The 56,103-nt window shown below is 74.1% G+C and carries 51 protein-coding genes; 33 read left to right on the top strand and 18 right to left on the bottom strand.

What is annotated here, in order from left to right; all coding sequences use genetic code 11:
• Nucleotides 1-159: 159 nt before the first annotated feature.
• The 6 genes from ACFVHB_RS22865 to ACFVHB_RS22890 form a co-directional block, all read right to left on the bottom strand.
• On the bottom strand, nt 160-663 hold the full coding sequence (locus ACFVHB_RS22865) for a MaoC family dehydratase (protein ID WP_380325186.1): 504 nt from the start codon (nt 661-663) through the stop codon (nt 160-162).
• A 19-nt stretch (nt 664-682) separates the two neighbouring features.
• Complete coding sequence (locus ACFVHB_RS22870; RefSeq protein WP_380325189.1) at nt 683-1,684, bottom strand: HpcH/HpaI aldolase/citrate lyase family protein; 1,002 nt, start codon at nt 1,682-1,684, stop codon at nt 683-685.
• 26 nt (nt 1,685-1,710) lie between these two features.
• On the bottom strand, nt 1,711-3,738 hold the full coding sequence (locus ACFVHB_RS22875; protein ID WP_380325192.1) for a protein meaA: 2,028 nt from the start codon (nt 3,736-3,738) through the stop codon (nt 1,711-1,713).
• Nucleotides 3,738-5,075: a crotonyl-CoA carboxylase/reductase gene (gene ccrA, locus ACFVHB_RS22880; RefSeq protein WP_380325195.1), complete on the bottom strand. Its 1,338-nt coding sequence runs from the start codon at nt 5,073-5,075 to the stop codon at nt 3,738-3,740. Before ccrA ends, ACFVHB_RS22875 begins: the two co-directional genes overlap by 1 nt.
• Nucleotides 5,076-5,456: 381 nt before the next feature.
• Nucleotides 5,457-6,365: a TetR family transcriptional regulator gene (locus ACFVHB_RS22885; protein ID WP_380325198.1), complete on the bottom strand. Its 909-nt coding sequence runs from the start codon at nt 6,363-6,365 to the stop codon at nt 5,457-5,459.
• A 182-nt stretch (nt 6,366-6,547) separates the two neighbouring features.
• Nucleotides 6,548-8,323 carry a 3-hydroxyacyl-CoA dehydrogenase family protein gene (locus tag ACFVHB_RS22890; protein WP_380325201.1) on the bottom strand — a complete coding sequence of 592 codons (1,776 nt, stop codon included), beginning with the start codon at nt 8,321-8,323 and terminating at the stop codon, nt 6,548-6,550.
• Nucleotides 8,324-8,839: 516 nt separating this feature from the next.
• On the opposite strand from ACFVHB_RS22890, the gene ACFVHB_RS22895 reads away from it, so the two are divergent.
• The 5 genes from ACFVHB_RS22895 (at nt 8,840) to ACFVHB_RS22915 (ending at nt 16,490) form a co-directional block, all read left to right on the top strand.
• Nucleotides 8,840-11,530: an MXAN_6230/SCO0854 family RING domain-containing protein gene (locus ACFVHB_RS22895; protein WP_380325204.1), complete on the top strand. Its 2,691-nt coding sequence runs from the start codon at nt 8,840-8,842 to the stop codon at nt 11,528-11,530.
• 76 nt (nt 11,531-11,606) lie between these two features.
• Nucleotides 11,607-13,076: a glutamine synthetase gene (locus tag ACFVHB_RS22900; protein WP_380325207.1), complete on the top strand. Its 1,470-nt coding sequence runs from the start codon at nt 11,607-11,609 to the stop codon at nt 13,074-13,076.
• Nucleotides 13,077-13,079: 3 nt separating this feature from the next.
• A complete protein-coding gene (locus ACFVHB_RS22905; RefSeq protein ID WP_380325210.1) occupies nt 13,080-14,198 on the top strand; it encodes an amidohydrolase family protein in 1,119 nt (372 codons plus the stop codon).
• Between the two features lie 261 nt (nt 14,199-14,459).
• Nucleotides 14,460-15,965, top strand: coding sequence for a S8 family serine peptidase (locus tag ACFVHB_RS22910; protein WP_380325213.1), 1,506 nt, complete (start codon nt 14,460-14,462; stop codon nt 15,963-15,965).
• A gap of 153 nt (nt 15,966-16,118) precedes the next feature.
• Nucleotides 16,119-16,490 (top strand): hypothetical protein, encoded by a 372-nt coding sequence (locus ACFVHB_RS22915; protein ID WP_380325216.1) that lies wholly within the window; start codon nt 16,119-16,121, stop codon nt 16,488-16,490.
• 17 nt (nt 16,491-16,507) lie between these two features.
• On the opposite strand, the gene ACFVHB_RS22920 is transcribed toward ACFVHB_RS22915, so the two are convergent.
• On the bottom strand, nt 16,508-17,401 hold the full coding sequence (locus ACFVHB_RS22920; RefSeq protein WP_380325219.1) for a HipA family kinase: 894 nt from the start codon (nt 17,399-17,401) through the stop codon (nt 16,508-16,510).
• A gap of 33 nt (nt 17,402-17,434) precedes the next feature.
• Nucleotides 17,435-18,322 (bottom strand): winged helix-turn-helix transcriptional regulator, encoded by an 888-nt coding sequence (locus ACFVHB_RS22925; protein WP_380325222.1) that lies wholly within the window; start codon nt 18,320-18,322, stop codon nt 17,435-17,437.
• A 128-nt stretch (nt 18,323-18,450) separates the two neighbouring features.
• Here ACFVHB_RS22925 and ACFVHB_RS22930 point away from each other — a divergent pair, with 128 nt between their 5' ends.
• The 12 genes from ACFVHB_RS22930 to ACFVHB_RS22985 all read left to right on the top strand — a co-directional run bounded on the left by ACFVHB_RS22930 (nt 18,451) and on the right by ACFVHB_RS22985 (nt 32,387).
• Nucleotides 18,451-19,254, top strand: coding sequence for an ABC transporter permease (locus ACFVHB_RS22930; RefSeq protein WP_380325225.1), 804 nt, complete (start codon nt 18,451-18,453; stop codon nt 19,252-19,254).
• Between the two features lie 124 nt (nt 19,255-19,378).
• Complete coding sequence (locus tag ACFVHB_RS22935; RefSeq protein ID WP_380325228.1) at nt 19,379-20,365, top strand: ABC transporter ATP-binding protein; 987 nt, start codon at nt 19,379-19,381, stop codon at nt 20,363-20,365.
• Nucleotides 20,362-21,333, top strand: a complete 972-nt coding sequence (locus ACFVHB_RS22940) for an ABC transporter permease (RefSeq protein ID WP_380325231.1) — start codon at nt 20,362-20,364, stop codon at nt 21,331-21,333. The genes ACFVHB_RS22935 and ACFVHB_RS22940 overlap by 4 nt, the downstream gene beginning before the upstream one ends.
• 95 nt (nt 21,334-21,428) lie before the next feature.
• Complete coding sequence (locus ACFVHB_RS22945; protein ID WP_380325234.1) at nt 21,429-21,869, top strand: SRPBCC family protein; 441 nt, start codon at nt 21,429-21,431, stop codon at nt 21,867-21,869.
• Nucleotides 21,870-22,098: 229 nt separating this feature from the next.
• A complete protein-coding gene (locus ACFVHB_RS22950) occupies nt 22,099-23,253 on the top strand; it encodes a glycosyltransferase (protein WP_380325237.1) in 1,155 nt (384 codons plus the stop codon).
• Between the two features lie 332 nt (nt 23,254-23,585).
• Nucleotides 23,586-25,109, top strand: a complete 1,524-nt coding sequence (locus tag ACFVHB_RS22955) for a sugar transferase (protein ID WP_380325240.1) — start codon at nt 23,586-23,588, stop codon at nt 25,107-25,109.
• Nucleotides 25,110-25,115: 6 nt separating this feature from the next.
• On the top strand, nt 25,116-26,630 hold the full coding sequence (locus tag ACFVHB_RS22960) for an O-antigen ligase family protein (RefSeq protein WP_380325243.1): 1,515 nt from the start codon (nt 25,116-25,118) through the stop codon (nt 26,628-26,630).
• Entirely contained in the window at nt 26,627-28,345 is a 1,719-nt protein-coding gene (locus tag ACFVHB_RS22965; RefSeq protein ID WP_380325246.1) for a lipid II flippase MurJ, read from the top strand. Before ACFVHB_RS22960 ends, ACFVHB_RS22965 begins: the two co-directional genes overlap by 4 nt.
• Complete coding sequence (locus ACFVHB_RS22970) at nt 28,335-29,267, top strand: polysaccharide deacetylase family protein (RefSeq protein WP_380325249.1); 933 nt, start codon at nt 28,335-28,337, stop codon at nt 29,265-29,267. Before ACFVHB_RS22965 ends, ACFVHB_RS22970 begins: the two co-directional genes overlap by 11 nt.
• Nucleotides 29,264-30,379, top strand: a complete 1,116-nt coding sequence (locus ACFVHB_RS22975; protein ID WP_380325252.1) for a glycosyltransferase — start codon at nt 29,264-29,266, stop codon at nt 30,377-30,379. The genes ACFVHB_RS22970 and ACFVHB_RS22975 overlap by 4 nt, the downstream gene beginning before the upstream one ends.
• Nucleotides 30,380-30,432: 53 nt before the next feature.
• The gene (locus ACFVHB_RS22980; protein ID WP_380325255.1) at nt 30,433-31,227 is read left to right on the top strand and encodes a Wzz/FepE/Etk N-terminal domain-containing protein; all 795 of its coding nucleotides are present in this window, start codon (nt 30,433-30,435) and stop codon (nt 31,225-31,227) included.
• Nucleotides 31,224-32,387: a GNAT family N-acetyltransferase gene (locus tag ACFVHB_RS22985; RefSeq protein ID WP_380325258.1), complete on the top strand. Its 1,164-nt coding sequence runs from the start codon at nt 31,224-31,226 to the stop codon at nt 32,385-32,387. The genes ACFVHB_RS22980 and ACFVHB_RS22985 overlap by 4 nt, the downstream gene beginning before the upstream one ends.
• Nucleotides 32,388-32,423: 36 nt before the next feature.
• On the opposite strand, the gene ACFVHB_RS22990 is transcribed toward ACFVHB_RS22985, so the two are convergent.
• On the bottom strand, nt 32,424-33,662 hold the full coding sequence (locus ACFVHB_RS22990) for a glycoside hydrolase family 26 protein (RefSeq protein WP_380325261.1): 1,239 nt from the start codon (nt 33,660-33,662) through the stop codon (nt 32,424-32,426).
• Nucleotides 33,663-34,006: 344 nt separating this feature from the next.
• On the opposite strand from ACFVHB_RS22990, the gene ACFVHB_RS22995 reads away from it, so the two are divergent.
• The 9 genes from ACFVHB_RS22995 to ACFVHB_RS23035 all read left to right on the top strand — a co-directional run bounded on the left by ACFVHB_RS22995 (nt 34,007) and on the right by ACFVHB_RS23035 (nt 41,171).
• Nucleotides 34,007-34,939, top strand: coding sequence for a hypothetical protein (locus tag ACFVHB_RS22995; RefSeq protein ID WP_380325264.1), 933 nt, complete (start codon nt 34,007-34,009; stop codon nt 34,937-34,939).
• Between the two features lie 224 nt (nt 34,940-35,163).
• A complete protein-coding gene (locus tag ACFVHB_RS23000; protein WP_380325267.1) occupies nt 35,164-36,762 on the top strand; it encodes an ABC-F family ATP-binding cassette domain-containing protein in 1,599 nt (532 codons plus the stop codon).
• Between the two features lie 327 nt (nt 36,763-37,089).
• Entirely contained in the window at nt 37,090-37,323 is a 234-nt protein-coding gene (locus ACFVHB_RS23005; RefSeq protein ID WP_049658450.1) for a helix-turn-helix domain-containing protein, read from the top strand.
• 231 nt (nt 37,324-37,554) lie between these two features.
• Nucleotides 37,555-38,361, top strand: a complete 807-nt coding sequence (locus ACFVHB_RS23010) for an enoyl-CoA hydratase/isomerase family protein (protein ID WP_380325270.1) — start codon at nt 37,555-37,557, stop codon at nt 38,359-38,361.
• 176 nt (nt 38,362-38,537) lie between these two features.
• The gene (locus ACFVHB_RS23015) at nt 38,538-39,041 is read left to right on the top strand and encodes an Asp23/Gls24 family envelope stress response protein (RefSeq protein ID WP_380325273.1); all 504 of its coding nucleotides are present in this window, start codon (nt 38,538-38,540) and stop codon (nt 39,039-39,041) included.
• Nucleotides 39,042-39,096: 55 nt separating this feature from the next.
• Nucleotides 39,097-39,288: a hypothetical protein gene (locus ACFVHB_RS23020; protein ID WP_380325276.1), complete on the top strand. Its 192-nt coding sequence runs from the start codon at nt 39,097-39,099 to the stop codon at nt 39,286-39,288.
• Nucleotides 39,288-39,656, top strand: a complete 369-nt coding sequence (locus ACFVHB_RS23025) for a hypothetical protein (RefSeq protein ID WP_380325279.1) — start codon at nt 39,288-39,290, stop codon at nt 39,654-39,656. The genes ACFVHB_RS23020 and ACFVHB_RS23025 overlap by 1 nt, the downstream gene beginning before the upstream one ends.
• A 55-nt stretch (nt 39,657-39,711) precedes the next feature.
• A complete protein-coding gene (locus ACFVHB_RS23030) occupies nt 39,712-40,527 on the top strand; it encodes a DUF6286 domain-containing protein (RefSeq protein WP_380325282.1) in 816 nt (271 codons plus the stop codon).
• On the top strand, nt 40,524-41,171 hold the full coding sequence (locus ACFVHB_RS23035; RefSeq protein WP_380325285.1) for an alkaline shock response membrane anchor protein AmaP: 648 nt from the start codon (nt 40,524-40,526) through the stop codon (nt 41,169-41,171). Before ACFVHB_RS23030 ends, ACFVHB_RS23035 begins: the two co-directional genes overlap by 4 nt.
• A 33-nt stretch (nt 41,172-41,204) precedes the next feature.
• Here the strand turns inward: ACFVHB_RS23035 and ACFVHB_RS23040 are convergent, their stop codons facing one another.
• Nucleotides 41,205-41,975, bottom strand: a complete 771-nt coding sequence (locus ACFVHB_RS23040) for an SDR family oxidoreductase (protein WP_380325287.1) — start codon at nt 41,973-41,975, stop codon at nt 41,205-41,207.
• Between the two features lie 182 nt (nt 41,976-42,157).
• On the opposite strand from ACFVHB_RS23040, the gene ACFVHB_RS23045 reads away from it, so the two are divergent.
• The 3 genes from ACFVHB_RS23045 to trxA all read left to right on the top strand — a co-directional run bounded on the left by ACFVHB_RS23045 (nt 42,158) and on the right by trxA (nt 43,637).
• A complete protein-coding gene (locus tag ACFVHB_RS23045; RefSeq protein ID WP_380325290.1) occupies nt 42,158-42,733 on the top strand; it encodes a hypothetical protein in 576 nt (191 codons plus the stop codon).
• Nucleotides 42,734-42,881: 148 nt separating this feature from the next.
• Complete coding sequence (locus ACFVHB_RS23050; RefSeq protein ID WP_380325388.1) at nt 42,882-43,307, top strand: MerR family transcriptional regulator; 426 nt, start codon at nt 42,882-42,884, stop codon at nt 43,305-43,307.
• Nucleotides 43,308-43,637, top strand: a complete 330-nt coding sequence (trxA, locus tag ACFVHB_RS23055) for a thioredoxin (protein WP_380325293.1) — start codon at nt 43,308-43,310, stop codon at nt 43,635-43,637. It abuts the gene before it with no gap.
• A 63-nt stretch (nt 43,638-43,700) separates the two neighbouring features.
• Here the strand turns inward: trxA and ACFVHB_RS23060 are convergent, their stop codons facing one another.
• Nucleotides 43,701-44,498, bottom strand: coding sequence for an SURF1 family protein (locus tag ACFVHB_RS23060; RefSeq protein WP_380325296.1), 798 nt, complete (start codon nt 44,496-44,498; stop codon nt 43,701-43,703).
• Nucleotides 44,499-44,529: 31 nt separating this feature from the next.
• The gene (locus ACFVHB_RS23065) at nt 44,530-45,525 is read right to left on the bottom strand and encodes a DEDDh family exonuclease (RefSeq protein WP_380325299.1); all 996 of its coding nucleotides are present in this window, start codon (nt 45,523-45,525) and stop codon (nt 44,530-44,532) included.
• Nucleotides 45,526-45,682: 157 nt separating this feature from the next.
• On the opposite strand from ACFVHB_RS23065, the gene ACFVHB_RS23070 reads away from it, so the two are divergent.
• From ACFVHB_RS23070 to moaA, 4 genes are all read left to right on the top strand, one after another.
• On the top strand, nt 45,683-46,726 hold the full coding sequence (locus ACFVHB_RS23070; RefSeq protein ID WP_380325302.1) for a zinc-dependent alcohol dehydrogenase family protein: 1,044 nt from the start codon (nt 45,683-45,685) through the stop codon (nt 46,724-46,726).
• Nucleotides 46,727-46,964: 238 nt separating this feature from the next.
• Nucleotides 46,965-47,321, top strand: a complete 357-nt coding sequence (locus tag ACFVHB_RS23075) for a DUF485 domain-containing protein (protein WP_380325305.1) — start codon at nt 46,965-46,967, stop codon at nt 47,319-47,321.
• Nucleotides 47,318-48,928 carry a cation acetate symporter gene (locus ACFVHB_RS23080; RefSeq protein ID WP_380325308.1) on the top strand — a complete coding sequence of 537 codons (1,611 nt, stop codon included), beginning with the start codon at nt 47,318-47,320 and terminating at the stop codon, nt 48,926-48,928. The genes ACFVHB_RS23075 and ACFVHB_RS23080 overlap by 4 nt, the downstream gene beginning before the upstream one ends.
• A gap of 96 nt (nt 48,929-49,024) precedes the next feature.
• Nucleotides 49,025-50,014 (top strand): GTP 3',8-cyclase MoaA, encoded by a 990-nt coding sequence (gene moaA / locus ACFVHB_RS23085; protein ID WP_380325311.1) that lies wholly within the window; start codon nt 49,025-49,027, stop codon nt 50,012-50,014.
• Nucleotides 50,015-50,108: 94 nt separating this feature from the next.
• On the opposite strand, the gene ACFVHB_RS23090 is transcribed toward moaA, so the two are convergent.
• The 6 genes from ACFVHB_RS23090 to ACFVHB_RS23115 all read right to left on the bottom strand — a co-directional run bounded on the left by ACFVHB_RS23090 (nt 50,109) and on the right by ACFVHB_RS23115 (nt 55,977).
• Nucleotides 50,109-50,345, bottom strand: a complete 237-nt coding sequence (locus tag ACFVHB_RS23090; protein ID WP_380325314.1) for a hypothetical protein — start codon at nt 50,343-50,345, stop codon at nt 50,109-50,111.
• Nucleotides 50,346-50,625: 280 nt separating this feature from the next.
• Nucleotides 50,626-51,009, bottom strand: a complete 384-nt coding sequence (locus ACFVHB_RS23095) for a DUF3099 domain-containing protein (RefSeq protein ID WP_380325317.1) — start codon at nt 51,007-51,009, stop codon at nt 50,626-50,628.
• 100 nt (nt 51,010-51,109) lie between these two features.
• On the bottom strand, nt 51,110-51,658 hold the full coding sequence (locus tag ACFVHB_RS23100) for an RNA 2'-phosphotransferase (RefSeq protein WP_380325320.1): 549 nt from the start codon (nt 51,656-51,658) through the stop codon (nt 51,110-51,112).
• 46 nt (nt 51,659-51,704) lie between these two features.
• Nucleotides 51,705-53,102, bottom strand: coding sequence for a metallopeptidase TldD-related protein (locus ACFVHB_RS23105; RefSeq protein ID WP_380325323.1), 1,398 nt, complete (start codon nt 53,100-53,102; stop codon nt 51,705-51,707).
• Nucleotides 53,102-54,703 (bottom strand): TldD/PmbA family protein, encoded by a 1,602-nt coding sequence (locus tag ACFVHB_RS23110; RefSeq protein ID WP_380325326.1) that lies wholly within the window; start codon nt 54,701-54,703, stop codon nt 53,102-53,104. Before ACFVHB_RS23110 ends, ACFVHB_RS23105 begins: the two co-directional genes overlap by 1 nt.
• Before the next feature lie 128 nt (nt 54,704-54,831).
• Nucleotides 54,832-55,977 (bottom strand): MBL fold metallo-hydrolase, encoded by a 1,146-nt coding sequence (locus tag ACFVHB_RS23115; protein WP_380325329.1) that lies wholly within the window; start codon nt 55,975-55,977, stop codon nt 54,832-54,834.
• Between the last annotated feature and the right edge of the window lie 126 nt (nt 55,978-56,103).

Genomic DNA, 56,103 nt, shown 5'->3' on the forward strand with positions numbered 1-56,103 from the left:
GGGGGCCCCACTCTGGGGGGGGGGGGGGGGGGGGCGGGGCCCCCCGCGGGGGGGCCCCGGGGGGGGCCCCGGGGGCGGGGCTCCCGGGGCGCCCCCGGTACCGGGTCGGGCTCGGCCGATGACGGCGGCCTGCCCGTCCGGGGTCCTGTGGGGCGGGGGTCAGGCGGAGGGGGTGGGGCGGCCGGGCTGCTCGCCGCCGCGCTCCTCGATGTACGTCGCGGTCGGCACCATCACCTTGCGGCGGAAGATGCAGACGACCGTGCCGTCCTGCTTGTACCCCTTGGTCTCGACGTAGACGATGCCGCGGTCGTCCTTGGACTTGGACGGCCACTTGTCGAGGACGGTGGTCTCGCCGTAGACGGTGTCGCCGTGGAAGGTCGGCGCGACGTGCCGCAGCGACTCGATCTCCAGGTTGGCGATCGCCTTGCCGGAGACGTCCGGGACGGACATGCCCAGCAGCAGCGAGTAGACGTAGTTGCCCACCACGACGTTCTTGCCGAAGTCCGTCGTCTTCTCCGCATAGTTGGTGTCCATGTGGAGGGGGTGGTGGTTCATGGTGAGCAGACAGAAGAGGTGGTCGTCGTACTCGGTGACCGTCTTGCCGGGCCAGTGCTTGTAGACCGCGCCGACCTCGAACTCTTCGTAGGTGCGTCCGAACTGCATCTCAGTGGTCCTTGGTGTCTCAGGCCTGCGGGGGCTCGAACTTGGAGGTGCGCTGGAAGCCCGCGGCGCGGCCCTTGCCGGCGATGACCAGGGCCATCTTGCGGCTGGCCTCGTCGATCATCTCGTCGCCGAGCATCGCGGAGCCCTTGGCGCCGCCGGCCTCGGAGGTGCACCAGTCGTAGGCGTCGAGGATCAGCTCGGCGTGGTCGTAGTCCTCCTGCGAGGGCGAGAAGATCTCGTTCGCGGCGGCGACCTGGTCCGGGTGGAGCACCCACTTGCCGTCGAAGCCGAGCGCGGCGGCGCGGCCGGCCACCTCGCGGTAGCCCTCCTGGTTGCGGATCTGCAGGTACGGGCCGTCGATGGCCTGCAGGTCGTTGGCGCGGGCGGCCATCAGGATGCGCATCAGGATGTAGTGGTAGGCGTCGGCCGGGTAGCCGGGCGGCTGCTCGCCGACCACCAGGGACTTCATGTTGATCGAGGCCATGAAGTCGGCCGGGCCGAAGATGATGGTCTCCAGCCGCGGGGAGGCCTGGGCGATCGTGTCGACGTTGATCAGGCCCTTGGCGTTCTCGATCTGCGCCTCGATGCCGATCTTGCCGACCTCGAAGCCCATGGTCTTCTCGATCTGGGTGAGCAGCAGGTCGAGTGCCTTGACCTGCTCGGCGTCCTGGACCTTCGGCAGCATGATGCAGTCGAGGTTCGGGCCGGCGCCCTCGACGACGGTGATCACGTCGCGGTACGTCCAGTGGGTGGTCCAGTCGTTGACCCGGACGACCTTGGTCTTCTTGCCCCAGTCGCCGTTGTTCAGCGCGTCCACGATGTTGTGCCGGGCGCTCTCCTTGACCAGGGGGGCGCAGGCGTCCTCCAGGTCGAGGAAGACCTGGTCGGCCGGGAGGCCCTGGGCCTTCTCCAGGAAGCGCGGGTTGCTGCCCGGTACGGCGAGGCAGGAGCGGCGCGGGCGCAGACGGTTGAAGGCGGCGGCGGAGCCGCTCGGAACGGGCGACGGGTGGGAGGTAGTCATGAGGGTGCTTCTGTTCCTTCCAGTGGTCAGCTGGTCGTCGCGGGTGCGGGCGTCCACGGCTGGAGCCTGTTGGCCAGCCGGATCTCGTCCACGATCCGGCCGATGATGGTGGTGATGCCGAAGTCCTTCGGGGTGAACACGGCGGCGACGCCGGCGGCCCTCAGGGCCTCGCCGTCCGCTGCCGGGATGATGCCACCCACGATCACCGGGACATCCTCCACCCCGGCCCGGCGCAGCCGGTGCAGGACGTCGGGCACCAGCTCGGAGTGGGCGCCCGAGAGGATCGACAGGCCGACGCAGTGCACGTCCTCCGCGACGGCGGCGGAGACGATCTGCTCCGGGGTGAGCCGGATGCCCTGGTAGACCACCTCGAACCCGGCGTCGCGGGCCCGGACGGCGATCTGCTCGGCGCCGTTGGAGTGCCCGTCCAGGCCGGGCTTGCCGACCAGCAGGCGCAGCTTGCCGGTGCCCAGTTCGGCGGCGGTCGCGGCGACCGCCTCGCGGACCGCGGCCAGCTCGCCTCCGGGCTCGGCCGCCACCGCGACCGGCGCGCCGCCGACGCCGGTGGGCGCCCGGTACTCGCCGAAGACCTCGCGCAGGGCGAAGGCCCACTCGCCGGTGGTGACCCCGGCACGGGCGCAGGCGAGCGTCGCGGTCATCAGGTTGGCGTCGGTGGCGGCGACGGCCTTGAGCTCGGCCAGCGCCGTCTGGGCGGCGGCCTCGTCGCGCTGCCCGCGCCACTTCTCCAGCGCGGCGAGCACGGACTGCTCGGAGGCCGGGTCGACCACCATGATCGCGGTGTCGAGGTCGGCCGTGAGCGGGCTCTCCTCGGTGGTGTCGAAGCAGTTCACGCCGACGATCTTGTCCTCGCCGGACTCGATCCGGGCCCGGCGGGCGGCGTGCGAGGCGACCAGGTTGGACTTCAGGTAGCCGGACTCGACGGCCGGAATGACCCCGCCCATCTCCAGCACCTTGGCGATCTCGGCCTCGGCGCCGGCCAGCAGCTGGGCGGTCTTGGCCTCGATCACCTCGGAGCCGTTGAAGATGTCCCCGTACTCCAGCAGGTCGGACTCGTAGGCGAGCACCTGCTGGATCCGCAGCGACCACTGCTGGTCCCACGGGCGGGGCAGGCCGAGCGCCTCGTTCCAGGCCGGCAGCTGGACGGCCCGGGCGCGGGCGTCCTTGGACAGCGTGACGGCGAGCATCTCCAGCACGATCCGCTGGACGTTGTTCTCCGGCTGGGCCTCGGTCAGCCCCAGCGAGTTGACCTGGACGCCGTAGCGGAAGCGGCGCTGCTTGGCGTCCTGGATCCCGTAGCGCTCCAGCGTGACCTTCTCCCAGAGCTGGGCGAAGGCGCGCATCTTGCACATCTCCTCGACGAACCGCACGCCGGCGTTGACGAAGAAGGAGATCCGGGCGACCACCTCGCCCATCCGCTCGGCCGGGACCTGCCCGGAGTCGCGGACGGCGTCCAGCACCGAGATGGCGGTGCACATCGCGTAGGCGATCTCCTGGACCGGGGTGGCCCCGGCCTCCTGCAGGTGGTAGCTGCAGATGTTGATCGGGTTCCACTTGGGGATGTTGCCGACCGTGTAGGCGATCATGTCGGTGATCAGGCGCACCGACGGCCCGGGCGGGAAGACGTGCGTCCCGCGCGAGAGGTACTCCTTGACGATGTCGTTCTGGGTGGTGCCGGTGAGCTTGGCGATGTCCGCGCCCTGCTCCTCGGCGACCACCTGGTAGAGCGCCAGCAGCCACATCGCGGTGGCGTTGATCGTCATGGAGGTGTTGGTCTGTTCGAGCGGGATGCCGTCGAACAGGGTGCGCATGTCGCCGACGTGGCCCACCGGCACGCCGACCCGGCCGACCTCGCCGCGGGCGAGGACGTGGTCGGAGTCGTAGCCGGTCTGGGTCGGCAGGTCGAAGGCCACCGAGAGGCCGGTCTGGCCCTTGGCGAGGTTCTTCCGGTAGAGCGCGTTGGAGTCGCTCGCGGTCGAGTGTCCCGCGTAGGTCCGCATCAGCCAGGGGCGGTCGCGCTTCTGCTGGTCGCTCATCACACGTTCCTGAAGCGGTTGATGGCGTCGATGTGCTTGGCGCGGAACTCCTCGTCGCGCACGCCCAGGCCCTCCTCGGGGGCGAGGCAGAGCACGCCGACCTTGCCCTGGTGCTTGTTGTGGTGCACGTCGAGGGCGGCCTGGCCGGTCTCCTCCAGGGAGTAGACCTTCGACAGGGTCGGGTGGATCTTGCCCTTGGCGATCAGGCGGTTGGCCTCGAACGCCTCGCGGTAGTTGGCGAAGTGCGAGCCGACGATGCGCTTGAGCGACATCCACAGGTAGCGGTTGTCGTACTGGTGCATGTAGCCGGAGGTGGAGGCGCAGGTGACGATGGTGCCGCCCTTGCGGGTGACGTACACGGAGGCGCCGAAGGTCTCGCGGCCCGGGTGCTCGAAGACGATGTCGACGTCCTCGCCGCCGGTGAACTCGCGGATCTTCGAGCCCAGGCGCTTCCACTCGCGCGGGTCCTGGGTGTGCTCGTCCTTCCAGAACTTGTAGCCCTCGGCGGAGCGGTCGATGATCGCCTCGGCGCCCATGGCGCGGCAGATCTCGGCCTTGGCCTCGTTGGAGACCACGCAGATCGGGGTGGCGCCGCCGGCCAGCGCGTACTGGGTGGCGTAGGAGCCGAGGCCGCCGCTGGCGCCCCAGATCAGCACGTTGTCGCCCTGCTTCATGCCCGCGCCGTTCTGCGAGACCAGCTGGCGGTAGGCGGTGGAGTTGACCAGGCCGGGGGAGGCGGCCTCCTCCCAGGTGAGGTGCTTCGGCTTGGGCAGCAGCTGGTTGGTCTTCACCAGGGCCAGCTGGGCCAGGCCGCCGAAGTTGGTCTCGAAGCCCCAGATGCGCTGCTCCGGGTCCATCATCGTGTCGTTGTGGCCGTCCGGGGACTCCAGCTCCACCGAGAGGCAGTGCGCGACGACCTCGTCGCCCGGCTTCCAGGCGTTGACGCCGGCGCCGGTGCGCAGCACGACGCCCGCGAGGTCCGAACCGACCACGTGGTAGGGCAGGTCGTGGCGCTTGGTGAGCGGCGAGAGCCGGCCGTAGCGCTCCAGGAAGCCGAAGGTGGAGACCGGCTCGAAGATCGAGCTCCACACGGTGTTGTAGTTCACCGCGCTGGCCATGACGGCGACCAGGGCCTCGCCGGGGCCCAGCTCGGGCAGGGCGACGTCGTCGAGGTGAAGGGACTTGCGCGGGTCCTTCTCGCGACTGTCGAGGCCCGCGAACATCTGCTCCTCGTCCTTGTGGAGCGTCACCGCCCGGTAGGACTCGGGGAGCTTGATGGCGGCGTAGTCCTCCGACGTGGCGTCGTTGCTGAGGATCGCGTCGAGGATTTCCTGCATGGCTGCCTCCGAAGGCGTACCTGTGTGAGGGGCACAGGGCGTCTGGGGGAGCCGGGAGCGGACACCGGCTTCGCTGAGGTGGGTGGGTGGTCTGGCGTGTGGGCCTGGCTGGTGGCCCGTGACGTGCTGGGCACCGCTCCCGGGGTGTGGGAGCGCCGGACGACGGCGCGCCGAGGTGGGGAGCCGCGGCGCCGCTGACTGGTGGGTAACAAGGTAGTGGCACCCTGTGCCACTCGTAAAGACACCGGGTGTCATCAATTCGGGTGATTCAAATCGCTGTTCGAGCGGCCGCGCGAGGGTGCGAAAAGGGCCCGTACCGGCACTCCGGTACGGGCCCTCGAAACCGCTCGAAACGGCGCTGAACTGCGGAAACCCTGTCGGTCAGGACTCCCCGGCGCCGGTCAGGGCGGCCCGGATGCTGTCCACCACCACGTCCAGCGGGGCGTCGGTCCTGGCGACTGTGATGAGCACCTCACCTCCGGGGCTGGCACTCAGTGCGCTGGCGGCGGCCGCCTCCAGTCCCGTCACACTGGCACCGGGTGCCACCAGGGACCCTCGCCGCCGCGCACCGGGTGCGGAGGAGGCCCAGAAGGTCCGCCGGATGACCTCGAAGGAGTGGTCCAGCTGCGCCTCCACGTCCCCCCGGCCGCCGGCCCGCAGCCAGCGCCGCAGCACGTGGTTGTGGGCCGCGACGACCGCCGCCGCCGACACCTCGGCCAGCATCGAGTCGTCCTCGCCGCCGCGCTGCCAGCCCGGGGGGATCTCGTCGGCGGTGTCGAACCGCCCGAGCAGGTACCGGGTGAACAGCCGCTCGTACCGGGCCACCACGGCGATCTCCCGCTCGCGCAGCGCCGGGACCTGACGGATCAGCTGGTACCGGGCGACCGAGACGGCCGGGGTGGAGGCGTACATCCGCAGCACCTCCTTGATGCCCCGGCAGACCACGTCCAGCGGGTGCTCCTCGGGCTCGGCGCTGGCCAGCAGGTCGGCCACCCGGACCAGGGTGTCGTCGTGGTCCGGGAAGATCGCCTCCTCCTTCGACCGGAAGTACCGGAAGAAGGTCCGCCGGGCCACGCCGGCGGCCGCGGCGATCTGGTCGACCGTGGTCTCCTCGTAGCCCTGCGAGGCGAACAGCTCCATCGCGGCGGTGGCCAGGTCCTGCCGCATCTGCTGGCGCTGCGCGGCCGCCCGGCGGCCGCCCGGGCCGCCGTCGGGGGCGCCGGGGGCAGGCCGGTCGGCGCCGCGCGGTCCGGCGGCGTGCTGCGGGGAGGCTGACTGAACCCGATCCATGCCCGGAACGCTACACGCACCGGGCGCCGGAGCCGCCGGCCTTCCCCGGCGCACCGGTGGGACCGGGCCGGTCACCGCCGGTCTGGGCCAGCGGGCCGACACCGACCCGGGGCTCCAGCCCGGTCGTGCGGGCCCGTACGGCACCGCGCCGCCCGGGGCCGGCCCGCCCGCCGAGGGCGTGGTCATCGGCGCGCGTGGTCGCGGAACCCGCGGCCGGTCTTGCGGCCCAGGCAGCCCGCCGCGACCAGGTGCTCCAGCAGCGGCGCCGCCGCCAGGCCCGGCTCGCGGAACTCCTGGTGCAGCACCTTCTCGATGGTCAGCGAGACGTCCAGGCCGACCACGTCCAGCAGCTCGAACGGGCCCATCGGGTACCCGCAGCCGAGCTTCATCGCGGTGTCGATGTCGTCCACGGTCGCGTAGTGCTCCTGCAGCATCCGCACCGCGTCGTTCAGGTACGGGAAGAGCAGCGCGTTCACGATGAAGCCGGCCCGGTCACCGCACTCCACCGGGTGCTTGCGCACCCCGGCGCACAGCTCCAGCACGGTCGCGGTGACGTCCGGCGCGGTCAGCACCGTGGAGACCACCTCGACCAGCTTCATGGCCGGCGCCGGGTTGAAGAAGTGCATGCCGATCACGTCCTGCGGCCGCGAGGTGGCCGAGGCGCAGGCGATCACCGGCAGCGAGGAGGTGGTGGTGGCGAGCACCGCGCCCGGCTTGACGATCTTGTCCAGGGTGGCGAACAGCTCGCGCTTGACCTCCAGGTCCTCGGCGACCGCCTCGACCACCAGGTCGACCCCGGCCAGCTCGGCGTACTGCCCGACCGGCGTGACCAGCGCCAGCGCCGCGTCCCGCTGCTCCTCGGTCAGCCGGCCCTTGGCCACCGAGCGGTCCAGCGACTTCGCCAGCTGGGCCTTGGCGTTCTCCGCCTTCTCCAGGCTGCGCGCGGCCAGCAGCACCCGGTACCCGGCCTTGGCGAACACCTCGACGATGCCGGTGGCCATCGTGCCCGAGCCGCAGACGCCGACGCTGCGCACCTCGCGGCCCGGCACCTTCGCCTTCGCCGGCCCGGTGGCGGCGTCGACCGGCTTGGACGAGCCGGGCGCCTCGTAGGTGTAGAAGCCGCGGCCGGACTTGCGGCCCAGCAGGCCGGCCGACACCAGCTGGCCGAGGATCGGCGCGGGCGCGTGCAGCCGGTCCCGGGACTGCTCGTACATCGCCTCCAGGACGGTCCGGGCGGTGTCCACGCCGATGAGGTCGAGCAGCGCCAGCGGGCCCATCGGCAGGCCGCAGCCGAGCCGCATCGCGGCGTCGATGTCCTCGCGGGTGGCGTACTTGGACTCGTACATCGCGGCGGCCTGGTTCAGGTACGCGAAGAGCAGCCCGTTCACCACGAAGCCGGCCCGGTCGCCGGCCGCGACCGGCTCCTTGCCGAGGTCCCGGGCGAGCGCCGCGGCGTCCTCGGCCACCTGCGGGGCGGTCAGCACGGTGCGGACCACCTCGACCAGCTTCATGGTGTGCACGGGGTTGAAGAAGTGCAGGCCGAGCACCCGGTCCGGGCGGGCGGTGGCGGCGGCGATCCGGGTCACCGACAGCGCGGTGGTGCCGGTCGCCAGCACCGTCGCGGGCGGGCAGATCCGGTCCAGCCGGGCGAAGACGTCCCGCTTCAGCTCCAGCTGCTCGGGCACCTCCTCGATCACCAGGTCGGCCTCGGCGGCGGCCTCCAGCGCGTGGCCGACCGAGATCCGCGCGAGCAGCGCGGCCCGGTCCTCGGCGGTGATCCGCTCCCGGGCCACCGCGTGCGCGGTCGCCGCCTCGATCCGGGCCAGCGCCCGGGCGGCGGAGTCCTCGTTGGCCTCGATGCCGATCACCCGGCGGCCGCTCTTCGCGACCGCCACGGCGACACCGGCACCCATCGTGCCGAGGCCGACCACGGCGACCGTGGGAAAGGGACGCTCCATGTCCTGACTCCTTGTCATGAGTGGCCCGCGCGCGCTCCGGCGGACGCGCCTGCCGGAGGAGGGTCCGCGCGCGGGGCTGGGGAGATGACGGTTGCGGCCACCGCGAAGCCGCCGGTCCGCTCCGGCCGTGCTGCGGGTGTGCCGTGGTACTCAGGCGCTCGAGGTGAAGGAAGCGGCTCTGATACGAGGAGAGAAGCCCGGCCCCGCCGCGATCCGCGGCACCGACCGGTGAAGGACGCACCACGCGCCCGCCGCGAACGCGACGGACGCAGACCCCCGTCGGTGCGGCTCCCGAAGCCCGACGGTGGTGCGTGCGGTCACTGTAGCGAAGTTACCGAGCGGTAGGAAGGGGGCGGACGCCCGCCCGCGGAAATTCGTTCGGGGCGGGCGGGAGGCGTTCGCTAGGGTGGGCGGCGCGGGGGCGGCTCCGCGGCGTGCTTCCTTCTCCTTCACTGTAAATGAACCGAGTGCGCCCACTCTCCGCCCCCGCTTCGTCGTATCCACGGGGGAGCGCCAGTGACGAAGCAGAACACCACCACACCCGACGCCGGCCTCGACGCGCTGCTGCTGCGGCGGCACGGCTCCGTGGTGGTCGAGGGCGGGGCGGCCGCGGGGGAGCCGGAGCCCTGGAGCGCCGAAGGGCTGGTCGTGCTGGAGGCCGACCTCGCCCAGCGCGGGTACGTCCTGACCAAGCCGCTGCGCGCCGCGCTCGCCCGGCTGCGGCCGGCCGCCCTGGCCGACGCCGGCGGCGCCCTGCTGCGCCGGGTCGACGCGGCGCTCGGCGCAGACCGCAAGCACAAGCCGCTGTTCCGCGGCTTCCCCGGCGGGGTGCCGCGGCACGCGCACAGCCTCTACTCCGCGCACATCCGCGCCTTCCTGCTGAACCAGCCCGACCAGCCGTGCTGCTGCTGCGCCCGCACCGGGCGCGAGGCGGGCATCGGCGCCCTCGCGCCCTGCGCCCACCTGCTCTGCGGGGAGTGCTACGAGGAGCTGGAGGGCTACCGGCACTGCCCGCTCTGCGACATCCCGATCGATCCGGAGAAGTACCTCCCGCTGGACGCCAAGGCCGTCCGCAACGCCGCCCGCGAGCACACCGCCGACGCCCTGCTCCGTCCGCTGCGGCTCGCCGACGGCGACGACCCCGCCGCCGTCGCCGCCGCCGAGCTGCGCCGGCTGCTGGAGCGACGCACCCCGCTGAACCCGCAGGACCGCGAGGACCTCGCGCTGCTGCTCCGGTACGCCCCCTCCGACCCGGCCGGCTGGCTGCCCGCCGACATCCCCGTCCGGGAGAGCCGCGCCACCGTCCTGGCCGCCCTGCTCCACCGCGACCGCGACGCCGTCCGCCCGCTGCTCGCCGCCCACCTCACCACCGCCACCGACGTGCTGCGGCTGATCTGGGCCTGGTCCGGCGCCGAGCCCGACCTGCTGCCCGCCACCGCCAAGGGCCTGCGGCTGCGCAACCTGCCCCGCCCGCTCCGCCGCGACCTGCTCGCCGTCCTGGACGCCCTCCCGCCCGGCACCCTCGCCGAGGACCTCGGCCGGCACCGCCAGGCCTGGCTGCGGGCCGGCGAACTGCTCCACCCGTACGAGCACCAGCGCCGCCACCCGACCGCGGCCGCCGCCTTCGCCGTGCTCCGGCAGAGCGACCTCGACCTGCACGGCCTCGGCCCGCGGCTGCGCGAGGCCCCCGAACCGCTGCGGGTCCGTTCGACCCCGGCCGGGCACACCCGGCTGGTCGTCGCCACCTTCGCCGGCCGGGTCGAGCGCGCCCTCGACGACGGCGACGTGCCCGCCGCCGTCCGGCTGCTGGCCCGCCGCCCGGGCGAGCTGGTCCGCCGGCTCCACCACCTGCTGCGGGTGCACACCTTCTGGAACGCCGGCGAGCCGCTGCCCTCCGCGCTCGCGGAAGCGCTCCCGGCGGCCCTGCGCAAGGTCGCCCCCGGCCCGCTGCTCGGCGCGTACGGCCGGCTGCGCGCCCCGCGCGAGCTCGGCGAGCGCCGGCTGTACTTCCCGCGCGGCCGGGTCGCGCTGGCGCACGCCCGCGACGACTGGGGCACCGAGGTCCCGGCCGCGCTCAGCGCACCCGTCTGCGCGTTGATCGAGGCCGAGCTGCTGCGCCGGGCCGGGCGGCACGACCGCCGCGAGCTGGCCGTCCTGGACGAGGGCCTGGCCGACCTGGTCGTCCCCTTCGCCGAGCGGGCCAGTGCGAAGACCCTGGTCGCCGTCCCGCGCGGCAGCGTCCAGCGGCTGCCCGCCGGCGGCCGGGTCCGGCTCTTCCTGCACTGGACGCAGACCCCGCGCCAGCGCGTCGACCTGGACCTCTCGGTCGCGCTCTACGACGACGAGTGGCGCTTCGTCGGCCTCTGCGACTACACCCAACTGGTCCACGGCCGGCGCGCCGCCGTGCACTCCGGCGACTTCACCTCGGCCCCGCCGCCGCTCGGCGCCACCGAGTTCGTCGACCTCGACCTGCCGGCCCTGGCCGCCGACGGCGCCCGCTACGCGGTGACGATCGTCTTCAGCTACAACGACGTCCCGTTCGAGGACCTCGCCGACGCCTTCGCCGGCTTCATGGCACTGGACGGCTCGTCGGCGGCGAAGTACCGCAAGGACACCTTCGACCCGAGGGCCGTCCGCCAGCGGCTCGACCTGGCCGGCGACGCCAAGGTGTCCGTGCCGATGATCGTCGACCTGGCGCGCCGCACCTACACCTGGACCGACCTCAACACCAGCGCCTCCGGGGGCTTCCACAACGTCCACCGGCACCGGGACCGGATCGGCGCCCTGGCCGCGGACGTGCTGGCGCACTTCGCCGAGGGCTCCCGGGCCACCCTCTGGGACCTCGCCGTGGCGGGCGCCGCCGCCCGCGCCGGCGAGGTGCTGGTGCGGGAGCGGTCGGGCACCACGGTCCGGGTCTACCGCCGGGGCGCGGACGAGCCGGTGGCCGCCTTCGCCGAGCGGCTGCGCGGCCGGCACGAGCCCGACGAGCGGCGGGACGCGCCCGCCGGCGACACCGCCCTCGCGCTGGCCGAACGACTCACGGGCGTACGGGCGTTGACCGCCCTGGTGCACGCCGACGTACCGGCTCCGGCCGGCCTCGGCGGGGAGCTGTACCGGCTCTACCCGGGCCCGTTGGACGGGGCACCGGACACCCTGACGCGGCTCACCGCGGGCGACGTCGTGGCGCTGTTCGCCCCGGAGGGGTGAACGGGCGGACGCGTGTCCACCCGAACCACCCGATAGGGGAGTTCCGCACTCTAGACCGCCGGGGCAGCATGGAGACATGAGCACCGGAACCGTCGCCGGCCACGCCGAGCCCGCCGCCGAGCCGTCCGCGGGGCCCGCCGTCCAGGGCCCCGCCCACGCCGGCGGCGCGCTCGGCGCCGTCGCCCTGCCGCCGCGCGCCGAGCGCGCCGAGCGGGCCCAGGCGGCGGCCGAGCGGTTGCGCCCGGCCGGGATCGACGCGGTCGCCGTCACCTGGGTGGACAACGCCGGCATCGCCCGGGTGAAGGCCGTCCCGCTGGCCGGGCTGGTGCACGCCGCCGAGTGGGGCATCGGCGCGGCGCCCTGCTTCGACGTCTTCCTGGCGGACGACACGATCGTCACCAGCCGGCTGATCGGCGGCCCCACCGGGGACCTCCGGCTCTACCCCGACCTCGACCGGCTGGTCCCGCTGGCCGCCCAGCCCGGCTGGGCCTGGGCGCCGGGGGAGCGGTACACCCAGGCCGGCACCCCGCACCCGGGCTGCCAGCGGCTGTTCGCCCGCCGGATGACGGGCGCCGCCGCCGAGCGCGGGATCGGCCTCAAGGCCGGCATCGAGGTCGAGTGGGTGGTCGCGCTCGCCGGGGAGCCGCAGGAGGAGCCCCGCTACCCGACCGCCGGTCCGGCCTACGGCATGCACCGGCTGACCGACCTCTCCGACTACCTGCGCGAGCTGCTGCGCGCCCTCGACGCCCAGGGCCTGACGGTGCTGCAGGTCCACCCCGAGTACGCGCCGGGCCAGTTCGAGGTCTCGCTCGCCCCCGAGGGGCCGGTCGAGGCCGCCGACACCAGCGTCCTGGTCCGCCAGACGATCCGGGCCGTCTCGGCCCGGCACGGGCTGCGCGCCTCCTTCGCCCCCGTCGTGGAGGCCGGCTCGGTCGGCAACGGCGGCCACCTGCACCTCAGCCTCTGGCGCGACGGGCGGAACCTCGCCCGCGGCGGCCCCGGCCCGCACGGCCTGACGGCCGAGGCCGAGGGCTTCCTCGCCGGGGTGCTCGGCGCGCTGCCCGAGCTGCTGGTGCTCGGCTCCTCCAGCCCGGCCGGGTACCTGCGGCTGGTGCCCTCGCACTGGGCCGGCGCCTACCAGTGCTGGGGCCTGGAGAACCGGGAGGCCGCGCTCCGGCTGGTCACCGGCTCCACCGGGGAGCGGGCCACCGCCGCCAACGCCGAGATCAAGTGCTTCGACGCCACCGCCAACCCGTACCTGGCGGTCGGCGCGGTGCTCGCCGCCGGCCTCGCCGGGGTGGACCAACGACTCGCGCTGCCGCCGGAGTTCAGCGGTGACCCGGCCGAGGCCGGGCCCGGGACGGTCCCCCGGCTGCCCGCGAGCGCGGCCGAGGCGATCGCGGCGTACCGGAAGTCCGCGGTGCTGCGCGAGGCGCTCGGCGAGGCGCTGTACGAGGCGGTGCTCGCCGTCCGGACGGCGGAGAGCGAGCAGTACGCCTCGGCCACCCCGGAGCAGCTGGTCGCCGCCACCCGCTGGCGGTACTGACCGGTGGCCTCGCTGGACGTCCCGGCCCTGGTCGACCACCACTGCCACAGCGTGGTGGCGGCCGACCTCGACGACGACGTCCTGACGGGACTGCTCACCGAGTCCGACCGACCGCCCGCCCCCGGCTGCTCGCCGTTCGACAGCGCGCTGGGCCTGGCCGTCCGCCGGTGGTGCCCGCCCGCGCTCGGGCTGCCCGGGCACGCGCCCGCCGCCGACTACCTGGCCCGTCGGCGCGAGCTGGGCGCCGCCGAGGCCGGCCGCCGACTGCTCGCCGCCGCCGCGCTGGACACCTGCCTGCTGGACACCGGGCTGACCGGGGCGGCGGGCCATCCGCTGCTGCCGCTCAGCGAGTTCGCCGAGACGTCCGGCGCCCGGGTGCGCGAGGTGGTCCGGCTGGAGTCCGTGGCCGAGTCGGTGCCGACGGGCGCCGAGGCCTGGCCGCTCGCCGTCGGCGAGGCGCTGGCCGCCGCGGCCACCGGCGCGGTGGCGGTGAAGTCGGTGCTGGCCTACCGGCACGGCCTGGCGGTACCCCCCGAACGGCCGGCCGTTCGAGCGGTCACGGCCGCCGCAGGGCAGTGGCAGCGGGCCGGCCGCGGCCGGCTGACCGACCCGGTGCTGCTGCACCACCTGCTCTGGACCGCCCTGGACGTCTGCGCCGAGCTCGGCCTGCCGCTCCAACTCCACACCGGCTTCGGCGATCCGGACCTCACCCTGCACCTGGCCGACCCGTCGCTGCTCACCGGCTTCGTGCGGGCCGCCGAGCCGAGCGGGGTGCCGCTGGTCCTGCTGCACGGCTACCCGTACCACCGGCAGGCCGCCTGGCTGGCCCAGGCCTTCCCGCAGGTGTACACGGACCTCGGACTGACCGCCTCCTACACCGGCCCCCGGGTGGCCGCCGTGCTCGGCGAGATGCTGGAGCTGGCGCCGTTCGGCAAGCTGCTCTTCTCCACCGACGCCTACGGGCTGCCCGAGCTGTACCTGGTCGGCGCGGCCCAGTTCCGGCACGGCCTGGGCACCCTGCTGGACGACTGGCGGGCGGACGGCGCCTGCTCGGCGGCCGACGCGCAGCGCCTGGCCCGCCAGGTGGCCGCCGACAACGCCCGCCGCCTGTACCGGCTCTGACCGCCGCCTGTACCGGCTCTGACCGCCGGGGAATTGTGGATCGTCCACGCCCGGACGCGTGAAAGCTTCAGAAGTCCTGACATTCACTTAATGGATTGACACCTGGTCGGAAGCCCGGGAACCGCCCGTGTCGGAAGTGGCCGAACGGTGTCGATGAGATGACTACCTCTTGCGGATTCCGACGCATGTTCACTAGCGTCCCGATCATTCCACTGCACCTGTCACGTGCAGCTGCACGACGACTCGGGAGGGCCAACCCCTATGAGTGTTCCTCGGATCAGCCGGACCCGGTATGCCGCGGTGGGCGTCGTCCTCGCCACCGCCGGTGCGCTGGCCCTGCCGGCCGGCACCGCCGTCGCGGCCACCGGGGCCGAGCCGACCACCGGGCCGCTGCTCAGCTACGTGGTCAACACCCAGGCCAACCACGGCCAGGTGCAGAAGGTCGAGAAGGCCATCACGACCCTCGGTGGCACCGTGGTGTACTCGTACGAGCAGATCGGCGTCGTGATCGCCCGCTCGAACGACACCCAGTTCGCCGCCAAGCTGCGCCAGGCCAAGGGCGTCCAGTCGGTCGGCGCCAGCCGCACCAAGGGCATCACCGCCGCCGACAGCCAGAAGGCCGAGGTCGCCGCCGAGCCGACCGCCGCGGCCGCTGCCGCCGCCGCCGCGGCCGGCGAGGAGCCCAACTGGGCCAACCAGTGGGACATGCGCCAGATCGGCGTGGACAAGGCGCACAAGCTGTCGCTCGGCAGCAAGAGCGTCACCGTCGGCGTCCTGGACTCCGGCATCGACGGCACCCACGAGGACCTCGCGGCCAGCGTGGACGCCTCGCAGTCCGTCTCCTGCATCGACGGCGGCAAGCCGAACACCGACTGGAAGGCCTGGCAGCCGGGCCCCGACGGCGACCACGGCACCCACGTGGCCGGCACCATCGCCGCCGCCAAGAACGGCAAGGGCATCGAGGGCATCGCCCCGAACGTCAAGCTGGCCGCGGTCAAGGTCGTCGACGACGGCGGGTTCATCTACCCGGAGTACGCCATCTGCGGCTTCGTCTGGGCCGGTGAGCACAAGTTCAAGGTGACCAACAACAGCTACTACGTCGACCCGTGGCTGTTCAACTGCCAGAACGACCTGGACCAGGCGGCCATCACCACCGCCGTCCGCCGCGCGGTCGAGTTCTCGCAGCGCAAGGGCGTCCTCAACGTCGCCGCCGCGGGCAACGAGAACATCGACATGGCCCACAAGACGGTCGACGTGGCCAGCCCGGACGACACCACCCCCGGCAGCCGCCCGATCACCAACGACTGCCTGAGCCTGCCGACCGAGCTGGACGGCGTCGTGGTCGTCTCCTCCGTGGGCGTCAACGGCGACAAGGCGTACTACTCCAGCTACGGCAAGGGCAAGGTGACCGTCGCCGCCCCCGGTGGTGACCGTCGCTACCAGATCCCGGACACCCCGGACAAGAACGGCCGCACCCTGTCCACCATCCCCGGTGGCAAGTACGGCTACATGCAGGGCACCTCGATGGCCTCGCCGCACGCCGCCGGTGTGCTCGCGCTGCTGGCCAGCACCCACCCGTGGGCCAGCCCGGAGGAGCTGACCGAGCTGCTCACCAACCAGGCCGAGTCGCACGGCTGCCCGTCGACCCCGTTCAACCCGGGCGGTGCCGGTGACTGGAAGGCCACCTGCGAGGGCGGCGAGAACGACAACGGCTTCTACGGCGCCGGCATCATCAACGCCGAGAAGGCGGTCCAGTGGTGGCGCTGACGCGCTGACCGTGCGCTGAACGCCTGAGGTGGAGAGCGGGACTCAGGTCCCGCTCTCCACCTCGTTTTTGAGTACCGGTACTCAGGCGACCGCGCCGACGGGATCGCGATAATGGCACGCGCGGACAGCGCACAGTACGAGGAGCGGAGCACCATGGCACAGATCCACACCGGCTGGCAGCAGCCCCCGGCCCGTCCGGGCGGCGAACGGGTCTGGCCGTGGCTGCTGCTGGGCGCCGTCCAGTTCGCCCTCGCCGCCCCGATGATCGGGATCATGCTGGCCGGCGGCCTGGTGGCCGGCGTGTTCGGGCTCGCCTCCCCGGAGGGGTCGGTGGGCACGGTGCTGGGCCTGCTGCTCCTGCTGCTGCTCGGTCCGCTGCTGGGCCTGGCGCTGCCGGCCCTGTCGCTGCTCTCGCCGGCCGTGCGCCGGCTGAACCGGGCCGCGCTCTTCGCGCTGCACACCTTCGGCCTGCTGGTCGGGACGGCCGTCGAGTACTTCGCCTGGTTCCGCCCCGCCGCGGGCTGAGCGGGCGTCGGGCCGGCTCAGCCGAGGTGGTGGTCCCAGACGGTCTCGACGGAAGGCCTGCCGTGCAGGTCCGGGACCTCCTGGAGCCAGGCGGGGCGGCCGGCCTTGCTCCGGGCGGTCTGCCGGCGCTCGGCCTCGCGCAGTTGCTCGGGGGTGGCGAACCCGTCGGGCAGCCACGCGGAGGAGAGCACCGCACGGGCCGCCAGGTGCGCGACGTACGCGTGCCGCAGCGCGTCCACCGAGTCGAAGCCGGGCTCGTCGGCCAGCCACTCGTCCGGGACGAGCGCCAGCACCTCCTCCAGCAGTCCGACGGTGACCAGCGGCCCGAGCTCCTCGTCGGCCAGCCCGACGTCGGGGGTGTAGCCGCCGAGCGCGTGGGCGCTGAGGTCGTACTTCTTGCCGACGGCGGCCTCGGCGCTGGACCAGCGGTGGTGGAAGATCAACGCGGCGCCGTTGTCGATCAGCCAGAGCTTCCCGTGCCAGACCATCAGGTTGGGGTTGTGCACCGTCCGGTCGACGTTGCCGGTGAGCGCGTCCAGCCAGACCACCCGGCCGGCCTCGGCCGGGTCGACCGGGATCATGCCGGGCCGGAAGTCGCGGGAGCCGGGCAGCAGGTCCATGCCGAGGTTGAGCCCGGCGCTGGCCCGGAGGACGTCCTGGACCTCGGCGTCCGGCTCGGCGTCGGCCACCGCCGGGTCGAAGTCGACCAGCCGCAGTTCGGGCACCGGCAGGCCGAGCCGCCGGGCCAGTTCGCCGACGATCACCTCGGCCACCAGCGCCTTGCGGCCCTGCGCGGCACCGGTGAACTTGACCACGTAGGTGCCCAGGTCGTCGGTCTCCACCACGCCGGGGACGGAACCGCCCGCCCGCAGCGGGTCGACGTAGCGCACAGCTGTCACCTGATCGAGCACACCGGCCACCCTAACGCGTGAGCCGCGATCCGCTCAGCGGGTTTCCCCGGCCACCTCGCGGGCGTCCGCGAGGGCCTGCCGGACGGCGCCCGGGATGTCGGTGACCGGGAAGTGCACCCGGCGCACCACCCGTTCCCGGTCCAGCACCAGGACCGCACGCTTCAACCGCAGGCCCTGGCCGACGTGGAAGGTGGGCAGCCGCAGGGCGGCCGCCAGCCGGACGTCCAGATCGGACAACAGCGGGAACGGGATCTCCTCCGCCGAGGCGAACTCCCGCTGCTCGTCCGGGCGTTGGATGGAGACCCCGCGCAGCGCCAGGCCCGCCGCCCGGAACTGCGGGTACGCCTCGCGGAACAGCCGGTTCTCCAGCGTGCAGCCGGCCGCCCCGGGGATGTCCCCCCAGCCGGCCGGCAGCGGGGCCGGCCGCCCGGTGCCCGGGTAGCAGAACAGCACCGTGGCGCCGGCCGCCGGGTCGACCGGGTCCAGCTCGCCGCCGGCGTGCGCGGGCAGGGTGAGCGCGGGCAGCCGGGTGCCGGGCAGGGCGGCCATCCGGGCGGCCTCGGCGCTGTCGGGCGCGGCCGAACCGGAGAGCGCGCCGTCGCCGAGCAGCCAGCGGTCGGCCCAGTCCTGCATCGCCACCAGGACCGGCAGCAGCGCCCGGCCGGCGTCGGTGAGCCGGTACTCGTACCGGACCGGTCCGCTCTGGTACGGCACCCGTTCGAGCACGCCGGCCTCGGCGAGGTGGCCGAGCCGCTCGGTGAGCACCTTCCGGGAGATGCCGAGTTCGTGCTGGAGCTCGTCGAAGCGCAGCCGGCCGCGCGCCGACTCGCGGACGATCAGGATGCTCCACCAGTCGCCGATCACCGCCGCCGACTGGGCGATCGCGCAGCTCGCGTCGCGCTCCGGCACGTCTCTGAGCACCGCTGCTCCTCTCACCGTTCGACGGCCCATCCTCGCACCCACTTGCGAGTTCCGAAAGGGAACTTGTAAGTTCCCAATGAAAACTCAAGCGCCGGCGGGAGACGCCGCCGAGAGGAGAGGGGGAGCTGATGCCCGTCGCCCGGGCGACCCTGCGCCGGACCTGGACCATGACCAGCCGGGCCTACCCGTGGTCGTACGCGGTCGGCTGCCTGCTGATCGGCGTGTTCACCATCGGTCTGTCCTACCTGGGCCTGCACGCCATCGGCGGCGGCTCGGTCGCCGAGGACTTCACCGCCCGCACCGGCGGTGCCGACTACCTCGGCTACATCGCGATCGGCGCCGCCGGCTACGTGTTCACCGTGCGGATGCTGCTCTGGAGCAGCAAGGCGCTGATCACCGAGCAGCGCCAGGGCACCCTGGGCGCGCTGCTGATCGCCCCCGCCGGGCGGCTGCCGTACCTGCTCGGCTTCACCGGCTTCGCGCTGCTCAACACCGCCGTCGAGGTCGGCCTGCTCGGCGGGTTCGCCGCCGTCCTCGGCGTCACCCTGCCCGCCTGGCACCCGCTCGCCGCGCTGGCCGGGGTGCTGGCGCTGACCGCCGCCGTGTTCGCGGTCGCGGTCGTGCTCGGCGCGCTGATGATCGTCGCGGGTGAGGCGCACATCTCGCAGAACACCGTGTTCCTCGCCGTCTCGCTGCTCTGCGGGATCACCTTCCCCAACAGCTACCTGCCCGCGCCCGCCCGGTGGCTGGCCGAACTGCTGCCCGTCACCTCCGCGATGGACGTGCTGCGTGACGCGCTCGGCCAGGGCCGGCCCCTCGCCGACCTCGTGCCGCGGCTGGTCACCTGTCTCGCCCTCAGCGCCGGCTACCTGCTGCTCGGCCTGCGGCTGCTCCCCGCCGCCGAGCGCCGCGCCGTCGAGCGGAGCTTCTGACCGCGATGACCCGTACCGCCCCGCCCCGTACCGCCCCGCCCCCCACCTCCCCGACCCGGCGCACCTCGCCCCGTACCGCCCCGACCCCCACCGCCCGCACCCGTACCGCCCCGGAGCCGCTGACGTGATCCGCACCCGTGCCCTGCGCAAGACCTTCCGCACCCGGGACAAGGGCCTGTTCGGCCCGCGCACCGTGAAGACCGCCGTGGACGGCCTGGACCTGGAGATCCCGCCCGGCCGGGTCACCGGCCTGCTCGGCCTCAACGGCGCCGGCAAGACCTCCACCATCAAGATCCTCGCCACCCTGCTCCGCCCCACCTCCGGCAGCGTCACCCTGGACGGCCTCGACGTGGTCGAGCACGCCCGCGAGGCCCGGCGCCGGATCAACCTGATCGCCGGCGGCGAGCGGATGGTCTACGGCAAGCTCACCGGCGCCGAGAACCTGCGCTACTTCGGCCACCTCTACGACGTCCCCAACCCCGTGCTCCGCACCCGGATCGGCGAACTGCTGGACCTGGTCGGCCTGACCGACGCCGCCGACACCCCGGTCGAGCGCTACTCGCGCGGCATGACCCAACGGCTCTCGATCGCCCGCGGCCTGATCAACGACCCGGCGTACCTGCTGCTGGACGAGCCCACGCTCGGGCTGGACGCGCCGATCGCCCGGGACCTGCGCCGGGTGGTCGCCGAACTCGCCGCCGAGGGCCGGGGCGTGCTGCTCACCTCGCACTACCTGACCGAGGTCGAGGAACTGTGCGAGCACGTCTACGTGATCTCCGGCGGCCGCCACCTCGCGGCCGGCAGTCCGGCCGGGCTCAAGGCGGCTACCGGCAGCCACCGCAGCGTCCGGGTCACCGTCACCAACCCCTCGCCGGAGCTGGAGTCCGCCGTCACCGGCTTCGCCGGGCGGCTCGGCGTCGGCGTGCGGCTGGAGACCACCGGGGAGGGGGCGCTGCTGGTCACCGTCCGCCACCCGGAGGACGTGGCCGGCCCGCTCGCCGGGGCGATCGTCGCGGCCGGCGGGTCGATCGGCGGGCTGGAGGTCACCGAGGCCAGCCTCGAGGACGCCGTCCTGGCGCTGACCGACGCGCCGCTGGAGGTGGCCGGATGACCGCCCGGCCGTCCACCGAGTCGCTGGTCCTGGGCGGCGCCGACCGCGGCCCGCGCCCGCCGGCCGACGCCGCCCGCACCCTCCCGCCGCCCCGCCCGGGCACCGGCCGGCGCCCCCGGCCGAGGGATCCGTCCCGCGGCCGCGCGCTGCGGCACGCCGGCAAGGTGTTCGCGGCCGAGGCGCTGAAGCAGCACCGGACGCTGTTCGGCCAGCCGCTCGTGGTCGCCTCGATGCTGGTCTGGCCGCTGCTCCAACTGGCCGCCACCTACTACACGCTGCACCCGATCGCAACCGGATCGGCGGCCGCCGCCCGCTGGCCGCTCGCCGCCGACCCGGCCCGGCTGCTCGGCTTCCTCGCCACCGGAGCGCTGGCCTGGGCGTTCTTCTTCTCGCTGGTGCAGTCCTCGTGGAACTTCGCGTTCGAGCGCACCACCGGCACCCTGGAGCTGCTCTTCCTCTCGCCGGCCGGACGGCTGGTGCTGATGCTGGCCAACGGCGCCGGCGCGCTGCTGCAGAACGCCTGGCTGCTCACCTGCTTCCTGGGCGCCGCCGCGTTCGGGTTCGGCACCCTGGACGTGGCCGGGCCGTGGATGTACCCGGTGGTGCTGCTGGCCCTGCTGCTGCCCGCGGTGGCCTGGGGAGCGCTGCTCAACAGCCTGATGGTGTTCTCCCGGGACTCCACCTTCGTCTACACGGTGCTGGACGATCCGATGTGGTTCGTCGCCGGGGTCCGGCTGCCCGCGTTCGCGCTGCCCGGCGTGCTGCGGGTGATCGGCGCGGGGCTGCCGCTGACCGGCAGCCTGGCCGTGGTGCGCGGCGCCCTGCTGGAGGGCGAGGGGCTGGGCGAGCTGGCGCCGGGCCTGGCCTGGCTGGCGGCGCTCTGCGCGCTGCTGCTGGCGGGCGCGGCGCTGGCCCTGCGGCTCGGCGAGGCGCGCGCCCAGCGGACCGGAGGCCTCCGGCTGGCGTGAGCCGCCCGCTGTGGTTGGCTTGCCGGTGAAACCGCAGTCCGAGCAGGACCGGAGTCCGAACGGGGCCGGGTCCGAGCACGAAGGAGAGCAAGGTCATGGGACAGGTGCAGGCCACCACCGAGCGGGTCTACGACGCCACCCCCGAGCGGGTGTACGAGGCGCTGGCCGACTACCAGGTGACCCGCCCCAAGCTGCTGCCCGCGCAGTACAGCGAGTACGAGGTCCGGGCCGGCGGCACCGGCGCGGGCACCCAGGTGCACTGGAAGCTCCAGGCCACCGAGAAGCGCGTGCGGGACTGCCTGTTCACCGTCTCGGCGCCCACGCCGGACCGGCTGGTGGAGAAGGACGCCAACTCCAGCATGGTGATCACCTGGACGGTCTCGGCGGTCGGCGAGGGCCGGTCCAAGGTCACCGTCTCGGCCACCTGGCAGGGGGCCGGCGGCATCGGCGGGTTCTTCGAGCGGACCTTCGCCCCGAAGGGCCTGAACCGGATCCACGACCAGGTGCTGGCCAACCTGGCCGCCGAGGTCCGCTGAGGTCCCGCGGCCGTAGTCCCCAGGCGGGCCCGGCGGGGACCCGCCGGGGCCTGTCGGCGCCCGCCGAGGTTCGCGCGCCCTTCCCGGGCGGGCGCATCCGGCTCGATCGGGGATTCGATCGGCTCGCCCACCCGTACGAGCGGCAAGCCGTACGGGTGGCCTGCCGCCACCTGCGGGTGACGGCGGGCCCCCGGCGCGGCGGCGCCACCCTAGGCTCGCCGCCGTGCATATGACGATCCTTCACATTTCGCAGCCCGTCGACGGCGGAGTCGCCCGCGTCGTCGTCGACCTGGTCCGCGGCCAGCGTGAGGCCGGCCACCGGGTGCTGGTCGCCTGTCCGCGCGGCGGCCGGCTGGCCGAGGAGGCCGCCGCGGTCGGCGCGCTGGTCCGGGACTGGCCCGCCCGGCGTTCGCCCGGCCCGGCCACCGCCGCCGAGGCGTGGCGACTGCGCCGGATCGTCCGGGCCGCCGCGCCCAACATGGTCCACCTGCACAGCGCCAAGGCCGGCTTGGCGGGCCGGCTGGCCATCCGGGGCGCCGTGCCGACCGTCTTCCAGCCGCACGCCTGGTCGTTCGCCGCGGTCGACGGCGCACTAGCCGCCGCCACCCTGCGCTGGGAGCGGTACGCGACCCGCTGGGCGCACCGGCTGCTCTGCGTCAGCGTCCAGGAGCGGGCCGACGGCGTCGCGGCCGGCCTGCACGCCGACTGGGCGGTGGTGCCCAACGGCGTCGACGTCCGGCACTACGCCCCGGCCGAGCGGCGGGCCGCGCGGATCGCGCTCGGGCTGGACCTGGACGCCCCGCTGGCGGTCTGCGTGGGCCGGCTCTGCCGGCAGAAGGGCCAGGACGTGCTGCTCGCCGCCTGGCCGGAGGTGCTGCGCCGGGTGCCGCAGGCCCGGCTGGCGCTGGTCGGCGGCGGTCCGGACGCGACGCGGCTGGCCGACCTCGTGCGGGAGACCGCCGAGCCGTCCCGGGTCCGGCTGGCCGGAGACGTCCCCGACCCGCGGCCGTGGCTGGCGGCGGCCGATCTGGTGGTGCTGCCCTCGCGCTGGGAGGGGATGGCGCTGGCGCCGCTGGAGGCGATGGCGGCGGGCCGTCCGGTGCTGCTGACCGACGTGCCCGGGGCCCGCGAATGCCTGCCGCCGGCCGAGCGGAAATGTGCCGTGGTGCCGCCCGAGGACGCCGTCGCACTCGCCACCCGAATGGCCGAAGCACTGTCCGATCCGATCGAGTGCGAGCGACGCGGCTCGCGCCTGCGTGACCATGCCGTGGTCCGCCACGACGTGCGGTCGGTGGTCGAACAGGTGGACGCGCTCTACCGGGACCTGTTGGGGGCCGGTCCGGCGGCCGGACGGCGTCGTGCCCGTGTCCCGCAGCGGATCTGATCGTTTCACATGCCGTGAATGCCGGTCGCTCTGGCGCTGTCGTATTCGCACCCTCAACCGGTTGTGGACGAGGCCTGAAATCAGAAATACCTATTAATGGGCGGCTGGAATGAAATGGCAAGTCGACTTCCGGCATCCCCGTTCGCTTTCGGTAATGTCTGATTTTGCCTGCATCGTTTCGATTTCACGCCGGGAATTCGCGAGAAAACCGAAAGCCGCCAGCGGCAGCAGGTGCTGTCAGGACCGAGCCCACCGGGCCGGGACGGCCGCCCCGGGCCAACCGTGCCGGGACGCCGTCACCCCGGGCACACAGCAGGGGAGTTCGTGCGCTGATGACCATTGACCACGACAGCGTGCCACGGCCCGGCCGGCCCCTGTCCGGCCCGCGGCGGCCCGCCACCGGGCTGCTCGACCGCCCGGCCCGCACCGCCCAGACCCGCAGCGCCCCGCCGGCCCGCCGCCACCGCCGGCCCGCCCGCTCCCGGCTGGCCCTGCCCGTCGCGCTGGCCGCGGTCGACGCCGTCGCGCTCTGCACCGCCACCGGCATCGCCAACCGCGCGCTCGACCCGGCGGCCCGGGTCGAGCCGCTGGTCGGCGTGGCCGCCCTGCTGCCGCTGCTGCTCGTGCTCAACCTGGCCGCCGGCCTCTACCGCACCCGGCTCACCCTCTCCGTCCTCGACGAACTCCCCGCACTGACCGTCCGGGCCGTCGTCGCCACCGCCTTCGCCGTCACCCTGGCCGGCTGCCTCGACGGCCGCTGGCCCGACTGCGGCCCCGCCACCCCGGCCCGGCTGACCGCCCTGCTCGGCGCCCAGCTGCTGCTCGCCGTCTGCGGCCGCGCCCTGCTCTACCACCTGGTGCGCCGGATCCGCCGCAGCCGCCCCAGCCCCGTCCTGGTGCTCGGCGCCGGCCGGCTCGGCCGCCGGGTCGCCGCCGCCCTCAACGAGCGCGGCGAGTACGGGATGCGCCCCGTCGGCTTCCTCGACCCCGACCCGCCGCTGCTGGCCGGCGACACCGACCTGCCGGTGCTCGGCGGCCGCGAGGTGCTGGAGCGCGAGATCCGCCGCCACCGGATCCACCACGTGGTCGCCACCGCCGGCGCCGCCGACGAGGCCGAGACCGCCGCCGCCCTGCGCGACGCCGCCCGGCTCGGCTGCCAGGTCTGGCTGGTGCCCGCGCTGCGCGAGTACGGCTCGCTGGAGACCGGCCGCTTCGCCGGCGGCGACCACCTCTGGGGCTTCCCCTGTCTGCGGGTCGGCCGGCCGGCCATGCGCCGCTCCGGCTGGGCCGCCAAGCGCGCCCTCGACGTCGCCGCCGCCGGCCTCGGCCTGATCCTGCTCGCCCCCGTGCTCGCCCTCTGCGCACTCGCCGTCCGCTTCGACACCGGGCCCGGCGTGCTCTTCCGCCAGCAGCGCACCGGGCTCGACGGCCGGGTCTTCACCGTCCTCAAGTTCCGCACCCTGCGCCCCAGCAACGAGCACGAGTCGGCGACCCGCTGGAACATCGCCCAGGACCACCGGATGGGCGCCGTCGGCAAGCTGCTGCGCCGCAGCTCCCTGGACGAGCTGCCGCAGCTGTGGAACGTGCTGCGCGGCGACATGAGCCTGGTCGGCCCGCGCCCCGAACGCCCCTACTTCGTCATGCGGTTCAGCCAGACCTACCCCGAGTACGCCGACCGCCACCGCGTCCCGGTCGGCCTCACCGGCCTCGCCCAGGTCAACGGCCTGCGCGGGGACACCTCGATCGAGGACCGGGCCCGCTTCGACAACCGCTACATCGAGAGCTGGAGCCTCTGGCAGGACGTCAAGATCCTGTGCCGCACCGCGGCCCTGATGCTCCACCCGGACGGGAGCTGACCCCGCGTGGCCCTGACCCTCTCCGCCGTCCCCCGCCCCGCCCGGGCCTTACGCCGGGCGTGGACGGCCCCACTGGAACGGCCCAGCCTGCTCGCGGCCGCCACCGTCCTGCTGGTCTGCGTCCCCACCGGGGAGAAGGACGTCACCGCCGCCGTCCACGTCACCGCCGCCGACCTCGCCTCGCTGGCCCTGGTCGCGCTCACCGCGGTGAACCTGCTGCGCGGCCGCACCCCGGCGATCGGCCGCACCGCCGCCGTCCGGTTCGGCGCGGTCGTGGTCGCCGCCGCCGTTGCCACCATCGGCTCCATCGACCCGGCCACCAGCGTCACCGGCTTCGTCCGGCTCACCCAGGTGTTCGTCCTCGTCCCGGCCGCCGTCCTCTGCTCCCTGCGCGACCGCACCGACCATCGGCTGGTCCTCGGCTCCTTCGTCGCCGCCGCCCTGATCGAGGGCGCGGTCGGCGCCCACCAGTACCTCACCCGGACCGGCGCCTCCTACGCCGGCCAGCCGGTCCGCGCGGTCGGCACCTTCGGCGCGCTGGACATCATGGCGATGTCCACCGTGGTCAGCTACGGCCTGCTCGCCGCCCTCGCCCTGGCCCTCGGGTCCCGTGAGCCGAAGAACGCGCTGCCGTCGAAAGCGACGGGCGACCAGCGAGCGGTGGGGGTACTCCCGGCCGAAGGCATGGGGAGAGCGGCGGTGCGAGGAGCGTCGACGGCAGGTCAGTCGACGGCAGGTCAGGAGCGCCCGGAAGCGAACGGGGGAGACGGCGAAAGGGCCGGCGACGCCAGGCTGCGCCGCGCCATGTACGCGGCGGCCGCCTTCCTCGCCTTCCCGCTCGCCGTCTCCTTCAGCCGCGGCAGCTGGATCGCCACCGGCGCCGCCGCCGCCGTCCTGCTGCTGCGCGCCGACGCCCGGCTCGCCGTCCGCAGCGCCGTCCTCGGCCTGGCCGCCGCCGTCGTCCTGGTCGGCGGCCTCGGCCTGGGCGCCTCCGGCATCACCGACCGGCTCAGCTCGATCGGCTCGGTCTCCGCCGCGCCCGACCAGTCCGTCTCCGACCGCTACGACCTGTGGGCCACCGCCGAGCGCATCTGGCAGGACCACCCGGTCAGCGGCGCCGGCCCCAAGGCCTTCCAGCAACTGCGCGACAGCCACGCCCCGCTACGGCTCTCCTCCGGCAGCGACGCCGCCGACGCCACCATCGGCTTCCAGCGCGAACCGCTGCTCTCGCCGCACAACATGTACTTCCTCGTCCTCAGCGAGCAGGGCCTGATCGGCATCGTCGCCTACGCCGTCCTCTTCCTCGGCCTGCTGCTCGGCTGCCTCCGCCGCGCCACCGGCCCCGGCCTCGCCGCCCTCGCCCTGCTCGTCTGGGTGCTGGTCGACTTCCTGTACGCCGACATCGGCGGCACCACCACCGTGCTCACCTCCGTCGTCCTCGGCCTGGCCGCCCGTGCCGCGCGGGCCCGCCCCGAGCGCCCGGGCCCCAGCAGCCAGACCGGGAAGGCGCCCACCCGATGACCACCGAACCGCCCGCCTCGCTCGCCCCCGCCGTGCCCGCGCCCCGCAGCGCGCCGGCCGGCGGGTCCACGACGCCGGGCCCCCGGCGCGGCTTCGTCGCCAAGGCCTTCGGCGTCACCGCGGTGCTCACCGCCGCCGGCTCCGCCCTCGGCCTGCTCCGCGACCTGCTGCTCGCCACCTTCTTCGGTGCCAACCAGGGCACCGACGCCTTCCTGGTCGCGTGGACCGTCCCGGAGACGGCGGCGCCGCTGCTGATCGAGGACTGCATGGCGTTCCTGATGGTCCCCGCCTTCAGCCTCGCCCTGGTCCTGCGCGAGGAACGGCCCGAAGGCCCCGACCCGGTACGGCAGTTGGCCCGCGCCACGCTGCCGAGGCTGCTGCTGGTGCTGTGCGCGCTCACCCTCGGCGTCGCCCTCGGCGCCCCCGGGTTCGTCGAGCTGCTCGCCCCCGGCCTGGCCGACCCGGACCTCGCCGTCACCTGCACCAGGATCACCGCGCTCACCATCGTGCCGTTCGGCCTCGCCGGCTACCTCGGCTCCGCCCTGCGGGCCCACCACGGCTTCACCGCACCGGCCGCGATCTACGTGGCGTACAACCTCACCATCCTGGTCGCGCTGCTCGGCGGCCACGACCGGCTCGGGGTGGAGGCGGCCGCGATCGGGGTCGCCGCCGGCAGCCTGCTGATGGCCGTCGTCGTGGCCGTGCCGATCGGCCGCCGGCTGCGCCAGGGCCGCCCCGGCCGCTCCCGGTCCCCGCTCGCCGACCAGGGCCTGGTGCTGATCCCGCTGGCCGTCCTCCCGGTGGTCGCCTTCACCCTGACCCGCCAGGCCCAGGTCTTCGTCGAGCGGTACCTGGGCTCCGCACTGCCGCCGGGCAGCATCTCGCACCTCAACTACGCCGCCAAGGTCTCCCAACTGGCCATGACCGTGGCCATCCTGCTGGTCACCGTCACCTTCCCGCTGGTCGCCCGCGCGCTCGCGGCCGGGGACATGGACGCCGCCCGCGACCGGGTCGAGAAGGACCTCGGCCAGGGCGCCGCGCTCGTCCTGCTCGGCACCGCCTTCCTGCTCGCCTGCGCCCCCTCGGTGGTCGCCCTGCTCTTCCAGCGCGGCGCCTTCGGCCCGCAGGACACCGCCGCCACCGCCGCCGTCATCCGCGTCTACAGCTTCGGCCTGCCCGCCCAGGCCCTGATCGGCGTGATGATCCGCCCCTACTTCTCGCTCCGCCCGGTGGTCCGCCGGGCCGGCGACCCGGGCGGCGACGACGGCGGCCGCCGGCTGCTCGACTGGTACCCGGTCGCCGCCATGGTGGTCGGCCTGGTCGTCACCGTCGCCGTCGGCCTGCTCGCCACCCCGCGCTACGGCGCGCTCGGCCTGGCCGCCGGGAACGCGGCCGGCATCACCACCACCGCCGCGCTGCTGCTGCGCGGCCTGGTCCTGCGCGGCATCGCGCTGCGCCTGCGCAAGGTCCTCGGCGGCCACGCCCGGCTGCTGGCCGCCGCCGCCGGCGCCGTCGCCCTCGGGACCCCCGCGGCCGGGCTCCCCGCCGACCCCCTGCTCTCGACCCTGCTCGGGGGCGCCACCGTCGCACTGGCCTTCGCCGCCCTCGGCACCGGCCTCGGTGCCCGCGAGGTGCGCGGCCCCGTCCTCGCCGCCGTCCGGGCCCTCGGCCCGTCACCCGTTGCCGATGAAGGGAACCTTCCCCATGGACGTTGAACGGGGTCCTGTCCGTTCGGTCCTGTCGGGCGTCCGCCGCTCCGCCGTCCCGGCGGCCGCAGGCGTGCACGCCGACGCTCCGCGCGCCGGCGTCGGCCGTCCCCGGGCGCACCTGCCCAGAAGCCGCCGCCCCACCGCCGTGGTCCCCGGCCCGCGGACCACCTCGCCGTGGATCCTGATGTACCACTCGGTGGCCGTCGAGGAGGAGGACCCGTACCAGCTGACCGTCAGCCCCGAGCGGTTCGCCGAGCAGATCGCCTGGCTGCACCGGCGCGGCCGGCGCGGCGTCTCGGTCCGCGAACTGATGCGCGCCCGGGCCGCCGGGAAGGACGACCGGCTGGTCGGCCTCACCTTCGACGACGGCTACGCCGACTTCGCCCGCTACGCCGTACCGATTCTGCAGGCGTACGGCTTCACCGCGACCGCCTACGTGGTCGCCGACCTGCTCGGCCGGGACAACGACTGGGACGTGAAGGGCCCGCGCAAGAAGCTGCTCACCGTCCAGGAGGTCACCGAACTCGCCGCCGCCGGCTGGGAGATCGGCTCGCACGGCCTCGGCCACCGGTCCCTCCCCGGGCTGCCCGCCGACGTCCTCGCCACCCAGACCCGGGAGAGCCGCCGGGCGCTGGAGGAGGTGGTCGGCGGTCCGGTCACCGGCTTCTGCTACCCGTACGGCGCGGTCGACCTGCCCGCCACCCTCGCCGTCCGGGACGCCGGCTACGACTACGCCGTCGCCATCGCCCACTCGCCGCTGACCGGCCGCTACGCCCTGCCCCGCTGCTACGTCGGCGACCGCGACGGCGCCTGGCGGCTGCGCGCCAAACGCGGCCGGCACCGGCTGCGCGACACCGTCACCGAGTTGCGCCGCCACCGCCTCGCCGCGCGCCCCCGCCCCGAGCCGAAGACGAGGTCCACCTGGTGAGAGTGCTGCACATCGTCACCGGTCTCGCCTCCGGCGGCGCCGAGCGGCAACTCCAGCTGCTGCTGCGGCACCTGCCCGCGCACCAGCACTGCGAGGTGGCCGCGCTGACCAACCCCGGCACGGTGGCCGCCGCGCTGCGCGCCGAGGGCGTGACCGTCCACCACCTCGCCATGCGCGGCAACCGGGACGTCGGCGCGCTGCCCCGGCTGGTCCGGCTGATCCGGGCCGGCCGCTACGACCTCGTGCACACCCACCTCTACCGGGCCCAGCTGTACGGGCGGCTGGCCGCCCGGCTCGCCGGGGTCCGGGCCGTGGTGAGCACCGAGCACTCGCTGCACGCCGGGGTGATCGAGGGCCGCCCGGTCACCCGGGGCGTCAAGGGCCTCTACCTGGCCGCCGAACGGCTCGGCACCACCACCGTCGCGGTCTCCCGCCAGGTCGCCCAGACCCTGCACGGCTGGGGCGTCCCACCGGGCCGGATCGAGCTGATCCCCAACGGCATCGACACCGCCCGCTACCACCGCCCGGACGCCGACCGGGCCGCCACCCGCGCCCGGCTGCGGGCCGGACTCGGCCTGCCGCCGGACGGCTGGGTGGTCGGCGGGGTCGGCCGGCTGGTCCCCGGCAAGCGCTTCGACGTCCTGGTGGAGGCGTTGGCCGGGCTGGACCGGGCCGCCCACCTGGTCCTGGTCGGGGAGGGCCCCGAACGCGCCGCCCTGGAGCGGCGGGCCGTCGAGCTGGGCGTCCGGGACCGCCTGGTGCTCACCGGCGAGCGCGACGACGTCCCCGACCTCCTCACCGCCCTGGACGTGCTGGCCGCCCCCTCGACCGAGGAGACCTTCGGCCTGGGCGTCCTGGAGGGCCTCGCGGCCGGGCTCCCCGTCCGCCACAGCGCCTGTCCCGCCCTGGACGAACTGCCGCCCGCCGCCGCCCCGCAGGCCCGGCGGATCCCCTCCGACGCCGCCGCCTACACCACCGCGCTGCTGGAGCTGCGCCACCTCAACGACCACAGCACCGACCCGCTGCCCCGGCCCCCGGCCGTCGGCCACTACGACATCGCTCGGGTGGCCGCCGACCTCGGCGCCCTCTACGACCGCCTGGCCCCCGCTTGAGCCGCCGACCGGGCGGCCGCCGCAGCCCGGCCCGCATATCCAAGGAGCACCCCATGTCCGAACCGCGCCGAAGCGCCCGCAACCTGGTCCGCCGCTGGTGGCCGGTGGTCCTCGCGGTGCCGCTGGGCGCCGCCGGCGGCGCCGGGTACGCCGCGGTGGCCCACCCCTCGTACACCGCCAACTCCTACGTGATCGTGGTGCCGCAGAACCCGGGGGAGAGCGCCACCGCGGTCAACTTCGCCCAGGCGTACGGCCGGCTGGCCGGCCAGCCGCAGGTGCTCGCGGTGGCCGCCGCCGAGACCGGTCACAGCCGCACCCAGCTGGAGGCCCTCGTGCACGGCACCACCTCGCCGGACGCCCCGATGATCGAGATCACCGGCACCGGCGGCCGGCCGCAGGAGGCGGTCGAGACGGCCGACGCGGTGGCGCGCTCGCTGGTGTCCTTCGCCAACGCCAGCAGCAGGGAGACCGGCGTCCGGCTGGTCCCGCTGGCCCCCGCGGCCGAGCCGGACAAGCCGACCACGCCCTCCGCCCAGCTGGACGTCGCCGTCGGCGGCGCGGCCGGCCTGCTGATCGGCGCGCTGGTGATGATGACCCGCCGCCGGGGCGGCGCCGAGCCGGAGGCCGCCGCCGTGCCGCCCGCACCGGTCACCCCGCGCCCGCGCACCGAGGAGGACCCGGCCCGGGACGACGCCCCGTCCGCGGCGGCGAAGACCCCGGCGGCGGACACCCTGGCGGCGAGGATCGAGCAGGTCGGGAAGGCCGCGAAGACCGAGCGGACCGAGCGGACCGAGAAGCCCGCCGGACCGGAGAAGACGACGAAGAGCGCCGCCGGGAGCGGTCGATGACCACCCCGGCCGCCTCGGCCACCGCCCTCCCCGCCCGGACCGGCTCCCCGTGCTGGACCACCGAGCTGCGCCGGGAGGACGACGCCCTCGACACCCTCGCCGAGGAGTGGGACGGCCTGGTCACCCGCTGCCGGACGGCCACCTTCTTCCAGACCGCCGCCTGGCAGCGCTCCTGGTGGCGCCAGTACGGGCGCCCGGGCGAGCTGCTGGTGCTGCTGGTCCGCCGGGACGGACGGCTGGTCGGGGCGGGCGCCTTCCAGCGCCGCGGCGGCCCGTTCGGCGGCCTGACCGGGCTCGGTGACGGGCTGATCGACTTCACCGACGTCCTGCTCGACGACTCCTGCGCCGACCGCGCCGCCGCCGAGTTCGCCGCCGCGCTCCCGCTGACCCGCCCCTGGCACAGCCTGGAGCTGCGCGAGGTGCACCCTGAGGCGGCCGTACAGCGGGTGTTCGAGCGGTGGCCCGGCCGGCGGATCCGCCTCGCCGACTCGCTCTGCCAGTACCTGCCCGGCGTCCCGATGGACGAGCTGCTCAAACGGCTCAAGGGCAAGACCGCCCAGCGCAACCGGGTCAAGCTGCGCAAGATCGCCGAGTCCGGGATCGAGGTCTGCTCGACGCCCCCGGAGGAGGTGCCCGAGGCGCTGGCCGGCCTGCTCCGGCTGCACTTCCTGCAGTGGCGGGAGCGCGGCGTCACCCCGGAGCACCGCACCGAGCGGTTCGCCCGGCACCTGGCCGACTCCACCACCGCCCTGGTCGCCACCGGCCGGGCGGCCGTCCACCAGTTCCGGCTGGACGGCGAGCTGGTCGCGGTGAACCTGATGCTGCTCTGCCCGTCGTTCAGCGGCCTCTACCTGTACGGCGCGCATCCGGACCTGCGCGAGCGGCTGGACATCGCCGGGCTGCTGTTCGGCGCGGCGCTGGACGAGACGGTCGCGGCGGGGATCCCGGTGATAGGCCTGCTGCGCGGCCAGGAGCCGTACAAGCAGCGGTGGCGGCCGGACCGGCTGACGAACCAGCGGCTGCTGTTCGGCCCGCGCGGGCCGGCCCCGGCCGCCGCCGCCCGGGCCGGCACGGTCCGGGCCCGGCGGGCCGCGGTGCGCGTGCTGGACACCCGGGCGCCGGGGCTCAAGCGGGCGCTGGGGGCCCGCCGCCGCGGCTGACCCCGCCCGGGGCCGGGACGTCCCCCGGCCCCGGGCTCAGCGCCGGGCCGGGCGGCCGCCCGCGGACGGGCTCGGCGGGGCCTCCGCCGAGGGGGACGCGGAGGGGGACGCCGCCGGGGCCGACGGGGAGGCGGCGGGCGAGGCCGACGGCGGGCCCGACGGGACGGCGGACGCCGACGGCGGCGTCGCCGGAGCGGGCACCACCGGCGCCGGTGGTGCCGGCGGCACGGTGGCCGGAGCCCCCTTGGACCCGGACATCAGCTGCTTGAACCTGGCGCTGGAGCGGGGGTTCCGGTCGCACTGCCAGAAGCCGTGCGGGCAGTAGTCGGTGACGGTCTGGTAACTGGTGTCGTGGGTGCGCATCCACTCCACCATCCGCTGGACGAACTCCGGGTTGTCCCCGTTCCGGAACAGCCCCCACTCGGGGTAGGAGACCGGCTTGCCGCGCTTGGCCGCGAACTCCACCTGGTCCTGGAGCCCGTACGGCTCGCGCACGTAGTCGTCGAAGGTGGCGCCGGCCGGCTGGTCGTAGTTGTCCATGCCGATGATGTCGACGACGTCGTCGCCGGGGTAGCACTTGGTCCAGGGGATGGCGTCGACCCCCCGGTTCGGGGTGAAGTCGAAGCGGAACCGCTGCCCCGGCACCGAGCGCATCACCGAGACGATCCGCCGCCAGTACGCCTTCCACGCGGTCGGGTCGGGCTTGCAGCGGTGGGTGTAGGTGACGCCGTTCATCTCCCAGCCGAGGGTGAGCACGGTGTCCGCCCCGCCCAGCGCGACCAGCCGGCGGGCGAGCTTGAGGAAGTGCCGGTCGAAGTCCCCGCGCGCGCCCTGGGCGAGCAGCCGGGCCACCTCGGCGTCGGGCACGTTGGCCTCGTTGGGCACCAGCATCGGCACGCCGAGGATGAGCATCCGGGACGGGTCGGCCAGCCGCCACTGCGACCACATGCCGAGCACCACCGGCTCGCCCTCGATGTCGGCCCAGCTGTTCCCGGCCAGATAGGTGTGGCCGACCTGCAGGTTGGCGTTGTTCAGCCACTGCGCGTACCGGCCGAGCTGGGGGATGTAGTTGTCCCACGAGCCGACGAAGGCGCCGAACGGCGGCTCGTGCGTCGGCCGCTGGACGACCGGCCGGGGCGCGGCGCCCCGCGGCTGGAACGCGTCGGAGGAGAGGGTGTGCCGCTCGGTCTGGCTGAGCGGCGTCCCGGCGGGGACGCTGGCGGTGGTCAGCAGCAACAGGGCGGCGGCGGCCAGCGTCAGGCGGCCGATTCGCATGGTCTCTCCTCCGGGCTTCGCGGAACGGGGCCGGATGGACGGACCGTGGTGCCCCGCTCGCAGACAGTAGGCCCAGCGCGCATCGGAAAAGCCGAATGTCACCCTAAAGTGGGCGATATTCGAACGCCGACTGCCGCAATGTGCCGTGTATCACCTCTGTAACAGTCCGGACCGCCCCCGGGGCCCTACCGCGGCGGCTCGTGCGGAGCGGCGGCCGGCCCGACGGCGCAGGTCGGCGGGCGGGTCGGGAGGAGGGGCGCGATCCGGCCGTCCGCGGTCCCACCGTTCGGACGGGCGGCCGGGTCCGGCTGACTCGTACGGGTGGTGAAAGGTACGCTCCGCCCGTGTCCTGGAAGCCGCTGCGTGTACTCACCCCCCGATCGATCCTCCCTGCCCTGGCGGTGCTGCTGGTCCTTGTGGCGGGCGCGGCCGCGCACGCGAACAAGCCGGTGCCGTTCGGGGACCGGGTGGCCGAGCCGGGTGCGGCGGGCGCCAGCCCGGTCGACGCGCAGTCGCTGAGCGCGGCCGATCTGGAGCTGAAGGTGGGCCCGGGTCTGGAGGCGTACCACGTCGCGACCGGCGAGCACGCCTGGTCGTACCGCCGCGAGGGCGCCACGGCGCTCTACCTGGCGATGGCGGGCGAGAGCGCGGTGGTGGTCTGGGACGACGGCCTGGTCACCTCGGTGCGGCCGGGCGACCACGAGGTGCGCTGGCACCGCGCCGTGCCCGGCCTGGCGGACTGGCTGCGCGGCGACGGCGAGCCGGGCGCCGACAAGCGCACCGACGAGCAGCGCAAGCAGCTGGCGCAGGAGCGCGCCGCGGCCGCCCTGCGCACGGTCGGGCAGTCCGCGCCCTGGGTGGCGGTGGTCACCCCCAATCTGACCATGGGCTTCCGGGACGCCGACGGCGACCTGCGCTACAACTCCAAGCCGCCCGGCAACTGCCTCTACGACCCGATGCGCACGGTGGGCACGGACTTCGCGGTGCTCGTCCCGCGCAGCTGCACCAACAGCAGCGGCCTGGCGGTCTCCGGCGGCGTCACCGGGTACCGGCTGGACAGCACCGGCTGGACGCTGAACGCCGGTCCGGCGGTCTCGCTGAAGGCGCTGGACGGCCGCCGGGTGCTGATCTCGGACGGTCCGATCGTCGGTCCCAAGGTGTTCGACACCAAGGCCGCCGCCCCCGAGTCGGCCTGCGGCAGCCCGGCCGAGCCCTTCGCCGCCGTCCGCCCGCAGGGCACCTGCGCGGCGCCCCCGGAGGCCACCCCCCAACCGTAGCCCGGTGCGGACCAGCGGCCGGCCGGTACCCCCGGCCGGTAATTCTCCGGGCCTCCTCGCGGGGCCCGGTAGACTTGCCGTCATGGCTGTTCTCTCCGGGCACTAGCGGACGAGCGGCGCGCCGCCCCGAGCGGTCTGCCGGTCCACCGACGACGCCCCTTCCGCTGCCCCGGCCCCGGGTCCCGCCCGGGCGCCCGCCCACGTCCCAGGAGTAGTTCCCAGCCATGATTTCCGCCAACGCCCTCGAGCTGCGTGCCGGTGCCCGGATCCTGATCGAGTCCGCCAGCTTCAAGGTCGCCCCCGGTGACCGGATCGGCCTGGTCGGGCGCAACGGCGCCGGCAAGACCACGCTCACCAAGGTGCTGGCCGGCGAGGGCCTGCCGGCCGCCGGCACGGTGACCCGCTCCGGAGAGGTCGGCTACCTCCCGCAGGACCCGCGCACCGGCGACCTCGACGTCCTCGCCAAGGACCGCATCCTCTCCGCCCGCGGCCTCGACACCGTGCTGAAGAAGATGCGCGAGAACGAGGACCGGATGGCCAACGGCAAGGGCGCCACCCGGGACCAGGCGATGAAGAAGTACGCCCGGCTGGAGACCGAGTTCCTCACCAAGGGCGGGTACGCCGCCGAGGCCGAGGCCGCCACCATCGCCGCCGCGCTGGGCCTGCCGGACCGCATCCTCGGCCAGGAGCTGCACACCCTCTCCGGTGGTCAGCGCCGCCGCGTCGAGCTGGCCCGGATCCTCTTCTCCGACTCCGACGTGCTGCTGCTCGACGAGCCGACCAACCACCTCGACGCCGACTCGATCGCCTGGCTGCGGGACTTCCTGAAGACCTACAAGGGCGGCTTCATCGTCATCTCGCACGACGTCGACCTGGTCGAGACGGTCGTCAACAAGGTCTTCTACCTGGACGCCAACCGCTCCGCGATCGACGTCTACAACATGGGCTGGAAGCAGTACCAGCAGCAGCGCGAGGACGACGAGAAGCGCCGCAAGCGCGAGCGGGCCAACGCCGAGAAGAAGGCCGCCACGCTGAACGCGCAGGCGGACAAGATGCGCGCCAAGGCGACCAAGACGGTGGCCGCGCAGAACATGGCCCGCCGCGCCGAGAAGCTGCTCTCCGGCCTGGAGCAGGTCCGCCAGAGCGACAAGGTCGCCAAGCTGCGCTTCCCGGACCCGGCGCCGTGCGGCAAGACCCCGCTGACCGCCAGCGACCTGTCCAAGTCCTACGGCTCGCTGGAGATCTTCGCCGGCGTGGACCTGGCGATCGACCGCGGCTCGCGGGTCGTCGTGCTGGGCCTCAACGGCGCCGGCAAGACCACCCTGCTGCGGATGCTGGCCGGGGTGGAGAAGCCGGACACCGGCGAGGTGATCCCGGGCCACGGCCTGAAGATCGGTTACTACGCCCAGGAGCACGAGACCCTGGACCCGGACCGCACGGTGCTGGAGAACATGCGCTCCTCGGCGCCCGACACCGACCTGGTGCAGATCCGGAAGATCCTCGGCTCCTTCCTGTTCTCCGGCGACGACGTCGACAAGCCGGCCGGGGTGCTCTCCGGCGGCGAGAAGACCAGGCTCGCGCTGGCCGCGCTGGTGGTCTCCAGCGCCAACGTGCTGCTGCTCGACGAGCCCACCAACAACCTCGACCCGGCCAGCCGCGAGGAGATCCTCGGGGCGCTGCGCGAGTTCACCGGCGCGGTCGTGCTGGTCACCCACGACGAGGGCGCGGTGGACGCGCTCCAGCCGGAGCGGATCATCCTGCTGCCGGACGGCGTGGAGGACCTCTGGAGCCCGGCGTACGCCGATCTGGTCTCGCTCGCCTGACCTGGAGTAGACGCAGGGTCCCCTTTTCGGACCAGAAAAACTAGTCCTTACGGCGTGTTCGGGAATGAAGAGGTCCCGGATTCCGTTTGAGAAGCTTCCGTCGGCCCGCCACTCGATCGTGGTCGGGCCGACGCTGCTGATCAGCCAGTTCTCGCCGGCCGGCGCAACCCACCCGGGGGCGTGCACTCTGCGTGAGCGCCCTTGTGCGCTCGGATCACCACCGACGGACCACGCATTCCCGACATCGACCTTGTCGAATGGGTGGCCAGGACGCTGTGGATGGGTGATCATGGGAATCTGACCGAGCAACGCTACGAGGAGGCACGGGTGGCCGAGACTCTGAAAAAGGGCAGCCGGGTGACCGGTGCCGCGCGTGAGAAGCTCGCGGCCGATCTCAAGAAGAAGTACGACTCCGGGGCGAGCATTCGCGCTCTCGCGGAGGAGACCGGTCGCTCGTACGGCTTCGTGCACCGGATGCTGAGCGAGTCCGGAGTGATCCTCCGGGGCCGCGGTGGTGCCACGCGGGGCAAGAACAAAGCTACTGCTGGAGCCAGCTCCTGACGGTCCGTCAGTCCATCGACGGATGACTCGGCGGCAGGGCGCCGACCGGGGGGACGACTGCTGGTCGTCCGCCCCCGGCCCGTGCGAACCGGCCGCCGATCGTCATGCCCGCCGCTGCTCCCGGCCGGCGTCCCCCTTTCTTCCGCCGCGGTGCGCGCCGCCGCCCTGCCGCTGCGCGCCCAGGTTTGTTACTCTCCGGTAGCCAAGTCCCCCGCCACCGGAGGTCCCCGCATGACCGCCCCCGCCACCGATCCGCAGGCCCCGAGCTGGGAGCAGGACGGCGTCCGCCTGGAGATCGACGGTGAACTCGCCGTCGTCACCCTCTGTCAGCCCAAGCGGCGCAACGCGCAGTCGCCCGCGATGTGGCGCGCGCTGACCGCCGTCGGCCGCGAACTGCCCGGCGGCGTCCGGGTGGTGCTGCTGCGCGCCGAGGGCGTCTCGTTCTCGGCCGGCCTGGACCGCGCGATGTTCACCGCCGAGGGCATCCCCGGCGAGCGCAACTTCCTCCAGCTCGCGGCCGCCGAGGACAAGGACCTCGACGACACCATCGCCTCCTACCAGGAGGCCTTCACCTGGTGGCGCCGCCCCGACCTGGTGTCGATCGCCGCCGTCCAGGGCCACGCCGTCGGCGCCGGCTTCCAGCTCGCGCTCGGCTGCGACCTGCGGGTCGTCGCCGACGACGTGCAGTTCTCCATGAAGGAGACCTCGCTCGGCCTCGTCCCCGACCTGGCCGGGACCAAGCCGCTCACCGAACTGGTCGGCTACGCCCGGGCGCTGGAGATCTGCGCCACCGGCCGCTGGGTCGGCGCCGAGGAGGCCGCCGCCACCGGCCTGGCCAACCTGGCCGTCCCCGCCGCCGAGCTGGACGGCGCCGCCCGTGACCTCGCCGCCGCCCTGCTGGCCGCGCCGCGCAGCGCCGTCATCGAGACCAAGGCGCTGCTCCAGGGGGCGGGCGGCCGCTCCTACGACGAGCAGCGGTCGGCCGAACGGGTGGCGCAGGCCCGCCGGCTGCGCGACCTGGCCGGCATCGGCGACTGACCGGCCGCTTCCGCCGGAGGCCCGGCCCGTGGGGGTGTCCCCGCGGGTCGGGCCTCCGGCGTTCCCGGCCGCGCACGGATGTGCGAGGCGGAGCTCCGGGGGCGGGAATCGTGGCGAAATGCCAGAGTTGGAGCGATTTGCGATATAGCTGGAGCCGTACGACGGGAGAAGCGCCCATGCCTGACACTCCGACGCCCGCCACCCTGCACAAGAACCCCTCGGTCACCGCCGCGACACCCTCCAGCAGCGAGAGCAGCAGGCAGGCGACCGAACGCGGCCGCACCGCGCTCGCCGTCGGCGTGGTCGAGAAGATCGCCGGAATGGCCGCCCGCGAGGTCTCCGGCATCCACGCCCTCGGCTCGGGACTCTCCCGCACCTTCGGCGCGATGCGCGACCGGGTGCCCGGCACCAAGTCCAGCATCGGGCGCGGCATCAAGGCCGAGGTCGGCGAGAAGCAGACCGCCATCGACATCGCGCTGGTCGTCGAGTACGGCGTGGTCATCCCCGAACTGGCCCGCCAGGTACGGGAGAACATCATCGACGCGGTCGAGCGGATGACCGGCCTGGAGGTCGTCGAGGTCAACATCGCGGTCAACGACGTCCACCTGCCCGACGAGCCGGACGTCGAGGAGGAGGAAGAGGAGCGCGTCTCCTCCGGGCAACGGCCCAAGCTGAAGTAGCGAAGCCCCGCCGCACCCGCGCGGCCGGGAACCGGCGGAGGACGAGGAGGAGCGGATGAACCTGGCCATCGTCGGCCTGGTGGTGGGTATGGCCCTCGGCTTCGCCGGCTATTTCGGCGGGTTCGCGGCGTTCCTGCTGGTGGGAGCGCTGGGCGCGGTCGGCTTCGTGGTCGGGCGGCTGCTGGAGGGCGACATCGAACTCGGCGAACTCGGCGACCTGCTCCGCGGCCGCGACCGGCGCCGCTGATGGCGGCCCTCGCGACCCCCGCTCCCGGCGCCCCCCGCCGCCGGGAGCCCGGCGCCCGCGGCCGGCTCCGCGTCGCCGACCGGGTGTACGCCCGGATCGCCGACCGGGCCGCCCGGGACGTGCTCGCCCGGGCCTGGCACGGCCGGGCGGAACGCGGCGGACCGCCGAAGGTCTCGGTCTCCGTCCCCGGTTCCACCGTCACCGTGCGGATCGTCGTCGACCTGCCCTTCCCCGCCGACCTCGCCGCCCTCGCCCACGCCCTGCGCGAGCGGATCGCCGCCCAGGTGAGCGCGCTCACCGGGGCGCGCGTGGGCGAGGTGGTGGTGGTCGTCGAGAAGCTGGTGCCGGGGAGAGGGGGCTCGGTGTGACCGTCGGCGCGGTGGCCGCCGGGCCGATCGACAGGACGGGGCCGGGGGGTGGGGGATGACCGATCAGCTGCCGCGGGCCCGGCCGGCCGGGCCCGGACCCGGCCCGGGGAGCGGGCCCGAGCCGGCACCCGTCAAGGTGCGCCGGCTGCGCGCCCCGCGCACCGTGGCCGCGGTCGTGGTCGCCACCGCCGTCCTGGTGCTCGGCGCGGCGCTGCTCTACGACGTGATCGCCGTCCGCACCGGACACCCCGCCCGCCAGTGGCGCGCCGAGGTCTCCGACGAACTGGCGACCCGGCACCTGGACGACCTCTGGGTCCTGATCGGCGCCGGTGCCGTCACCCTGATCGGCGGCTGGCTGCTCTGGCTGGCCTTCGCGCCCGGGCTGCGCCGCTGGCTGCCGCTGCGCCCGTACGGTGACACGTTCGCGGCCATCGACCGGGCCGGCGTGGGCACCCTGCTGGTCGACCGCGCGGCCGGCCTGCCGGGCATCGAGCACCTCAGGACCCGGGTCAACCGCCGCCGGGTGAAGGTCGTCCTGGACGGCCCGGCCGACCCGGCCTCCGTCCAGCGGCAGCTGCGGGCGGAGCTGGCGCGGGTCCCGCTGGCCCGCCCGCTCAAGCTCGACGTCCGGACCAGGCGCGGCCGGGCCGGGGCCGCCACCGTGACGGCTGACGAGACGGCGGACGAGACGGCGGACGAGACGGCCGGTGGGACGGTCGTCGGGACGGCCGGCGAAACGGGCGCCGAACCGCCCGGTGGGACGGCCGGCCCGCCGGAAGGCGAAGCAGCCGACGGGACACCCGACGGGACTACCGCCGAGCCGCCGGACGGGACGCCCGGCGGGACGGCCGGGGGAGACGAGGGGCGATGACGCGGACCACCGTCAACCGGGTGCTGATCGGCGCGGTCGGGCTGGTGCTGCTCGCGACCGGGCTGCTGGTGCTGGCCGGCGGCCTCGACCTGTACGGGCGGCTCGGAGCGGACCCACCGAGCGGGTGGCCGCTGACCGCACCGGACCAGCCGGTGGTCGGCGAAGGCTCGCGGACCCGCTGGGCGGAGCAGTCCTGGTGGTCGCCGCCGGCGGTGATCGCCGTGCTGGCGGTGGTGGTGGCCGGCGCGGCCGGGTGGCTCTTCGCCCAGCTCCGGCGCAGCGGCCCGGCGACCGTGGCCGTCCCCACGCCCGGCGCGTCGCGGCTGCGGCTGCGACTGCGCAGCCGGGCGCTGGAGCACGCGCTGGAGACCGGCACGGCCGCGCTCCCGGAGGTCGAGCGGGCCGGGGTCCGGCTGATCCGCGGGCCCCGGCACCCGAGGCTGCGCGCGACGGTCCGGCTGACCCCCGGCGGTGATCCGGCGGCCCTGGTCGAGCACTTCGAGACCGGCCCGCGCACCGACGCCCGGACCAGCCTCGGCCTGGCCGAGCTGCCCGCCGACGTGCGGATCCGGGTGGTGCCGGCGAAGCCGGCCGCCGCCGTCCGGAGACGCGGCGGCCGGCGCAGGCACCCGCGGGTGCGGTAGGGCCGCCGGGGCGGCAGGGCGACCGAAGGCGGGTCAGAGGCCGCGCAGGGCGCCGCCGTCGACCGGCAGCATCACACCGGTCAGGTAGGAGGCGGCGGGGGAGAGCAGGAAGGCGGCGGCCTTGCCGAACTCCTCCGGGGTGCCGTAGCGGCCGAGCGGGATGGCGGCGCTGTGCCGGGCGCGGGCGGCGTCGGCGTCACCGCTGAGGGCGTCGAGCTCGCGCACCCGGTCGGTGTCGATCCGGGCCGGCAGCAGACCGACCACCCGGATGCCGCGCGGACCGAGCTCGTCCGCGAGCGACTTGGCGGCCATCGCCAGGCCGGGCCGCAGGCCGTTGGAGACGCCGAGGCCGGGGATGGGTTCGCGGACCGAGCCGGAGAGCACGAAGCCGATCACACCGCCCTCGGAGAGCGCGTCGGCCGCGGCGCGGGCGATCCGCAGCGCGCCCAGGAAGACCGACTCGAAGGCGTCCCGCCAGGCCTCCTCGGGGACGGCGGTCACCGGGCCGGCCTGCGGGCCGCCGACGCTGATCAGCACGCCGTCCAGCCGGCCGAAGCGTTCGACGGCCGCGGTGAGCAGCCGGGCGGCCGTCCCGGGGTCGGCGTTGTCGGCCACCACGCCGTGCGCGGCTCCGGGGCCGCCGAGGGCGTCGAGCGCGGCGACGGCGGCGTCCACGGACTCCTTGTGCCGGCCGCTGACCAGCACCCGGGCGCCGTCGGCGGCGAGCTCGCGGGCGGCCGCGAGGCCGAGGCCCCGGGTGGCGCCGGTGACCACGTACACCTTGTCCTGCAGTCCAAGATCCATGGCCCCATCCTGCCGGGTGGAGGGGGAGCGGGGTAGCGGTGGCGCAGGGCGGTGCGGGCGACGCGCCGGTGCTCCGTGGCCGAAGTTGTTCGCTGAGTGGCCGAAAGTTGACGGCGAAACGAAGTTAGGGAAACCTACCCTTGCTTACCCCGCCCTGACCTCCCCGATCGCGGAGCACCATCATGTCCAAGCGTCATCTCCCCGCCCCGGCCTCGGGGGGAGCCGCGGCCGTCACGGACGACGTCCAGCGGAGACTGCGGCTCGGCGGCGCCATCGCGGCCGTCCTCCTGTTCTGGGCCGCGAGCGCGTGGACCGCCGGCCACCTGCACGCCGACCCGGCCCTGCACACGGTGGCGCTGTTCCTGCACCTGGCGTCGCTGGTGGTGGGGCTCGGCGCGGTGCTGGCGATCGACTACTACGGGCTGCAGTGGCTGCTCGGCCGGCGCACGCTGCGTCAGGTGGTGGACTTCACCGAGCCGCTGCACGTCCCGGTCTGGGGCGGGCTGGCCGGACTGGTGCTCAGCGGCGTGCTGCTGGAGCCGCAGCTCTCCTCCGCGCTGACCCAGGTGAAGCTGGGGCTCGTCCTGCTGATCGCCCTCAACGGCGTGTACGCCAGCACGCTGCACCGCCGGCTCACGGCCTACGGCGAACGCCGCCCGCCCGCCCCGCTGCTGACCAGGGGCGCCGTCTCGGCGCTGGTCTCGCAGGCCGGCTGGTGGGGCGCCGTCCTGATCGGCTTCTACAACACCCAGCACTAGCACTCCCCCGCACTGCACTCCCCCCCCCGCACTGCACTCCCGGCGAAGCACGGGAACTCCCGCGAACCGGTTGGCCTTGACGTCCGCGTCAAGGTCTACCGTCGTTTCCGGCGGCGTTCGGAGAGCGGTCGGAAGGACGGTGCGGATCGTGCGGATCGGCGAGCTGGCACAACGGGCGGGGACGACCACCCGGGCCCTGCGCTACTACGAGCAGCTCGGGCTGCTCCCCGCCCGGCGGGCCGGCAACGGCTACCGCGCCTACGGCGAGGAGGACCTGCGGCTGCTCCGGCAGATCCGCACGCTCCAGGACTTCGGGTTCGGGCTGGAGGAGACCCGCCCGTTCGTGGAGTGCCTGCAGGCGGGTCACCCGGAGGGTGACTCCTGCCCGGCCTCGCTGGAGGTCTACCGGCGCAAGCTGGCCGAGCTGGACGAGTGCATCGGCCGGCTGCGGGAGGTTCGCACCCGGGTGGCCGAGCAGTACGCCCGGGCCGAGCGGGCCCGCGACGAACTGGCGGCGGAGGCCGTCGACCGCGCGCCGCAGTGCGAGTTGGCGATCGAGTGGGAGGAGCGGTAGATGCGGATCGCAGGGGTGACGGAGGTCACGGACGAGACCTTCGCCACCGAGGTGCTGGGGGCCGAGGGCCCGGTCCTGGTGGACTTCACGGCGGACTGGTGCCCGCCGTGCCGCCAGATGGTGCCGGTGCTGGCGGAGATCGCCCGGGAGGAGGCGCACCGGCTGACCGTGGTCAGCCTGGACGTGGACCGGAACCCGGAGGCGCAGGCCAGGTACGGGGTGCTGTCGATGCCGACGCTGATGGTGTTCCGGGGCGGTGAGCCGGTGAGGTCGGTGGTCGGCGCCCGGGCCAAGGCCCGGCTGCTGCGCGAGCTGGACGACGTCCTGTAGCGCGTCGGCCGGAGCCGGAGCCGGAGCCGGAGTCGGAGTCGGAGCCGGTCCCGGCGCGGCGCGCTACGCCGGCACCGGCTCCGGCGTCACCTCGGCCTCGGCGGCCTCCTTGCGGCGGTCCTTGGCCTCGCGCCGCGCCATCACCGCGAAGCCGACCGGGATCAGTGCGGTGAACAGCCACCACTGGATCGCGTACGCCATGTGCGGGCCGATGTCGGAGTGGTTGGGCTCGGGCAGCAGCTCGGGCTGGTCGGCCGGGGCCGGCTCGGTGGCGGTGAGCTCCAGGTAGCCGCCGAGCAGGGTGGCGCCGGTCTCCTTGGCCTGCTGCTCGGTGCTGATCAGGTTGAACTGCCGGTCCGGCATGCCGGACCGGTCGTGGAGGCCGTTGCCGGCGGTCTCGTCGGCGCGCAGCCGCCCGGTCACGGTGACCCGGCCGGCCGGTGCGGCCGCGACCGCCGGGTAGTCGGCGGCGGAGGCGCCGGAGGGCACCCAGCCGCGGTTGACCAGGACGCTCCCCTTGCCGTCGGCGAGGACCAGCGGGGTGATCACGAAGTAGCCGATCTTGTCCCCGCTGGAGTCGGTCCGCTTGCGGACGACGAACTCGTGCGTCGCGTCGTACTGCCCGGTGGCCGTCACGGAGCGCCAGGTGAGGCTCTTGGGGACCGCGAAGCCGGGCTCGGCCGACAGGGTGTCGTACGGCACGGGCCCGGCGGTGAGGGCCTGGCCGATCAGCTCGTTGCGGTCCACCCGCGCCTCGTGGCGGTGCAGCTGCCAGAACCCCAGCTTGATCGTGGTGGGGATCAGCAGCAGGGCGATCAACAGGGTGATCAGCCAGCGCCGGGAGAGCAGAAAACGGTACACACGGGCACGGTACGCCCACCTCACAACCGGATCACGCACCGGGGTGCGGGGCGACCTCGCGCAGCAGCTGCAGGAAGGCGTCCTCGCCGACGACCGGGGTGCCGACCTCACGGGCCTTGCGGGCCTTGCCGCTCCAGCTGCCCGGCTCGTTGGTCACCAGCAGGCTGGTGAGCCGGCTCACCGAGGTGGCGATGTGCAGGCCGGCCTCGACGGCGCGGTCCTCCAGCAGCTCGCGGTCGGTGGCGGTGTCGCCGGTGAACGCCACGCGCATGCCCTGCACCAGCGGCTTGCCGTCCTCCCAGCGCCCGGGGTTCGGGTACGGGCACGGCGGGCGCTTCCGCGCCTGCCGGTAGGAGGCGCCGGTCCAGGTGCTGCGGGCGGCGGACACGGGCTCGTCCTCGCCGAGGTCGGTGACGGCGACGCAGTTCTGCAGCGGCAGCGGGACGCCCCCCTGCCGGGCCAGGTGCAGGCTGGGGCGGAACGCCTCCGCGAGCACCCGGGCGTCGTCCAGGGCGTGGTGCGCGTGGCGCTGCTGGACGCCGAAGTACGCGGCGAGCGAGGCGAGCTTGCCGTTGGGCAGCGGCAGCCGCAGGTCGCGGGAGAGCACCATGGTGCAGAGCCGCTGGTCCACCGGGGCGTGCAGGCCGGCCCGGGAGAACTCGCGGGAGATCATGTTCCAGTCGAAGAGCGCGTTGTGGGCGACCATGACCCGTCCGCGCAGCCGCTCGGCGAACTCGCCGGCGATCTGCGGGAAGGTCGGCGCGTCCGCCAGCACCTGCGCGGTGAGGCCGTGGATCCAGACCGGGCCGGGGTCGCGCTCGGGGTTGACCAGGGTGTACCAGTGGTCGGTGACCTCGCCCTCGTCGTCCAGTTGGTAGACGCCCGCCGAGATGACCCGGTCCGAGCGGCCGAGGCCGGTGGTCTCGACGTCCACCACCGCGAAGCCTCCGGCGGGGGCGGCGGAGCGCTGGGCGGGGACGGGGACGGCCCGCGGCGCGCCGGACGTCTCGGGCTGGATCGCATGCATGGTCAAACAGCTTAAGCGCCGGAGGACGCCCGCCCGGCCGGAATGTTGCCCGAGGCCGACCGGAATAGAGTGGTCCGCATATTCGTCGTACACCCAGCCGAATATCCCTGGCCGCCCACACCCCCACGGCGGCCGTTTCTCCGAAGGACGAACCCTCATGCGCGCCACCGTGATCCACGGCCCCCACGACATCCGGATCGAGGACGTACCGGACCCGGTGATCCAGCAGCCGACCGACGCCGTGGTCCGCGTGGTGAACGCCTGCATCTGCGGCAGCGACCTGTGGGCGTACCGGGGCGTGGCGGCGCGGGTGGCCGGGCAGCGGATCGGCCACGAGTTCCTCGGCGTGGTCGAGGAGACCGGCCCCGAGGTGAGCGGGTTCAAGCCGGGCGACCTGGTGGTGGCGCCGTTCGTCTGGTCGGACGGCACCTGTGACTTCTGTCTCGAAGGCCTGCAGACCTCCTGCCCGCACGGCGGTTTCTGGGGCCAGGTCGGTTCGGACGGCGGCCAGGGCGAGGCGGTGCGCGTTCCGTTCGCCGACGGCACGCTGGTGGCCCTGCCGAAGGACGCGGCGGGTGACGAGAAGCTGCTGCCCAGCCTGCTCGCGCTCTCCGACGTGATGGCCACCGGGCACCACGCCGCCGTCTCGGCGCGGGTGCGGCCGGGCGCGACCGTCGCGGTGGTCGGCGACGGCGCGGTGGGCCTGTGCGGTGTGCTCGCCGCGCACCGGCTCGGCGCGGGCCGGATCATCGCGCTCGGCCGGCACACCGCCCGGACCGACCTGGCCCGCCGCTTCGGCGCGACCGACGTGGTCGCCGAGCGCGGCGAGGCCGCGATCGAGGCGGTCAAGGAGCTGACCGGAGGTCAGGGCGCGCACGCCGTCCTGGAGGCGGTCGGCACCGAGGAGTCGATGCGGACCGCCGTCTCGATCACCCGCGACGGCGGCGCGGTCGGCTACGTCGGGGTGCCGCACGGCGGCAGCGCCGGCGTCGACATCGGCCAGATGTTCGGCCGGAACGTTTCACTGAACGGCGGAGTCGCGCCGGCCCGCGCCTACATCCCCGAGCTGCTGCCGGACGTCCTCTCCGGTGCCATCGAGCCGGGCCTGGTCTTCGACCGCACGGTCGGCCTGGAGGACGTCCCGGACGGCTACCGGGCGATGGACGACCGCTCGGCGCTGAAGGTGCGGATCGCGTTCTGACCCACCGTCAGAAGGGGCGGCACCGCAGGTCGGTGCCGCCCCTTCGGCTCGTCCCCGGGTCCGGTGATTTTCGGCCAATTGAATAGTGCGACGGGGTGAACGGCTGGCTGATCGCGGTCAACCCCTTCCGGGGCGGGCATGACGCTCCTAGCATTGCGCGGCGCGCATCCGGACTGTGACGCCCCTCACGTCCGATCGTTCCCCTGGTGCCATAACGCCGAAGGAGTGAGGAGACAGAGTGGAATCGCCGCCGATCACCACTGCCCCGACGGAAGTCCAACTCATCGAGGAGAGTCAGGAGTTCCGAGCCCTCCGGCGCTCCTTCCGGAGCTTCGCGTTCCCGGTCACCATCGGCTTCGTCCTCTGGTACCTGCTGTACGTCCTGCTCTCCAGCTACGCGCCCGGGCTGATGGGCGCCAAGGTGGTGGGGCACGTCAACGTCGCCCTGGTGCTCGGGCTGCTGCAGTTCGCCACCACCTTCGTCATCGCGGCCTGGTACGCGCGCTACGCGGACCGGCGGCTCGACCCGTCCGCCGCCTCGATCCGCGAGGCGAACGGCGCCGTGGTCCACGCCCCCCGGGAGGCCGCCGAATGACCCTGCTCGCCAGCTCCGCCTCCGACCACCGCGTCCTCACGCTGACCCTGTTCGGGCTCTTCGTGGCGGCCACCCTGGCCATCACCGTCTGGGCCGGGCGGCAGACCAAGGGCGCCGCCGACTTCTACGCCGGCGGCCGCGGCTTCACCGGCTTCCAGAACGGCCTGGCCATCTCCGGCGACTACATGTCCGCCGCCTCCTTCCTCGGCATCGCCGGGGCCATCGCGCTCTCCGGCTACGACGGCTTCCTCTACTCGATCGGCTTCCTGGTCGCCTGGCTGGTCGCGCTGCTGCTGGTCGCCGAACCGCTGCGCAACTCCGGCCGCTACACCATGGCGGACGTGCTGGCGTTCCGGATGCGCCAGCGCCCGGTGCGCACCGCGGCGGGGATCTCCACCATCGTGGTGTCGATCTTCTACCTGCTCGCGCAGATGGTCGGCGCCGGAACCCTGGTGGCCCTGCTGCTCGGCGTCAGCGGGGACCGGGCCAAGCAGGCGACCATCGTGGCGGTCGGCGCGCTGATGGTGATCTACGTGGTGATCGGCGGGATGAAGGGCACCACCTGGGTGCAGATCATCAAGGCGGTGCTGCTGATCGCCGGCACCGCGCTGATGACCGTCCTGGTCCTGGCCAAGTACCACTTCAACCCCTCCGAGCTGCTCGGCGCCGCCGCCGACGCCAGCGGCAAGGGGGCCGCCTTCCTGGAACCGGGGCTCAAGTACGGGGTCAGCGGCACCAGCAAGCTCGACTTCCTCAGCCTGGGCATCGCCCTCGTCCTCGGCACGGCCGGGCTCCCGCACATCCTGGTCCGCTTCTACACCGTGCCCACGGCCAGGGCGGCCCGGAAGTCCGTGCTCTGGGCGATCGGCATCATCGGCGGCTTCTACCTGATGACCCTCGCGCTCGGCTTCGGCGCGGCGGCGCTGGTGGGGCCCAAGGCGATCAAGGCGGCCAACGCGGCCGGCAACACCGCCGCCCCGCAGCTCGCGGAGGAACTCGGCGGCGGTGCGGGCAGCACCGGCGGTGCGATCCTGCTGGCGGTGATCTCCGCGGTCGCCTTCGCCACCATCCTGGCCGTGGTCGCCGGGCTCACCCTGGCCTCCTCGGCCTCCTTCGCCCATGACCTGTACGCCAACGTCATCCGGCGCGGCAAGGCCTCCGAGACCGAGGAGGTGCGCTCGGCGAAGTGGGCCGCGGTCGCGATCGGTGCCGTCGCGATCGTGCTCAGCCTCTTCGCGGGGAAGCTCAACACCGCCGCCCTGGTCGCGCTGGCCTTCGCGGTGGCGGCCTCGGCGAACCTGCCGACGCTGCTCTACTCGCTGTTCTGGAAGCGGTTCAACACCGTCGGCGCGGTCAGCTCGGTGTACGCCGGCCTGATCACCTCGGTGACGCTGGTGCTGTTCTCGCCGGTCGTCTCCGGCGGCAAGAACTCGCTGTTCCCGCACTCCGACTTCCACTGGTTCCCGTTGGAGAACCCCGGCCTGGTCTCCATCCCGGTCGGCTTCCTGGCCGGCTGGATCGGCACCCTGCTCTCCAAGGAGACGGCGGACCCGGCGAAGTACGCTGAACTGGAGGTCCGCTCGCTGACCGGGCTGGGCGCCCACTGACAGGGGACCGATGACTAAGCTGGCCCGGCCCGCCGTCGCGGCGGCCGGGCCGGCCACTTTCCCGGGGCCGGCCGCAGCTCTCGGGAAGGGACCGCCGTGCTCCTCGACACCTTCGGTCGGCAGGCCGTCGACCTGCGGGTCTCCCTCACCGACCGGTGCAACCTGCGCTGCACCTACTGCATGCCCGAGGAGGGCCTGCAGTGGCTGGCCAAGCCGGACCTGCTGAGCGACGAGGAGATCGTCCGGCTGGTGACGATCGCGGTGCGCGACCTCGGGGTCCGGGAGGTCCGGTTCACCGGCGGCGAGCCGCTGCTGCGGCCCGGGCTGGTCGGCATCGTCGCCGCCTGCGCCGGACTCGACCCGCGCCCCGAGCTGTCCGTCACCACCAACGGCATCGGCCTCGCCCGGACCGCCACCGCGCTGCGGGCCGCCGGGCTGGACCGGGTCAACGTCTCGCTCGACACCCTCGACCCGGACACCTTCCACACCCTCACCCGCCGCCACCGCCACCAGGACGTGCTGGAGGGGCTGGCCGCCGCCGAGGCCGCCGGGCTGACCCCGGTCAAGCTGAACGCGGTGCTGATGCGCGGGGTCAACGACCACGAGGCGCCCGAGCTGCTCGCCTGGTGCCTGGAGCGCGGCTACGAGCTGCGGTTCATCGAACAGATGCCGCTGGACGCCCAGCACGGCTGGGACCGGTCCGCGATGATCACCGCCGAGGAGATCCTGGACCGGCTCGCCGGCCGCTTCACGCTCACCCCCGAGCCCTCCGCCCGCCGCGGCGCGGCGCCGGCCGAGCGCTGGCTGGTCGACGGCGGCCCGGGCCGGGTCGGCGTGATCGCCTCCGTCACCCGGCCGTTCTGCCGGGCCTGCGACCGGACCCGGCTGACCGCCGACGGGCAGGTGCGCAACTGCCTCTTCGCGACCGGCGAGACCGACCTGCGGGCGGCGCTGCGCTCGGGCGGCAGCGACGCCGAGATCGGTGAGCTGTGGCGGGCGGCGATGTGGGGCAAGAAGGCCGGCGCCGGGATCGACGACCCGGAGTTCCACCAGCCCGACCGGCCGATGTCGGCGATCGGCGGCTAGCGGCTAGCGGCCGCGGCCAACGGCCGGCCGAAGCGGGCCGGTCGGGTGGGGCGAGTGGGTGGGCGAGTGGGTGGGCGAGTGTGTGGGCGGCCGGTCAGCCGGCGCTCTCCGGCGTCCAGTCGGCGAAGTCGACGACGTCCTTGAGGAAGCCGCGCACGCCGAGGAACTGGGCCAGGTGCTCGCGGTGCTCCTCGCAGGCGAGCCAGGTCTTGCGCCGGTCGGGGGTGTGCAGCTTGGGGTTGTTCCACACCAGCACCCACCGGGCGTCCGCCCGGCAGCCCTTGGCGGAGCAGACCGGCGTCTGCGGCTGCGGGGAGTCCGGGGAGAGCATTCGGGGCCGTCCTCAAGCACTGGGCGGGGTGGTGGTCACCGCCAGTCTGTCACGCGCCCCGGTCGCGGTTCGCAGCCGCGTCCGGATCCGGGCATGGCGACGCCGGGCAGCCACGGGGGGAGCCGCCCGGCGTCGGTCCGTCGCTCCGACGGGGGATGCGGAGCGCGTACGCAGTATGTCACGGGATGACCCCCGGATGGGGAGGTCTTGCATGATTAATCTGAGCTTCTTTTGAGCTTTCCGGAGGGGTGGCTGGAGCAAACCCCATCAAAACGGACAGTCAGCTTGAGCTCTGTGAAGAATCGGTGGGTGCGTTCTTTGCCCCACCCGTACCTGCCGTCGCACCTCCACCGCCGGTACCACCGGGGCCGAGCATCAGCGGGACCTCCGGGGGGACGTCGAAGGTGCTCGGCAGCCCCGGCGCCCGCTCCCGGCCCGCGTTGGCGATCAGCACCGCGAAGTACGGCAGCAGCACCCCGCCCGCCAGCGCGGCGAACGCCAGCCAGCGCTGGATGTCCCAGAGGATCACCGCCAGCAGGACGCAGAGCGTCCGCAGCAGCATCGAGGCGACGTAGCGGCGCTGCCGCCCCCGGACGTCCTCGGTGAGGCTGCTGCGCGCCCCCGTGATCCGGTAGACCTCTCCGCCGCCGGCGCTCTTGCCCATGTCCTACCGCCCTCGTCCACGCACCCGCGCCTCGCCGCGCGGCCTCCTCACGGTACGCCGCGGGGGCACCGGCGGCGAGACCGGGTGGGACGGACACGCGCTACTGCGGCTGCGCGAGGTACTCCGGCGGCACCGCGTCGGTCAGCCAGACGCCGTTGGCGCTGATCCGGAACACGTGGCCGGCCGCCGCCATCGCGGCGGCGTCGACCGTCAGCACCACCGGACGGCCGTGCCGGGAGCCCACCCGTACGGCGGTGTCGGTGTCGGCGGAGAGGTGGACGTCCTGCCGGGCCATCGGCCGCAGACCCTCCCGGAAGATCGCGTCCAGGTACCGGGTGGTGGTGCCGTGGAACAGCACCGCCGGGGGCTCGGCGGCGGCCAGACCGAGGTCGACCGCCACCGTGTGCCCCTGGTTGGCGCGGATCGAGAGGCCGTCCTCGGAGTAGCCGAAGCGGCGCTTGTTGTTGGTCGCCACCACGTGGTCCAGCTCGGCCCTGGTCAGCCGGTTGCCCTTGGCCGCCAGCGCGGCCAGCAGGACGTCCACCCGGACCCAGCCCGCCTCGTCCAGCGTGATGCCGACCCGCTCCGGCTCGTGCCGCAGGATGCGGGACAGCATCTTGCTGGTCTTGACCGTGCGCTTCTCGTCCACTGCCCTCTCGTTCCTTCCGCTGGCTTCCCGGCCCCCGGACCAGAGCCTAGGAGGCCTGGCTGACCGAACTCATGTTGAAGTCCGGGACCCGCACCGGCGGCATCGCGGTCCGGGTGAACCAGTCGCTCCACTCGCGCGGCAGGCAGCGCTCGGTGCGGCCCACCTCGGTGATCCGGCCGAGGAGCTCGACCGGCGACTCGTTGAACCGGAAGTTGTTCACCGCGCCGACGACCTCGCCGTTCTCCACCAGGTACACGCCGTCCCGGGTGAGGCCGGTGAGCAGCAGCGTCGCCGGATCCACCTCGCGGATGTACCAGAGGCAGGTGAGCAGCAGGCCGCGCTCGGTGCGGGCGATCATCTCGTCCAGGGTCGGCGCGGCCGCCTGGTCGGCCGTCTCGAGGACGAGGTTGTCGATGGCCGGCCGCAGCGGGAGGCCGGTCAGGCCGGCCGAGTGCCGGTTGGTGATCAGTTCGGCCAGCTCGCCGTCGCGGATCCAGTCGGTGGCGGTCAGCTCCACGCCGTTGTCGAAGACTGAGGAGTCGCCCGCCGTGGAGTGGGCCAGCACGAACGGCGCCGCCTCCAGGCCGGGCTCGGCCGGGTCGGAGCGCAGCGTCAGCGGCAGCTTGGTCAGCTCGTCGCCGATCCGGGTGCCGCCGCCGGGCTTGGAGAAGACCGTCCGGCCCTCGAAGGCGTCCCGGCCGCCGGAGGACCAGCTCAGGTACACCATCAGGTCGGCCACCGCCGAGGGCGGCAGCAGCGTCTCGTACCGGCCGGCCGGGAGGTCGATCCGGTTGGCGCCCCAGGTCAGCCGCTTGGAGACCTGGGCGTGCAGGTCGGTGACGTCCACGTCGGTGAAGTCCCGGGTGGCGGCGCCGGCCCAGGCGGAGCCGGTGAGGTCCGCCGTCTTGGCGTTCAGCTCGACCATGCCGGTCGGCTGGTCGTGGCGCAGCCGCAGGCCGGTGGAGGTGCCCAGGTAGCTGGAGACCAGCTCGTGCCGGGCGAAGCCGTACAGCAGCTCGCCCTGCGCGGCGGCGCGGGCGAAGGCCTCGCCGAGGGCGGGCGCGAAGGCCGCGAACACCTCGATCGAGGTCTCGGCCGGCGGCTCGGTGAAGTCGGGCGAGGCCGGCCGGTCGGCGACGAGCGGCTGGGCGTCCTCGGCCGGGCCGGCTGCCCGGGCGGCCTCCTCGGCGGCCCGGACCAGGCCCTCCACCTCGTCGGCGGTGACGGCCTCGCGGGAGACCACGCCGGAGGCGGTGCCCTCGGCCCCGGCGACCGTGGCGACCACGGTCAGCCGGCGGCCGCGGGTGACCCCGTTGGTGGTGAGCGCGTTGCCGGCCCAGCGGAGGTTGGCGGTCGACTCCTCGTCGGCGATCACCACGCAGCCGTCGGCGCGGGAGAGGCCGAGCGCCAGCTCGACGAGTTCGTGGGGCTGCATCGCGGCCATCAGTGACCCGCCTCCTGCTGGGTGTTGAGCACGTTGACGTTGCGGAACAGCGCCGAGGGGCAGCCGTGGCTGACCGCCGCGACCTGGCCCGGCTGGGCCTTGCCGCAGTTGAAGGCGCCGCCCAGGACGTAGGTCTGCGGGCCGCCGACGGCCGCCATCGAGCCCCAGAAGTCGGTGGTGGTGGCCTGGTAGGCGAAGTCCTTGACCTGGCCCGCGAGTTCGCCGTTCTTGATGGCGTACGCGCGCTGGCCGGTGAACTGGAAGTTGTAGCGCTGCATGTCGATGGACCAGGAGCGGTCGCCGACGATGTAGAGGCCGTTCTCCACGCCCGCGAACAGGCCCTCGGTGTCGGGGCCGCCGGCGGCCGGCTGGAGCGAGACGTTGGCCATCCGCTGCACCGGGACGTGCGCGGGGGAGTCGGCGAAGGCGCAGCCGTTGGAGCGGTCGAAGCCCTTCAGCTTCGCCATCGCGCGGTCCAGCTGGTAGCCCACCAGGACGCCGTCCTTGACGAGGTCCCAGGACTGGGTGGCGACGCCCTCGTCGTCGTAGCCGATGGTGGAGAGGCCGTGCTCGGCGGTGCGGTCGCCGGTGACGTGCATCAGCTCGGAGCCGTACTTCAGCGAGCCGAGCTTGTCGAAGGTGGCGAAGGAGGTGCCGGCGTAGGCGGCCTCGTAGCCGAGCGCGCGGTCCAGCTCGGTGGCGTGGCCGATCGACTCGTGGATGGTCAGCCAGAGGTTGGACGGGTCGATCACCAGGTCGTAGTGACCGGCCTCGACGCTCGGCGCCTTCATCTTCTCGGCCAGCAGGACGGGCAGTTCGGCCAGCTCGGCGTCCCAGTCCCAGCCGGTGCCCGTCAGGCTCCGCCCGTCGGGGGACGACCCCCGGCCCCCCACGAGGTACTCCCAGCCGCGCCCGACCGGCGGGGCCAGGGTGCGCATCGAGTCGAACGCCCCGGTGCGCTCGTCCACCGAGGTGGCCTCCAGCGTCGGGTGCAGCCGGATCCGCTGCTGGGTGGTCACGGTGCCGGCGGTGTCGGCGTAGAACTTGTTCTCCTGCACCGTCATCAGGGTGGCCTGGACGTGCGAGACGCCCTCGGCGGCCAGCAGCCGCGCGCTCCAGTCGGCGAGCAGCGCCGTCTTCTCGGCGTCCGGCACCTCGAAGGGGTTCACCTCGTACGCGGAGACCCAGGTGGCGTCGGCGTGGACCGGCTCGTCCGCCAGCTCGACCCGCTCCTTCGACCCGGCCGCCCGGCTGATCCCGCCGGAGAGCCGGGCCACCGCGACGGCCTGCTCGGCGACCTTGGCGGCCGCGGCCGTGGTCAGGTCCACCCCGGCGGCGAAGCCCCAGGCGCCGTCCAGCAGGACCCGGACGGCGAAGCCGAGCTGCACGCTGTCGGAGGTGCCGGCCGGTCGGGCGTCCCGCAGTCGCCAGGAGGCGCTGCGGACCCGCTCCAGCCTGAAGTCGGCGTGCACAGCGCCGAGTTCGCGCGCCCGGCTGAGGGCGGCGTCGGCCAGCGTGCGCAACGGGTAGGCGAGGAACAGCGGGTCGACGGCGCGCCCGCGCGGGGCGCCGGCGCTGCTGGTCGGGGGCTTCGGAGGCAATCGGGCTCCCTGGTCGGGGGGATGGCGGTGCGGGCGGCCCCGGACAGGGGTACCCGCACCGCATCATTTCCCGTTCACAGGGTTTCGGCCAGCGCATTTCGGTACGACACACGCGGCCGGTCGGGCCGTCAGGCGACGCCCTCCCACCATCCGTCCAGCTCCGGCGGGTTGTCGACGTCCACCCGCTCGCCGGGGCGCGGCACGGCCACCGGGACGGCCTGCTGCTTGGCCTCCGCGAGCAGCCGCTCGATCGGCTCGGCCCACGGGTGCGGGCTCAGGTTGAAGGTGCACCAGTGCACCGGGACGAGCAGGCCGGCGTTCAGCTCGCGGTGGGCCAGGACGGCGTCCTCCGGCGTCATGTGGATGTCCGCCCAGGCGGTGTCGTAGGCGCCGATCTGGACCAGGGCGGCGTCGAACGGGCCGTGCTGCTCGCCGATCTTCGCGTAGCCCTCGAAGTAGCCGGAGTCCCCGGTGTAGAAGACCTTGCGGCTCGGCCCGGCGATCACCCAGGAGCCCCAGAGCGTGGTGTTGCGGGTCAGCCCGCGGCCGGAGAAGTGGTGGGCGGAGGTCAGGGTGACCGTCAGCTCGCCGAGGTGGCAGGTCTCGTCCCAGTCCAGCTCGATGATCCGGTGCTCCGGGACGCCCCAGCGGCGCAGGTGGCCGCCGATGCCGAGGGGCACCGCGAACGGCGCCGACTGGCTGCGCACCAGGCGCTTGACCGTCGCCATGTCGAGGTGGTCGTAGTGGTCGTGCGAGATCAGCACCGCGTCGACCTGCGGCAGCTCCTCCAGCTCCACCGGCACCGGGTGCAGCCGCTTCGGGCCGACGTGCGCGGCGGGGGAGCAGCGATCGCTCCAGATCGGGTCGAGCAGCACCCGGGTGCCCTCGATCTCCACCAGCGCGGAGGCGTGTCCGTACCAGGTGATCTCCACGCCCTCGGCGGCCGGACCGGGGCCGCCGGCCGGGCGGACGGTCGGCACCGGGTGCGCGGGCACCCGGCCGGCGCGCTCGAACAGCATCCGGCGCAGGGTGTCGCGGTCGAAGTCGGGCGCGGACTTGGCCCGGGCCAGTGTGGAGGGCGCGTTGTGGAAGACGCCGTCGCGGTACTGCGGGGAGTTGCGCACCCGCTCCTCGCGCTCGCCGTCCGGCCGCCGGCCGAAGGCCGCAGGCAGGTCGCGCAGCGACCAGGCGGCCGCTCCCGCGCCGGCCGCCAGGGCGGCCAGGGCCAGCAGTCGTCCGCGCCGCCGGGCGGTACCGGGCCGTGCTCCACTCATGCGCCCACCTCGACGGTCCGCTCGCTTCGCTCGCTCATCGCGCTCTGCCTTCGCTCGGGGCCCGTTCGGGGGATGCGGTGCGGGCGGCCCCGGTCGCCCCGCACCACCGGGGGCAACGGGTGCGCC

The organism is Kitasatospora sp. NPDC127111 (assembly GCF_042677465.1).
GTDB lineage: Bacteria > Actinomycetota > Actinomycetes > Streptomycetales > Streptomycetaceae > Kitasatospora.

Excerpts from the sequence above, each read along its gene's own strand:
- ACFVHB_RS23080 (WP_380325308.1), top strand. The coding sequence starts at position 47,318 with ATGACCCTGCTCGCCAGCTCCGCCTCCGACCACCGCGTCCTCACGCTG.
- ACFVHB_RS23035 (WP_380325285.1), top strand. The coding sequence starts at position 40,524 with ATGACGCGGACCACCGTCAACCGGGTGCTGATCGGCGCGGTCGGGCTG.
- ACFVHB_RS22985 (WP_380325258.1), top strand. The coding sequence starts at position 31,224 with ATGACCACCCCGGCCGCCTCGGCCACCGCCCTCCCCGCCCGGACCGGC.
- ACFVHB_RS23045 (WP_380325290.1), top strand. The coding sequence starts at position 42,158 with ATGTCCAAGCGTCATCTCCCCGCCCCGGCCTCGGGGGGAGCCGCGGCC.
- ACFVHB_RS22990 (WP_380325261.1), bottom strand. The coding sequence starts at position 33,662 with ATGCGAATCGGCCGCCTGACGCTGGCCGCCGCCGCCCTGTTGCTGCTG.
- ACFVHB_RS23030 (WP_380325282.1), top strand. The coding sequence starts at position 39,712 with ATGACCGATCAGCTGCCGCGGGCCCGGCCGGCCGGGCCCGGACCCGGC.
- ACFVHB_RS23105 (WP_380325323.1), bottom strand. The coding sequence starts at position 53,102 with ATGGCCGCGATGCAGCCCCACGAACTCGTCGAGCTGGCGCTCGGCCTC.
- ACFVHB_RS22890 (WP_380325201.1), bottom strand. The coding sequence starts at position 8,323 with ATGGAGCGTCCCTTTCCCACGGTCGCCGTGGTCGGCCTCGGCACGATG.
- ACFVHB_RS22955 (WP_380325240.1), top strand. The coding sequence starts at position 23,586 with ATGACCATTGACCACGACAGCGTGCCACGGCCCGGCCGGCCCCTGTCC.
- ACFVHB_RS22870 (WP_380325189.1), bottom strand. The coding sequence starts at position 1,684 with ATGACTACCTCCCACCCGTCGCCCGTTCCGAGCGGCTCCGCCGCCGCC.
- ccrA (WP_380325195.1), bottom strand. The coding sequence starts at position 5,075 with ATGCAGGAAATCCTCGACGCGATCCTCAGCAACGACGCCACGTCGGAG.
- ACFVHB_RS23020 (WP_380325276.1), top strand. The coding sequence starts at position 39,097 with ATGAACCTGGCCATCGTCGGCCTGGTGGTGGGTATGGCCCTCGGCTTC.
- ACFVHB_RS22945 (WP_380325234.1), top strand. The coding sequence starts at position 21,429 with ATGGGACAGGTGCAGGCCACCACCGAGCGGGTCTACGACGCCACCCCC.
- ACFVHB_RS22885 (WP_380325198.1), bottom strand. The coding sequence starts at position 6,365 with ATGGATCGGGTTCAGTCAGCCTCCCCGCAGCACGCCGCCGGACCGCGC.
- trxA (WP_380325293.1), top strand. The coding sequence starts at position 43,308 with ATGCGGATCGCAGGGGTGACGGAGGTCACGGACGAGACCTTCGCCACC.
- ACFVHB_RS23040 (WP_380325287.1), bottom strand. The coding sequence starts at position 41,975 with ATGGATCTTGGACTGCAGGACAAGGTGTACGTGGTCACCGGCGCCACC.
- ACFVHB_RS22950 (WP_380325237.1), top strand. The coding sequence starts at position 22,099 with ATGACGATCCTTCACATTTCGCAGCCCGTCGACGGCGGAGTCGCCCGC.
- ACFVHB_RS22865 (WP_380325186.1), bottom strand. The coding sequence starts at position 663 with ATGCAGTTCGGACGCACCTACGAAGAGTTCGAGGTCGGCGCGGTCTAC.
- ACFVHB_RS23095 (WP_380325317.1), bottom strand. The coding sequence starts at position 51,009 with ATGGGCAAGAGCGCCGGCGGCGGAGAGGTCTACCGGATCACGGGGGCG.
- ACFVHB_RS22930 (WP_380325225.1), top strand. The coding sequence starts at position 18,451 with ATGCCCGTCGCCCGGGCGACCCTGCGCCGGACCTGGACCATGACCAGC.
- ACFVHB_RS23090 (WP_380325314.1), bottom strand. The coding sequence starts at position 50,345 with ATGCTCTCCCCGGACTCCCCGCAGCCGCAGACGCCGGTCTGCTCCGCC.
- ACFVHB_RS22900 (WP_380325207.1), top strand. The coding sequence starts at position 11,607 with ATGAGCACCGGAACCGTCGCCGGCCACGCCGAGCCCGCCGCCGAGCCG.
- ACFVHB_RS23025 (WP_380325279.1), top strand. The coding sequence starts at position 39,288 with ATGGCGGCCCTCGCGACCCCCGCTCCCGGCGCCCCCCGCCGCCGGGAG.
- ACFVHB_RS23010 (WP_380325270.1), top strand. The coding sequence starts at position 37,555 with ATGACCGCCCCCGCCACCGATCCGCAGGCCCCGAGCTGGGAGCAGGAC.
- ACFVHB_RS22940 (WP_380325231.1), top strand. The coding sequence starts at position 20,362 with ATGACCGCCCGGCCGTCCACCGAGTCGCTGGTCCTGGGCGGCGCCGAC.
- ACFVHB_RS22970 (WP_380325249.1), top strand. The coding sequence starts at position 28,335 with ATGGACGTTGAACGGGGTCCTGTCCGTTCGGTCCTGTCGGGCGTCCGC.
- ACFVHB_RS23065 (WP_380325299.1), bottom strand. The coding sequence starts at position 45,525 with ATGCATGCGATCCAGCCCGAGACGTCCGGCGCGCCGCGGGCCGTCCCC.
- ACFVHB_RS22915 (WP_380325216.1), top strand. The coding sequence starts at position 16,119 with ATGGCACAGATCCACACCGGCTGGCAGCAGCCCCCGGCCCGTCCGGGC.
- ACFVHB_RS23115 (WP_380325329.1), bottom strand. The coding sequence starts at position 55,977 with ATGAGTGGAGCACGGCCCGGTACCGCCCGGCGGCGCGGACGACTGCTG.
- ACFVHB_RS23070 (WP_380325302.1), top strand. The coding sequence starts at position 45,683 with ATGCGCGCCACCGTGATCCACGGCCCCCACGACATCCGGATCGAGGAC.
- ACFVHB_RS23000 (WP_380325267.1), top strand. The coding sequence starts at position 35,164 with ATGATTTCCGCCAACGCCCTCGAGCTGCGTGCCGGTGCCCGGATCCTG.
- ACFVHB_RS23015 (WP_380325273.1), top strand. The coding sequence starts at position 38,538 with ATGCCTGACACTCCGACGCCCGCCACCCTGCACAAGAACCCCTCGGTC.
- ACFVHB_RS22875 (WP_380325192.1), bottom strand. The coding sequence starts at position 3,738 with ATGAGCGACCAGCAGAAGCGCGACCGCCCCTGGCTGATGCGGACCTAC.
- ACFVHB_RS22965 (WP_380325246.1), top strand. The coding sequence starts at position 26,627 with ATGACCACCGAACCGCCCGCCTCGCTCGCCCCCGCCGTGCCCGCGCCC.
- ACFVHB_RS22910 (WP_380325213.1), top strand. The coding sequence starts at position 14,460 with ATGAGTGTTCCTCGGATCAGCCGGACCCGGTATGCCGCGGTGGGCGTC.
- ACFVHB_RS22980 (WP_380325255.1), top strand. The coding sequence starts at position 30,433 with ATGTCCGAACCGCGCCGAAGCGCCCGCAACCTGGTCCGCCGCTGGTGG.